The organism is Sphingobium baderi (assembly GCF_001456115.1).
Lineage (GTDB): Bacteria > Pseudomonadota > Alphaproteobacteria > Sphingomonadales > Sphingomonadaceae > Sphingobium > Sphingobium baderi_A.
Map to the genome: position 1 here is coordinate 1,297,655 of NZ_CP013264.1, position 54,991 is coordinate 1,352,645.

Genomic DNA, 54,991 nt, shown 5'->3' on the forward strand with positions numbered 1-54,991 from the left:
TTCTCCATTGGGCAGGCGGATGGGCACTTTGCCGCCCCTGGTGAGTTCGAGCAGGCTGCCCTTGCTCTCATCTGTCGCACCCGACAGCGTACCCGTGCCCAGCAGGTCGCCGGTGGAGAGATTGCAGCCATTGACGCTGTGATGGGTGAAAAGCTGGGCAACGGTCCAATACATGGCCGTCATCGAACCTTGGCTGAGGCGATGGAGCGGCTGCCCGTCGGCCTGCATCCGCGCAGTGGACAGATAGACTTCCATCGTCACGTTCAATGCTCCGTTCTGCTGGTCGTCGGAGTCGAACAAATAGGGAAGCGGCGCAGGGTCGCTTTCCGGCCGCGCGGGCTGGGCAATGCGATAAGGCCCCAGCGCATCCATGGTGACGATCCAGGGCGACACGCTGCTGTGAAAACTCTTGGCGAGGAAGGGGCCGAGCGGCTGATATTCCCATGCCTGTATATCCCGCGCCGACCAGTCGTTCAGGATGGAAAGCCCGGCCATATGATCCGCCGCCTGCTTAATCGGGATGGGATGGCCCAGCGCATTGCCGCGCCCGACCCAGATCGCCATTTCCAGTTCGTGATCCAGCCTTTTGCAAGGGCCGAACAAGGGCGTCTCCGCTCCCGGCGGCATGGTCTGCCCATTGGGACGAACGACATCCTCGCCTGAAAGCCGAACGGAAGATGCGCGGCCATGATAGCCGATAGGAACATATTTATAGTTGGGTAGCAGTGGATTGTCGGGCCGGAACAGCTTCCCAACGTTCACGGCATGATGGATGCCGGCATAAAAATCCGTATAGTCGCCGATATGAACGGGCAGGTGCAGCTTGCACTGATCCACGGGATAAAGCGCTGGACGAGCGGATTTTTCTGCGGCCGGATCGGTCAGCAGACGGAACAGGCCATGGCGCAGCGCGCGCAATGCATCCTTGCCTGCGGCCAACAGATTGTTGAGGGTGGAACTGTCCGCCAGCCGCGCCGCGTCGCCTGCGTCTTGCGGCAGGAGGGGAGCGACCGCCCCTAGGTCGAGAATTTTCGTGCCGATCGCGACACCGCCGCGCGGCCTTTCTGATGATGGCGAGAATAATCCCAAGGGGAGATTCTGGACCGGAAAATCGCTATGTCCGTTCGCGCTCTCAACCCAGCTTCGGGCGGCAGGATCGTGCGTGAAATCGACCCGGGCCATCAAATCTCATCCTCCTTGTGCAGCCAGTCCGCATGGCGGGGCGCTTTCTTGGTTTGTGCCCATTCCTCCAGCATCAACGGCGCGAGGCGCGTTAGTTCGGCATATTGTTCCTGCGTCCCGATATTGCAGGCCAGTTCGATGCGATGACCGCTCGGATCGAAGAAATAGATGGATTTGAAAATGCCGTGATAGGTGGGGCCGAGCACTTCGACGCCCTCTCCCTCGATATGCGCCTTGGCGGCGTGCAGGGCATCCATGTCGGGCACTTCGAAGGCAAGATGCTGGACCCAGGCCGGCGTATTGGGATCACGCCCCATTTCGGGCTGATTAGGCAGTTCGAAAAAGGCCAGTATATTGCCGCCCCCGCAATTCAGGAACACATGCATATAGGGGTCATAAGTTCCGGTCGAAGGCACATGATCCTCGGCAAAGGCCGTGGTGTAGGTCATGCCCAACACCCGCTGATACCATTCCACCGTCTCTTTCGCATCACGGCAGCGATAAGCGACATGATGGATGCGGCTGATCCTGAATGGAGGCATGATCCTCTCCTGGCTGCTGCGCGCTCCGCCGTCCTTGCGACCGACAAACTGGTATCAGTTGGCACTATTTTACGCTTTGCGAAATATAGTGTCAACTGATACCAGTTTGCAATGTCCCGAAAGACGCTGCGGCTCGATCAGTTTCTGCCCTATCGCCTGTCGGTCGCGGCCAATCGCGTTAGCAACGCGATTGCCAGCGCCTATGACAGGCTTTTCGCGCTAAGCATCCCGGAATGGCGTTTGATTGCCGTTCTGGCGGAAAGCGAAGAGGCCACGCAGAATGAGATCGGCCAGAAAACCGTCATGGACAAGGTGACAGTCAGCCGCGCCGCCATTTCCCTGACGAAACGGGGATTGATCGAGCGCTCGCCAAATCCTCGCGATGGGCGGTCCCATATGCTTTTCCTGACCGGGGAGGGACGCGATCTCTATCGCCAGATTGCTCCCAAAGCCCTTGAACTGGAGCAATATGTATTCTCTTCCCTGTCCGGCGATGATCTTGCGCGGTTATGCGATATTCTGGATCATGTGGGGCGCAAGGCCGATGAATTGTCCGGCTGAGGGATTGAATCCCGTCGGCATGCCGCACAGCGGACGGAAATAACAGGGACAAGAAAGATCATGGATCTGCGTAGAGATATGGACCGGGGCTTTTCGGCTGGCTATGCGGAGGAGGCATCAATCGCACATGAAAGGAATCGTAATGAATAACAGCGATCTGGCCGACAGCATTGCAGCCGCAAATGGCTTGTCGAAAGCGGATGCGCGCAAGGTTGTCGACGGCGTGTTCGCCGCGATCGCCGACGCGGCGGCCAAGGGAGAGGAAGTATCGCTCAATGGCTTCGGCAAGTTCAAAGTGAAGGATACGCCTGCTCGTGAAGGACGCAATCCTGCGACCGGCGCCACCATTCAGATCGCCGCTTCCAAGAAGCTCGCCTTCGCACCGGCCAAGGCCGTGAAGGACAAGCTGAACGGCTGATCCGGTAAATGAATTTCGACGATCAGCTCTACCGTTATTTCGGGAGCACTGGACTGGACGGTCTGGCACCTGAAGTCATTGCGGCTGGCGTCGAGAAAATGCGCGTCGACTTCGGACTGGAAACAGACCGAAGTCGACGTTTCGCTCTTTGGTCGCTGTTGTTCCTGCTTGGGGATGCGCCGGACATCGACGTGGCGTTTGCGGATTTCGCCGATCGCGATGCCGCGCGCAATTTCATGGAATTGATCGAGAAGGCGGATTGAAATCGCCGCTTGCCGGTACTTTTTTAGCCATATTGGGGTGAGATGCCACACCCGATAATAGATGCATCAACAGCATTGATTTACTTCTGCTGAAGAAAACTCCAATAAATGGCATTATCCGATTCGATAGAGAAGGCGGCATATTATGACTGACAGCGTTCATCCAGATCTCAACATGCTGGCGGTTCAACTTCTGAGCGCTTATGTTGCCAACAATATAGTTCCCCGAGAAGATTTGGTGGAACTTATCCGTTCGACGCGAGCGGCATTGGATGAGCCGGTGAGGGAGGCCCCCGCTCCGGTCGAAGAGGCGCCTGTCGCCGCTGTCTCTGTCCGCAAGAGTCTCGCTTCCGCCGATCATATTCTTAGTATGATTGATGGAAAACCATATAAGACATTGAAGCGTCATCTTGCGACCCATGGTATGACCCCCGATGAATATAGGGAAAAATTTGGCTTGCCCAAAACCTATCCCATGGTCGCGCCAAGCTATTCGGAACGTCGACGGGCGGTTGCCAAGGAAGTGGGTCTGGGCCGGAAGCGGTCCGAAGGGACTGTGCAACACATTCCGGTGAATGAAGCTCCGAAAGAAAAGGAAAAAGCCGCAACTGCCAGGAAGGCTGCTCCGCGCAAGCCGCGCGCCGCTGCCGCTGACAGCGCCGCTTCGGTTGCAACGGCGCCCAAGGCGAGTATATCGGCTGACAGGAAGGCGAAAGGCAGGAAGGCCACGACGCCAAGGGCCAAATCGGTTGGAAAATCCATCGAACGCAAGGCTGAATAGCTTTTACGCGCGAAGCGGGGAATGAAGCGGGTCGCTCCATTCCCCAAATTTTGCGGGTCTCCAAAAAATTTTCGGTGGCGAGCTTCGATGAACGGCGTCATGAAACCTTCGCGCCTCCGATAGAGGTCGTGCGAGGTGATGGAGGATTTTGGAGAGATGGCGGGAGCCGCATTCATTACTGGAGCAACGGCGGGGATCGGAGCCGCTTCGGCGCGGCGTTTCGTCGATGCAGGCTGGAAGGTGATTGTCACAGGCCGCCGCGCAGAACGCCTCGCGGCATTGGTGGAGCAGCTTGGGGCGGACAAGGTTCATGCGGTCAGCTTCGACATGCGCGATGATGCCGCGATTGATCATGCCATTGCAACTTTGCCGCCTGCCTTTGCCGACATTGACTTGCTCATCAACAATGCCGGTCTGGCATTGGGAACCGCGCCAGCCCAAAGCGCCGATCTTGCCCAATGGCGGCAGATGATCGACACTAATGTGACGGGACTGGTGACCATCACGCACAAATTGCTGCCAACCCTCATTGCGCGCAAGGGTGGGATCATCAACCTGAGTTCAGTCGCCGCGACCTATCCTTATGCCGGCGGGAACGTCTATGGTGGGACTAAGGCATTTGTCCATCAATTCAGCCTGGGCCTTCGCTCCGATCTGCATGGTACGGGCGTCCGCGTGACATCCATCGAGCCGGGCATGGTGGAAACCGAATTCACCCTGATCCGTACTGGAAGCAAGGTGGCGTCCGACAGTCTGTATCAGGGTGCCGCACCCATGACGGCAGAGGATATAGCCGAAACGCTTTTTTGGGTCGCAACACAGCCCGCACATCTCAATTTCAACACTATCGAACTCATGCCTGTCAGCCAGTCCTTTGGCGGTTTTCAGGTCGCGCGTGATAGCTGAAAAGCCTACCCGGAATGGGGCCGATTGGCGCCGTTCCGGGCAGGCTATGATGAGCTAGCTTCTGTATTTCCTGCTGATCTTGGTGGCTTTGTTGGCCGCTTCGGCAAGTTCCGCCGCCTCAATGCCATAAATAGCGGCGGCTGCTTGAAGTAGAGAGGCAGAATAGCAAGATTGACCCTGAGAGCCTGAACGAGATTTATCGTGCATAATACATCCTTTCACGGCGATAATTATCTAACCGGAATGATGTGAATGGTGGGCTGCGAAGATATCGCCCAAATGGCTTGCGCTACATGTGCACATCATCGCAGCCGAACGATTTGGATAGTGCCCAAAGGGGCAGCTTCTCTATCTGTTTGTCATGGTATCGCGCATCATATCATCCCCAGTCTGTGGTGGGGGAACACGACACTGGCGTTATCGCCCTGGCATCGTGCGCTTTAGCCGTTAGTAACGCGGAGCAAGCTGCATCCCGATCAAAAGCCGCGGGTCGAATGCCGATGTTTCCATCCGGCGCGATGACCATCCGCGCCGCTTGAGCAATCTCTACCTAATCAATAGATTGAAAGGAGCAAATCAACTTATACTTGCGGAGGCTATAGCTGTCCTGTGGCGCCCCGCGGTTTGGAGGCGGTGTCAGGGGCGATAGTCCCAGCGCTGCAACTGAATCTCGCCATCAGCAGTGATCACCAGTTCGCCCAGGGCACCCGTCCGCAATTTCAAGGAAGCCAGAGGAAGATTAAGGGCCAATAATGCAAAGCGCGCCGCGCCGTTGCTGGTCACAAGGATGTCCGTGCCTTCCTCACCGTTGGCGAGATAGGCTCGCCAGGCCGCGAGGCGGGTTTCGGCATCGACCCGCCAGCCCGGAGGAGCGATGGCCTGTTCGTCCCAGGCCGCGATGGCCTCCGCGCCGACCCGCGCCCATACCTCCTGTTCTGGAAGTCCTTCGTCTGGGCCATGGTCAATCTCATTGAGCCAGGGCAGGACACCGTCGATTGTCTTAACCAAGGCTGCGCCGATCCTTTCCGCCGTTTCCCTTGCGCGCAGAAGTGGCCCGGAAAAAATATGCCGGACAGAAAAATCCTGCTCCGCAAACCATGCGCCCACGCGATCGGCCTGTATTTGGCCGCTGGTCACAAGAGGAATGTCCGTTGCAGCGCCGATGCGGCGTGGCTGTGCATCGCTTTCGAAGGTGTTCCCATGCCGGATGATGAAAATGCGGCGTGTCATGGGCGCGAGATTAAGGCAGGAGAGGCGTCGGATCGCCATGCATAGCGATCAGCGCCTCCACACGGGCGATGTCCTCTTCCGTATCGATGCCCGAACTGTCGAAAAGGGGCGGCGGCACAGGAATGGTCGTGACGGGGATTCCCAATTCCAGCAGCCGTAATTGCTCCAGTCCCTCCAGCGTTTCCAATGCCGTCGGCGCCGTCCGCTCAAAGAGTTGTAGCGCCTCGATTGAATAGCCATAGAGGCCGACATGGCGCCAGATCGGAGAGAGCGGTTCCGTCCGGCGCAAGGCCGCTTCATCGCGAATGGCGGGAATGATCGCCTTGGAAAACCAGAGCGCGCGGCCATCCGAAGCGCGCGCGCAGGTGGTGCCGCTGAACGGAGATCGCATCTTGTGATCCCGCAGCGAATCGAGCGCTGCCCAATCGAGCGCGATCACTGGCGTTGCGACCCGAGCGCCTTCCCGCAGTGAGGAGATGACGGCTGCCAGTGCGCCTTCAGGCTGAAAAGGGGAATCGCCCTGTAGATTGACGATCAACTGGGGTGACGCTGGTCGGGCGATAGCCGCCGCAAGAGCGCGTCCGGACCCTGTGGCGATGGCGCTGTCCGTCATCACGGCTTCGCAGCCCGCTGCCCGGGCGTGATCGGCGATCTCGCCATCGTCCGTCGCTACCACGAGTTCCATGTCGGGCAGGCCCCGAATGGCATTGCGCGCCATGGCGATGGTACGATGCAGCAATGTGCGCCCCGCGATCATGTGCAGAGGCTTGCGTGGAAGGCGGGACGATCCTGCCCGCGCTGGAATGACGATCAATATGTTCAGGCAACCCCGGCTTCGAGCAGATCGTGCATATGGACTGCGCCTATCAAACGTTCATCTTCGCAGACGAAGAAGAGCATGACGCTGCTGTCGTGCATCCGGCGCAGGGCTTCCGATGCCAGTTCATCCGGTCCGACGGAAAGCGGCGTGACCGTCATGAACTGTCCTATGGATTCTGTCAGATTCTGCTTGGCAGTCAGCGTCCGGCGCAGGTCGCCATCGGTAAAGGCGCCAATCAGCCGTTCGTGGTTGTCGACGATTGCGGTGCCGCCCAACCTTCCTCGCGTCATTTCGATCGTGGCTTCCAGAAGCGTGGCGTCTCCCCGGACTTTGGGGATGTCGTCGCCCGAGGCCATCAATTCGCGCACTTTGACAAGTTGCGCGCCCAAGCGGCCATTGGGATGGAATTTATGAAAATCATCGGCGGAAAAGCCGCGCATTTCCATGAGCGAAACAGCGAGTGCATCGCCAAATGCCATCTGGACCGTAGTCGATGTGGTAGGGGCCAGCGAATTAGGGCAGGCTTCCTGGACGGGAGGCATCAGGATGCTAATGTCCGCTGCCTGCGCGATCGTGCTGTTGGACTGGGCTGTCATGGCGGCGAGGGGAATGGCAAAACGCTTGCAATATTGGATGATCGGACCGAGTTCGGTGGATTCGCCCGAATGCGAGAGCATCAGCACCAGATCCGCCGGGGTGACCATGCCCAGATCGCCATGACCGGCATCGGCGGGGTGCAGGAAAATCGCGGGCGTGCCCGTGGAGGTCAGCGTGGCCGTCATCTTCCGCGCCACTATGCCGCTTTTGCCTATACCGGTGACGATCAACCGGCCACGCACATTCATGATAAGGCCGATGAGCCGAAGAAATGCGCCGGCAAAGTCGCGTTCCGCAAACTGCGCTTCCAGCGCATTGAGCCCGCTGGCGGCGACGGCAAGACTGCGACAGGCGGTTTCAACGATGTGGCCACCTGATTTGAATGGCACAATATTGGATACTGTAGACACGCATTCGCCCTTTTTCGCGTAACGTCCCGGCCCCATCCGGTTGACGAACACGCCGACGACCACCTTTAGGCGGATCGCCTGTTATCTTGTTCTGGGCCGGATCTCATTTTATCCGGATGGGATATGACTTACGATATTTTTGTGACTTGTTGCAATCTATTATGCTGTTGAGAAATATCGCCGTTCTGGATCATGCAGCGTTAGAATACGGTCAAATGCCGTAAATGCACGATTGATCGAGGAACTTTTTGCTTGATTGAGCGTGCAGCTTATTATCCGATAGCGTGATAATCGCGATACCAGGACACGAATCGCGGCACACCCACTTCGATCCCGGTGGTTGGCGCGAAGCCCACGTCACGCGCAATCGCGCTGATATCGGCGTAGGTGGCGGGCACGTCGCCGGGCTGCATGGGTTGGAAATCCATTTCCGCCTTTCGTCCGCAGGCATCCTCCAGCACGGCGATCAGGTGCATCAATTCTTCCGGCCGATTATTGCCGATATTGTACAGACGGTGGGGAGTCCGGCTGCCACCCGCCTTTACAGCGCCGTCGTCGGGGGGCGCATTGTCGAGACAGGCTATGACGCCGGCGACGATATCGTCGATATAGGTGAAGTCGCGCTGCATCCTGCCATGGTTGAAAACGGGAATCGGCTCACCGGCCAGGATCTTTGAGGTGAAGATCCACATGGCCATGTCGGGCCTGCCCCACGGGCCGTAGACTGTGAAGAACCGCAGTCCGGTCATCGGCACCCGGAAAAGATGGGCATAGGTTTCGCTCATCAGTTCGTCGGCGCGCTTGGTGGCGGCATAGAGCGATACGGGATGATCGGCGCGATCCTCCACTCGGAACGGCAATGTGTCATTGCCGCCATAGACGGATGAGGACGATGCATAGACCAGATGGCGCACGCGCCGTTCCCGCGCCAGTTCCAGCATGTTGACATGCCCCGTCAGATTGGAACGCACATAGGCGTGCGGATTGACGAGCGAATAGCGAACACCCGCCTGCGCGCCCAAATGGACGATCGCCTCCACTGGATGATCGGCCAGGGCGCCTTGCAGGGCGGGCATGTCGGCAAAATCCAGTTCGGCAAAGGTGAATAGCTTGCCATGACGTTCGGAAAGGGCTGCTATGCGATCCTGTTTGAGTGATACCGCATAATAATCGTTCATATTATCGATGCCGATTACCGCGCGTCCGTCTTCCAGCAGACGGTCGGCGACCTGCATGCCGATAAAGCCGGCCACGCCGGTGACAAGAATGGTCATGCGGATATCCGATGCTGCAATAGGCCGTAATCATGCTGCACGACGCTGTCTCCCTGCTTGCCCGTCAAGACGACGTTCCTTCCACTTTCCCAGCCCACTCCGCGCACGATGTAAAGGGTTCTGCACCCGGTGTCGTCCAGGGAAAAGCCCCATGACGATCAAAGCTTAGCTATTCTCTAATCTTTCCTGCCTATGGGCATGATATGGATATGGCAACGCATCCTTCCGCGTCGGCGGGTCATCCGCATGCGCGCTTGCGCCGTGCTCGCTGGGCCGATCTGGCCAGCGCGGCGGCGGAGGCGAACGCATTTTATGCGCCGGACATGCTGGAGGCGGCTCTGGACCATCTCGCAGTCCATAAGGGCGTGCGGTTGATCGAGGCGCAGGAGGAAGGCCGTTCCATAGGCCTTCTACCGGTCATCATGGCGCCGAACCATGGGCGCCTGCCCGTTCCCTGCGTAGTCAACTGGATGCACGACCATTGCTTTTTCGGCGCGCCTCTTGTCCGGCAGGGGCATGAGCTAGCCGCGTGGCGCAGTTTTCTGGCGCAGCTTGACGATGCCGATTGGGCGTCGGGTTTCCTGCATCTGGAATCTCTGGATGCGGCGGGCGCCAATGCAGCAGCTCTGGAGGCGCTTTGTGTCGAGCAACGGCGCGGGCGGCGGGAAATCCATCGCTATGACCGCGCCATGCTGCGATCCGACCTGTCAGCCGATGATTATTGGGAAACCCACGTCCGCGCCAAGAAACGCAAGGAATTGCGTCGTCTGCAAAAGCGGCTGGCGGAATTGGGCCATATGGAGCCCCGGCTTTTGGCCAGCGCGGCGGACCTGCCGCTATGGTGTCAGGATTTCCTGACGCTGGAAGCATCCGGGTGGAAGGGGCAGCACGGAACCGCACTGGCGTGCAAAAAGGGCGACGAAGCCTTTTTCCGCACGGCCTGCGCTGCGGCCCTTGAAGCCGGACGGCTGCATTTCCTTCGGATGGATCTGGACGGTCGCGCCATCGCCATGCTCGTCAATTTCCGTCATGGCGAAGGCGCCTTTTCCTTCAAGATCGCCTTTGACGAGGCGTTGGGGCGTTTTTCGCCCGGCGTATTGATCGAGATCGCTAATCTCCATGCCGTGCAGGGCGACCCGGGCATGACGTGGATGGATAGCTGCGCCGCCGCCGATCATCCCATGATCGACAGCCTGTGGGCGGAGCGACGGACCATCGTGCAATATCGCATCGCCTTGCACGGGCGCGGCGTCAGGCGCCTGGCTCGCGGAGCGGCCTTCACGCTCGCCAACGGCGTCGAACGGATAAGCCAGATCATGAAAGGACAGGCATGACCGCCCATGGTTCGATCACGCCGGGGAAGGAAACGACCACCCGGATATTCTCCGATAGCGCGCGCGTGGCTTTCACCGCTGCCTATCCCGATCAGGCGGCGCCGCTTACCCATGATCTTGTCGATCATCCGCTGCTGACGCTGGCGGCTCTGGCCGATCTGGCGGAGCGTATGCCGGCGGGGAGCGTCGAATATAATCTGGGAGCATTGCCGCTGGGCGTTCGCCCGGACGAAACGCCCTCCAACGGCCTGACGCTGGGCGAGACGATCCGGACCATAGAGACCAACGGCAGCTGGGCCGTACTGAAGAATGTGGAGCGGGACGCGATCTATGGCGCGTTACTGGATCAGGCGTTGGCGGAATTGGAACCCATGGTGGCGCGCAGGACAGGGCCGATGTTGCATCGGGAAGCGTTCATCTTCCTGTCCTCTCCCGGCAGCGTCACGCCCTTTCACATGGACCCCGAGCATAATATCCTGCTCCAGATTCGCGGAACCAAGACAATGACAGTCTTTCCGGCGCGCGACGAAGAACTGGTGCCGCCATGCAAGAGCGAGGATTTCCACAATGGCGGCCATCGCAATCTGGAATGGCGGGATGCATTCCTGTCGCGCGGGATTCCTGTTCTGCTGGAGCCGGGCGATGCGATACATGTGCCGGTGAAGGCGCCGCATTTCGTCCAGAATGGATCTGCCGTTTCGATCAGCCTGTCTATCACATGGCGGTCCGAACGCAGCGTGGCCGAGGGAGAGTTGCACAGCTTCAACGGGCTGCTTCGGCGCTGGAAAATGCCGATCGGGAAAGTCACCCGATGGCCCGAAAAGCAGATCGGGCGCCGGTTCGTCTATCGCATCATGCGGAAATTGGGCGCCTGAGCAGCCGTCGGAGCGTGGCTTCGGCCTCCAGACGGGGAGAGAAGCGTTCCAGCGCCCACCATTGCAGACGGTCCTCGCAAGTGGCCAGACTCTGCTTGTATCGATCCTTGCCCGCCAGCAGCGAATAGAGGTTGAGGTCGTGCGTCGCATAATTGCCGACAGCCGCCGCATGGCACAGGAGGCCCGGCTTGTCCTTGGCAGAGCGCGGCGCGGTGAAGGCGGACTGATAGTTCATCGCCACGCCGCGATGGATGAAGTTGAGAAGCAGTCCGACTGGATCGGCATCGCCATCGCCGCCGTCTGTGAACCGCAGCAGTTCGACATTTCCCTCCTCCAGTCCGCGTTCGGCGATGATGGCGACGAACCTGCGGAAGGCGGCATTGTCCCAGGCATTGTCCGCATGACGCCCCTGATTGAGCATCCGCATCTCCTCCAGCCATGGTTCGAGATCGGCGCGGCTGGCCCGGGCGACGGTGGGAAGCGCGCCGCCACGTTCCTTCATCGCGCGACGAATCTGACTGCGCGTGTTGGCGCTCAGCAGCGAGAGATAATCCCCTTTGGCAGCGCGCACGGCTTCAAGATCGATCTGATATACCGGGGATTCATCGAGCTTCGCCCTGCGGTGGGCAGGGAAGTCCAGCAGCGGCGATTCCGGCGCGACGCCCGCAAGGTGCAGTACGCGCCAATCCTTGCGCGCGCCGATTGCCGATAGAACGGTGCGGGCAACCGGCAATTCCTGATCCGTCAGGATGAGCAGGCCGTTATATTCGATGAATGGGCGGTCCGCGCCATCATCGCCCGCCTGATTGAGACAGAGCGTGGCGGCCCTGCCCAGCAGACGTGGCATCATCGCATGGCCGACAAGCGCGAGTGCGATGTCATGCCCCTCATCGTTGGTAACGGCCAGGAGTTCGGGCCGCACGTCATAGGCATCAAGCCAAGCGCCGATCCATGTCCAGCCGAGAAAGAAGGAAGCGTCCGACTGCGCCTCCATCGTTCGCCAGCGGGCTTCGAGCGTTGTCCTGTCGGGAAGGGGAGAGAAATGCGCGCGAAGGGCCATGTCCCCTTGTGGCAAAGGCGTGGCCCTGGTCAAGCGGATAGGACGACATCAGGGGCGGAGTCGCCGAACCGGATCGATCGAGCCATCCGGCCGCACACCGGCCACCGCCAGCTCATGGCCCATCTGGCCCGTAAGGAAGCGATACCACATACGGAAATCGGCGCGCAGGGACCAGAAGGGATAATGGAAGGTCGCCGGCTTATTATGTTCAATCAGGCTATGACCGACCCATGCGAAGCCGTAACCGGCAAAAGGAATGGCGGCCAGCAGCCACCAGCCCTCAACCAGCAGTAGCGCTGCCATCGCCAATGCGACTACCAGCGTCGTGCCGACATAATGCAGCGCACGCGTGCCTGGGCGCGCATGTTCCTGAAGATAATAGGGCCAGAATTCCCGAAAGCAGGTGAACCTGTCCACGTCGCTCCTCTCTCGGCAGGAGAATAACCGCTGTAAGGGAGCCTGTTAAGCCGGATGCGTCAGGCTGTGCGCCTGGCGGGAGCGAAGAGGAAATAATCATAGGCGGCGCGGGCGGCATGGGCCATGATGCTGTCCCGCGTTTCCCGGCCCTTATAATCCTTCATCACGAAAACGGATATCGTGAACATTCGCCCGTCGGGCAGAGTGACAATGCCGACATCGCCCCCATAGCCGTTCAGCGACCCGGTCTTGTGTGCGATCCGGGTGCCAGGCGGCAGCATGGCCTTCAGGCGCGCCTTGCCCGTGTGACAACGTTCCATCATGTCCAGCAGATAAGCGGTGCTGGCAGGCTTGAGCGCTTTGCCCAGCTGGATATTGGCGAGCAGTGCGTTCATCGCGCGCGGCGTCGAGGTGTCGCGGGGATCGCGCGTGAAGGCGATGTTGGGCATGTCGCGCGCGTCGCGCTCGCGTAGTGACGAATCCGCCTCCAGCGCCGCAGCGACATTGCGACGAAAGCTGCCCGCGGCCGGGCTGATGCCCATGGCGCGATAGAGCAGATGGGCGGTGTCGCTGTCGACGCGCAGCCCCTTGACGCCCAGCGCGCCGACCCATTCGTCTATCGCGGCGGGGCCGCCCGCGCGCGCCACCAGAGCATCGGTCGCATCATTGTCGCTATGGGTCAGCATCAGATCGATGAGGTCATGGACCGACCGCGATTTCGCGGGCAACGGCGGATCGAGCAAGTCTTGAAGGTTGAGCGTTCCCGCATCCACCATCGAGAGAATCTTGCCCGCCACAGCGACCTTATATGTGCTGGCCATGGGGAACAGCGTATCGCCGTTCAGCGATTGCTCCTCCCCGGTCGACAGATCCTGCACGGCGATGCCGACGGTGCCGTCGGTCAGCACCGCGAAGCTCTGGAACTGAGCAAGGAGCCGCGCTTCGGCGGTTTGCTGCGGGAGGCTTTTGACAGGGCCGAAAGCATCCGCCGCGGGCAGCGGGGCGAGGAACAGGCCAAGGGCGGCAATGATAGCGCCAAAAGTGCGAGAAAGCGGCATGGCCGTTCTCTCCTCTATCCCGCCGTAGGAGGCAAGAGGCTTTGGGGTCGCCCGGTTGACAGGGGTTTGCCGTCCGGTTCATCACCCGAAACATGAGTGACACCATCAAGCTGGACGAAAGTTGGCGGGAGCCGATGCTGGGCGAGTTTCAGAGTCCCTATATGCAGGCGCTCAAGCGCTTCCTGGAAGGGGAAAAGGTCAGCGGGAAGCGGGTGTTTCCCAAGGGCAGCGAATATTTTCGCGCGCTCGACCTGACGCCGCTGGACAGGGTGAAGGTCGTGATTCTGGGGCAGGACCCCTATCATGGCGAGGGGCAGGCGCATGGGCTGTGCTTCAGCGTGAGACCGGGCGTGCGGACGCCGCCTTCGCTGGTCAATATCTACAAGGAATTGAATAGCGATCTGGGCATCGCGCCGCCGCGCCACGGATTCCTGGAGCATTGGGCACGGCAGGGGGTGCTACTGCTCAACAGCGTGCTGACCGTCGAAATGGGCCGCGCCGCTTCGCATCAGGGCAAGGGATGGGAACAGTTCACCGACGCCATCATCCGGCTGGTCAATCAAAAGGAGGAGCCCGTCGTGTTCCTGTTGTGGGGCGCCTATGCCCAGCGCAAGGCCGGATTCGTCGATCCATCGAAACATCTGGTGTTGAAGGCCGCGCATCCCTCGCCACTGTCGGCGCATAATGGCTTTCTGGGCTGCCGCCATTTCTCGCGCGCTAATGCGTTTCTAGAGGAGAAGGGGCGCGGCGCGATCGACTGGGCCTTGCCGGAAGTGGCCGCCGCCTGAAAATCAGACGACTCGACGCGGGGAAGGGAGAGCGATGCAATGGGTAACGTCATTAACCTGCGGCAGGCGCGCAAAGCCAAGATGCGGGACGAGAAGGAACGGCTCGCGCAGGCTAATCGCGCGAAATTCGGCCGCAGCAAGGCGGAGCGGCTGGAAACGGAAGCCGAGGAAGCCCGCCGGGTTCGCGCTCTGGATGGGGCGCGGCGGGAGAAGGAGGGGTCGGACGCATCCTAGACTTGCCTTGATCGGATAGTGCCGTGCCGAATCTGCCCATGCGGCATGGATGCGGTTGCGCTCAAGGTCCGTGCCTGATACCGGCGCGCCCAATATCCGCGCCAGTTCCGAAGGAAGGTTGCTTCGCCCATGTCCGCTTCCAATCCCGACAAGATCAATCGCATCGTCCTCGCCTTTTCCGGCGGGCTGGATACGAGCGTAATCCTGAAATGGCTGCAACAGACCTATCAGTGCGAAGTCGTGACCTTCACGGCCGATCTGGGGCAGGGCGAGGAACTGGAGCCTGCGCGCGCCAAGGCTCGGCTGATGGGCGTCAAGGAAGAGCATATCTTCATCGACGACCTGCGCGAAGAATTCGTGAAGGACTATGTGTTCCCGATGATGCGCGCCAATGCGCTTTATGAGGGGCTGTACCTGCTCGGCACCTCCATCGCCCGTCCGCTGATCGCCAAGCGGCAGATCGAGATCGCGAAGCAGGTCGGCGCCGACGCCGTATCCCACGGCGCGACCGGCAAGGGCAATGATCAGGTGCGTTTCGAGCTGGGCTATTATGCGTTGCAGCCGGACATCAAAGTGATCGCGCCGTGGCGCGAATGGGATTTGACCAGCCGCACGAAGCTGATCGAGTTCGCGGAAAAGCACCAGATCCCAATTCCGCGCGACAAGCGGGGGGAAAGCCCGTTTTCGACCGACGCGAACATGCTCCATACCTCGTCCGAAGGGAAGGTTCTGGAAGATCCGTGGGACGAAACGCCCGATTATGTCTACTCGCGCACGGTGAACCCGGAGGACGCGCCCGACGCGCCGGAATATATCACCATTGATTTCGAGCGCGGCGACGGCGTGGCGATCAATGGCGTGGGCATGACGCCCGCGACTTTGCTCGAAACGCTTAACGAATATGGCCGCAAGCATGGCATCGGGCGGCTCGACCTGGTCGAGAACCGCTTCGTCGGTATGAAGTCGCGCGGCATGTATGAAACGCCGGGCGGCACCATCTATCACCTTGCCCATCGCGGCATCGAACAGGTGACGCTGGATCGCGGCGCGGCGCATCTGAAGGACGAACTCGCGCCCAAATATGCCGAGCTGATCTATAACGGCTTCTGGTTCTCGCCGGAGCGGGAGATGCTGCAGGCCGCCATCGACCACAGCCAGGAGAAGGTGACGGGCACCGTCCGCCTCAAGCTCTACAAGGGCGGGGTCTATGTCGTGGGCCGCAAGTCGCCTTATTCGCTCTACAGCGAAAAGGTCGTGACGTTCGAGGACGATGCGGGCGCCTATGACCAGCGCGACGCGGCGGGCTTCATCAAGCTCAATGCGCTGCGGCTGCGGCTGCTGGGCCGCCGGGATCGCTGAGATTTCGGCGTCTCGCCGTTACACATTGCGACATTTTATTCCGTGACATGACACAGTTGCGGGACAAGTCTTGCCGATAAGCGTTTCCAGGGACGGCCTCCGCCGTTCGTGACAGACATTTGGAAGGAAGACTGACATGATCCGCAAGTTCATGATGACGGTGGCCGCTGGCGCTTTGTTGACAGGGGGCCTTGCCGCTTCGCACATCGCTGCGGCGCAGGACGGCCCCGGTCGCGGCGGTCCGCGCGGCGGCATGATGATGATGGCCGATGCCAATAAGGACGGCAATCTCACCAAGGCGGAACTGACCGCCTCTCTCGAAGCGCGCTTTGCGAAGATGGACGCCAACAAGGATGGCAAGCTGAGCAAGGAGGACTGGGAACTGCGCCGCCAGCAGCGGCAGGAAGCCCGCTTCGCGCAGCTTGACACCGACAAGAACGGCCAGATCAGCAAGGCCGAATTCACCGCCAAGCCTGATCGCAGCGCCGAGGCGGGCAAGCACGGCGGGCCGGATGGACGTCATTGGAGCGGCCGCCATCATCGCGGCTTCGGCAAGGGCATGAAAGCTGGACCGGACGGCGCGCAGGCTGGTCCCGTCACGCGTGAGCAGTTCGTGGCGCGCGGCGTGGCGATGTTCGACCGGGCCGACGCGAACAAGGACGGCACTGTCACCACCGAGGAGATGAAGGCCGCGCATCAGGCCATGCGGAAGGCGTGGCAGGACCGCAAGGGATCGGATTCTGCGCCTGCCGCAGACACGCCCGCCGACTGACACGCACAATATGGGAAGGGCGGGGGCAGTTTGCCTTCACCCTTCCCCTCTCTTCCCAGCCGTGACAGAAGCCTGAAACATGAGCGAACGACCCCATTTGCTGCTCGTCGATGACGAGCGTTCGATCCGCGAGCCGCTGGCGCAATATCTGACGCGCAACGGTTTTCGCGTCACCGCCGTCGAAAGCGCGGCGGAAGCGCGGGTGCGGCTCAATGCCAACGCGATCGACCTGGTGGTGCTCGACATCATGATGCCGGGCGAGGACGGCCTGTCGCTGTGCCGCCATATCCGCGAGACGAGCGAGATTCCCGTGATCCTCCTGACCGCCAGGTCGGAGGAGACGGATCGCATCGTAGGGCTGGAAATGGGCGCGGACGACTATGTGCTGAAGCCCTTCTCCCCGCGCGAACTGGTGGCGCGGATCAAGGTGATCTTCCGCCGCGTCGCCACCGGTGGCCAGCGGGTGACGGCTCCCGACGGCGCGACCTATGCTTTTGCCGGATGGTTGCTCAAGACGCAGGAACGCACGCTGGTGGACGCCGAGGGGGTGGCGCTGCCGCTGTCGACGGCGGAGTATAATCTGATGATGGCCTTCGCCACCCGGCCCAACCAGGTGTTGAGCCGCGACCAGTTGCTCGACATCACGCAAGGGCGCGAAGCCAACGCCTTCGATCGCGCCATCGACAACCAGATCAGCCGCCTACGCAAGAAGATCGAACCGGACCCCAAGAACCCGACGCTTATCAAGACGGTTTGGGGCGGCGGCTATACCTTGTCGGCGGAGGTACGCAGGCTGTGAAGCGGTTGCGACTGTGGCCCCAGAGCCTTGTCGGGCAGGTCATCCTGCTGGTCGCCATCGCGCTGTTCGTGGCGCAGGCGATCAATTTCGCGCTCTTGCTGCGGGAACGGAACCGGCTGGAACTTACCGGGCAAACCGCCCCCGCCGTTTATCGCATCGTGGACGCGCTCGACAGTCGCGGCGACCGGCGAGCCGACGACCGGCGGGTGCGGGCGCGCTTTACCGATGCGCCACCGCGTGTCGAAGGACAACGGCGTCCCGATGTCGAAAGCCGGGCGGCGGCGATGTTCGAGGATATCGGGTTGCAGATGCGGTCCATTCGGGCGGTGCAGGACAGCGAAAGCCTGCCCATGCGTCGCTGGGAACGCCTTCGTGCCCGGGCGTCGGGTGCAGAACCGGTTATGCACAATGTAGGCCGATTGGTTATGGCGGCCGAATATGAGCCGGGCAAATGGGTCGTGACGCAGACGCGCACGGGTGAGCGGCCGCAACGTTTTGGCGGCTGGCTGATCGGACAGACTGCTATCCTTTATGTCATCGTGCTGTTGCCGTTATTGTGGGTAGGGCGCCGGCTGGCGCGTCCGTTGCGGCAATTGACGGAGTCCGCCGAGCAGTTCGCGCGAACCGGCGCCGCCGATCCGGTGGATGAGCGCGGGCCGGGCGATGTGCGCCAACTCACGACCGCTTTCAACGCGATGCGCGCGCGCATTTTCCTGATGCTGAATGAAAAGGACCGGATGCTGGGTGCGATCGGCCATGATCTGCGTACGCCGCTTGCCTCGCTGCGGGTCCGCACCGAATCGGTGGAGGATGAAGGCGAGCGCGCCCGCATGTCCGAAACCATTGATGAGATGAACCGGATGCTGGAGGACATATTGTCGCTCGCGCGGGCCGGGCGGAGCAGCGAGTCCACGCAGAAGGTCGATCTTTCGGCTTTGGCGGATGCGGTGGTGGAGGATTTCCTGGAACTGGGATCGCCGGTCGACATGGCCGAGAGCGCTCGCGCCGTGGCCAATGTGCGCCCGCAGCAGATTCGCCGGGCCCTCCGCAACCTTATCGAAAACGCCACGGTCTATGGCGAGCGGGCGCATGTTTCGGTGGCGCGCCGGGATGGCGCCATTCACCTGATCGTGGAAGATGACGGCCCCGGTATCGCTGAAGATCGCATGGAAGAGATGATGGAGCCGTTCACCCGGTTGGAGGGATCGCGCAATCGCGATACCGGCGGCGCGGGCTTGGGTCTGGCGCTGGTACGAGCGATCATGGCCGAGCATGGCGGATCGTTGCACCTCGCCAACCGCGCAGAAGGCGGGTTGGAGGCGAGCTTGATTTTGCCTGCATAGGTATTTGCGGGCGATTGGCGCGATTGAGGAATGGGCGGGTTGTCGCTCCTCACCCCCGTTCGTCCTGAGTAGGGGCTGAGCGAAGTCGAAGACCCGTATGGGGCCGACGCGCCACATGTCCTTCGATATGCCTCTTCGATAGGCTCAGGAGCTGCTCAGGACGAACGGCGCGCTGCCGTTCCGCCCCCCCCGAACCGGTACACGGCGCAACACTGCAAAAGTGCGGTATTTCCAGTCAATGCTTACCAGGTTTGCCGGACGCGCCCGGCGCGGCCGGGTTTATCAATTCCGCGCCCGCCGGAAGGCCCGTGCCACCCATGTTGAGGCGCAGGGCCTGTTCGCGGGCCACGCGGAGGGGGTTATCCCGTTCCTTGATCTCAGCTCTGGTTTCCGCATCCATCTCTGCATTGGCATCGGGCGTTTCCGCGCCGCGCGTCCAGCCCAGGACGATCGACATGCGCCGGTTGCGCGGGTCATAGGCATCGTCCTTCACGAAGGGTTCGCGGTCGGCCACGCCTTCGATCCGGGCGAAGCGGGCATTGCCGATTCCTTCGTCCGACAGCGCCTTGCGTGTTGCTTCGGCGCGGGCGGAGGACAGCATCCAGTTGTTCATCGTCCGCCCTGCCGCATAGGGCAGGCCGTCGGTATGGCCGCGCACGATCAGCGGATTGGGCATGGTTTCGAGCACGTTGGCGACTTCACCCACCAGCGCGCGCGCCTGCGGCAGTAGTCGGTCGGTGCCCATCGAGAACATGGCGAAATCCGCTTCGTCGATCAGGTCGATGCGAAGCCCTTCGCGCGTTTCGGTGAAGCGCACATTCTTGCGGAGATTCTGCATGCCCCGGCGCGTCATGCGTGCTTCAAGGTCTTTCTTGATCGATTCGAACTTGGCGCGGTCGGCCGCCCGCAACCCCTTGCCGCCCTGATCCGCCGTTCCGCTCGCATCGCGGGGGATGGTCATGGACATGGTGCCCTGACCGCCGGTGGTCGGGTAATTTTCCTTCCCCTTGATGCTGTCGCCGCCCAGCAGGCCATTCGCGCCCGCCGATGCCATCTTCATTTCGATAAGGGTCGGGGTGAAATAGTCGGCCAGCGCCTTGCGCTGTTTTTCGGTTGTCGCGCCGAGCAGCCACATCAGTAGGAAGAACGCCATCATTGCCGTCACGAAGTCGGCATAGGCGACCTTCCATGCGCCGCCATGATGGCCACCATGTCCTTCGACGATGATCTTCTTGACGATGATCGGTCTTGGTTCAGGCTCGTTCGCGCCGCGCTTCTTTTCGGCCATGGCTTATTTGCCCCGCATGCCGTCGAACACTTCGGCGAAGGCTGGCTGGTTCGCATGAGTGAGGCTGGAGCGCGCCGCTTCGATGACGAGCGGCTGGGGATGGCCGTGGAGCGAGGCTATGATGATCTGCTTCACGACATGATACATGGAGCCGTCCGCCTCGATCACGCTCCGGCAGCGGTTGGCGAAGGGATTGACCATGCCATAGGCGAGCAAGACGCCCAGGAAGGTGCCCACCAGCGCCGAACCGATCATCGCGCCAAGGATGGCGGGCGGCTGGTCGATAGCGCCCATGGTCTTGACCACGCCGAGGACCGCCGCGACGATGCCCAGAGCAGGCAGGGCGTCGGCGAGTCCCTGAAGATTGTCGGCGGGCTTCAGTGCCTCATGATGATGGGTCTTGAGCGCATTGTCCATAACCTCCTCGACCGCATGGGGATCGAGCGTGCCGGACGACACGACAACCAGCCGCAGCGTGTCGCTGATAAGGTGGATCAGCGTCTTGTCGCCCATTAGGCGCGGATATTCGGTGAAGATGGTGGAACTGCCCGGATCTTCGATATGCGGTTCCAGCGCAACCGGCCCTTCGACGCGGAGCGTCTTCATCAGGCGGCTGACGAGGAAGATGCAGTCTAGGAAATCCTGCTTCTTGTATTTGGGGCCTTTGAATACTTTCCCAACGCCGCCGCCCAGCGCCTTGAGGTCCGCGCCGCTATTACCGATGATAAGCGCGCCGACGGCTGCGCCGCCGATGATCAGCATTTCGTGAGGAAGGGCGTGCAGAACCGGGCCGATGTCGCCGCCGGTGAAGATGAACCCACCAAACACCATGACGAGCAGGACGACGAGGCCGATAATAGCGAACATGAAAATCCCCGAAAATTTTGCCCGAAGGGGCCAACCCCGTCAGCATCCCGTGCAATGCCGTTTCATTGGTTAATACGGTTTGGTTAGCGTTCAGTTTAGGAGCGCGCGCCCTTTTTTCCGATCAGCCGATAAGGTCGAACAGCGTCTGCTTGTTGATGCGCGCGAATGCGGACTGGGCGGCGTTGAGCTGAAGCAGCTTGGCCTGAACCGAAGATATGACCTGCGCGAGATCGGTCGATTCCAGTGTGGAGCGGCGTTCGGTCAGGTCCAGATCAACATCGGTCAGCCGCGCACCGACCACGTCGAGGCGATCGGATCTGACGCCCTGTTTCGCCAGCTCGACGATGATATGGCTCTGGCCCGCCTGGATGCTTTCCAGCGCCGTTCCGATGTCGCTGTCACTGCCGCTTGAAACGGCCGTGATGCTCTGATTCAATATGTCGTCGATCGACATTGCCGTGCCGTCCACGTCGATCCCTTCCGAAACCTGCTGGCGTGTCCCGACCACTGCCAGGTTGAGGCCCCGGCTGACCGGCACCAGAACGCTTTGTCCGTCATCGAACACCGACACGCCTTGATAATCCTTCTGGTTCAGCAATTCGCCTACGGTGGTGCGGATGGTCTTGAGTTCCTCGACGATGGCGCCACGACTCGTGTCGTTGAGCGAACCATTGCGGACCGAGATCACGAGATCCTGCGCCCGCACCAGCAGGTTGTTGATTTCGTCCAGATTGGATTCGGCATTGGAGGCGCGGGTCGTGCCATAGCTGACATTGGCTTGCCAGGCCGCCTGCTGCGCCTGTGCGCGGCCGATGTCCGAAACCTGCACCCATGCAAGGGCATTGTCGGACGGCCTGGTCAGCGTCACGCCGGAGGAAATGGCGGTCTGGCCCGCGATGATGCTTTGCGACAGCTGCTGCTGACGGCGGATTTCGGCGGTAAGGGTCTTGTTGGTGATGCCAACCATCGGTCAGGCCTTTCCCGTTCAGATAAGTTGCAGGATGGAGTCGACGGTTTCCTTGGCGACCTGCAATATCTTCGCGCAGCCCGAAAAGGCCTGCTGAAGGCGCAGCAGATCGGCCGCTTCCATATCGAGGTCCACGCCGCTCACCGCTTCGCGCGCGGCGACGGCCTGATCGGCGCGGCCCTGCGCGGTGGTCTGCTCCGCCTTGGTGGCGGTCAGCAGATTGGCATGGGTCGCGATCAACGCGGTCCAGTTCTGCTCCACGCTGCCATTGCCGCGCAGAGCCGATTGCACGGTCAGCAGATTGCCGTTGAGCGTACCGTCGGTCGACCGTGTTGCCAGAGCCGCCGGATCAGTGATGAGGGCCGCCATATTGGCCGCGCCACCGCCATAGGACAGGAGCGCGCCGCCCGCTGCAAGCGCGTCGGTCTGGCCCTGCGCGTGCCAGGCGTTCATGTCGGTCACGAACTGCTGGGCGAGAGTGTCGAGACTTGCGCGCCGGTCGGTGACGGTCTGCGCGGCGGAGAACAGGCCGCCCAACGTTCCGTTAGCGGGCGCGGCGAGCGCGGTGCCGCCGCTGGTCTCGAAGGAGAGCGTGCCATTGGGGTTAGCGCTGACCGCCACCTTCGTCGCGGCATCGCCCTGCACGAGCGTTTGCCCGTTGAAGCTGATCTGCACCGAATCATGCGCGCCGAAGCTGATGTCGACGTTCAGGTTTTCCGAAAGCTGCTGCAACGCCGCGTCCCGGCTGTCGAGCAACTGGGCATAAGCAGAGGTGCCGGGTTGCGCCCGCAGCAGACTGCCGTTGATATTGGCGAGCTGGTCGAGGGCGATGTTGATGTTCGCCACCGACGCCTGGGCTTCGGTGGCGATACCGCTGGACGCGTTGCCGAGGTCGGCGGCGGTCTGGCGAAAGGCTTCGGCCACGCGGCTGATGCTGTCCAGCGTCGTTACGCGCAGCGATGTGTCGCTGGGGCTGGCGGCCAGCTTGTCCATATTCTGGAACATGCCGGTCATCAGCTTGCCGATGCCGGTGTCGGTATCGTTGAGCGCGGTTTCGGTATCGGTCAGCCAGCGCATCCGCGCGGTCGAACTGCCCAGCGCCATGCCGGTCAGGCGCACCGCGGTGTCCAGATAGGGATCGGTGGCGCGATTGACGCCGGCGATCTGCGTGCCGCCGAAATTGGCCCTTGAAATGTACAAGGCCATGGTGGCGGTCGAAGCGCCGGATTCAATAGTCGTCACCGAGCGGCGCGAATAGCCGTCGGTGTTGGCGTTGGCGATATTTTCCGACACGGCCCCCATCGCGGCGCGATAGGCCCGCGTGCCAGACGCGCCGATGACGAAGAGGTCGCTCATGGGCTCTTATCCTGTGTGGGAGTGGCGGGCGGCTGCGCCTTGCCGCCGAACTGGCTCAGCAGCAGCTCGGCAATGCCAAGGCTGCCCTTTTGCGCCATGCTGTCGGCGGTACGGGCGTCGGCCATGTCGCGGAACTGTTCCGACGCGCTGGTGTCGAGCAGGCTATCCCCCATGCTGGAGGAGCGCATCGCGCCAATCATCTGGCGCAGGAAGATCGCCTCGAACTGCTGCGCCGCCTTTTGCAGCGCGGTTTTGTCCGCGTTCCCGCCATTGGAGGCGGAGGTTCCTGTAACGGTCGAAATCTGCATCACAACACCACCAGATCAGCTTTCATGGCGCCCGCCTGTTTCAAGGCTTCGAGGATCGCGACCATGTCGGCGGGAGAAGCCCCGATGGCGTTGACCGCCTTCACTATATCGGCCAGAGACGCGCCACCTTTAAAATTGACCATCGGTCTTTTCTGTTCGTCGATCTGGATCGAACTGGATTGCTCCACCGCAGTCTGCCCGCGCGAAAAGGGGGCGGGTTGGACGACACGGGGCGCTTCGTTGACGGAGACGGTCAGTTTTCCGTGCGCCACGGCGGCGGGATGGATCTTGACCGCGCCGTTGATGACCACGGTGCCGGTGCGGGCGTTGACGATGACGCGGGCGGGCGCGTCGGCGGGCGAGACTTCGATATTCTCGATCATGCCCATCATCATGATGCGGTCTTCCGCGCCGGGCGCGGCGCTGATGGCGACCGAGACGGCGTCCATGGCGCGGGCGCGCTGGTCGCCGAAGGTGCGGTTGATGCCGTCCGCCACGCGCAGCGCTGTGGTGAGGTCGGCTTCCGCCAGATTGAAGGTGAGCGTGGGCGCGGTGTCGAAGCCGGTCGCGACCGCGCGCTCGACGGTCGCGCCGCTCGGGATGCGCCCGGCGGAGGGGACGTTGACCGACACCTGGCTGCCGTCCGCGCCGGAAACGCCGAGGCCGCCGACGGCGAGGTTGCCTTGCGCCATGGCGTAGATTTCATTGTCCGCGCCGCGCAGGGGCGTCATGATGAGCGTGCCGCCGCGCAGCGACTTGGCCTTGCCGAGCGCGGAGACGGTGACGTCGAGGCGCTGGCCGGGCTTGGCGAAGGCGGGGAGGTCGGCGGTGACGAGCACGGCCGCCGCGTTCTTGAGCGCCGGGTTGACGCCCTGCGGCAGCGTGAGGCCGAAGCGCGAGACGACGCCCTTCATGCCCTGCGTCGCATAGTCGAGGCTGTCGTCGCCCGTGCCCGCGAGGCCCACCACGATGCCGTAGCCGGTGAGCTGGTTAGGGCGCACGCCCTGGAAGGTGCCGAGGTCCTTGATCCGTTCCGCATGGGCGGGGACGGCGAGCAAAGTCATGAATGAGATGGCGAAGAGAACGATTGTTCGCAGCGGCTGTAGGAGATTGGACATGTTGGAAATCTCCATCAGAAGGGGCTGATCATCGAGAAGAAGCGTTGCAGCCAGCCCTGACGGCTGGCGCGGGCGATTTCGCCCTTGCCGGTATAGATGATCTTCGCGTCGGCCACGCGGGTGGAGGCGATGCGGTTGTCCGGGCTGATGTCCGCCTGACGGACAAGGCCGCTGATCTGGATGAATTCGTCGCCGCGATTGAGGGTCAGGGCCTTTTCGCCCTTCACCAGCATCGTGCCGTTGGGATAGACCGCCGCGATGGTCACGGTGATCTCGCCATTGAGGGCATTGGACTGGGTCGCGTTGCCCTTGCCGGTGAAGCCGCTCTGGCCGCCCATGGCGACGTCGCTGGCGGAGAAGAGCTTGGAGAGCACGCCGGTGGTGGGCGGGGTCAGGCCGATATTGCCGTTGCGGCTGGTGTCGGCGCTGTTGCTCTTGGTCGCCTGCGTGCGTTCGACCAGGACGATGGTGATGATGTCGCCCACGCTGGTCGCGCGCGCCCCGCTGGTGAGCGGCGTGTAGCCCATCGACGCCTGAAAGATCGAGCCGTTGGCGGCGGGCGCGGCGGGCTGCGCCACGACCGTGGGGGCGTAATATTGCCGTTCCTCCTCGCGCTGCTTCTTGCCCGCGATGGCGGGGGAAGCGATCAGCGACAGGGCGGCGATGGAGGCGGAAAGGGCGCGCATCAACCGGCTCACAACTGCTGGTTTACATATTGGAGCATCTCGTCGGTCGCCTTGATCATCTTGGAATTGACCTCATAGGCGCGCTGGGTTTCGATCATGTCGACCAGCTCCTCGACCACATTGACGTTCGAGGTTTCGAGATTGCCGGAGCGGATCGCGCCGCGCCCATCCAGGCCCGCGACGCCGACCTGCGGCGTGCCGCTGGCCGCCGTTTCGAGCAGCATGTTGCCGCCGATCGGCTGGAGGCCGGACGCATTCATGAAATTGGCAAGCTCGATCTGGCCGAGCTGGGTCGCTTCCGTCTGGCCCTGCAAGGTGGCGGAGACGGTGCCGTCATTGCCGATGGTGAGGCCGGTCGTGCCTTCGGGCACGGTGATCTGCGGGATCAGCGGCAGGCCGTCGCTGGTGACGACGACGCCTTCGGCCGTGGTCGTGAAATTGCCCGCGCGGGTATAGGCGATGGAGCCGTCGGGCCGCTGCACCTGAAAGAAGCCCGCGCCCTCGATCGCCATGTCGAGCGCGTTGCCGGTTTCCTGCAACGTGCCCTGGGTGTTGATCTTGCTGGTGCCCTGCATCGAGACGCCGGAGCCGAGATTGAGGCCGGTCGCGAACTTGTTTTCCGTGTCGGAGTTCGCGCCCGCCGCCACCATCTGCTGATAGGCGAGGGTTTCGAAATCGGCGCGGTCGCGCTTGAAGCCGGTCGTGTTGACGTTCGCCAGGTTGTTGGCGATCACGCGCATCTTCGTGTTCTGCGCGTCAAGGCCGGTGCGGGCGACATGAAGGGCTGCGTTGGTCATCGTCTCTTGTCTCCGTGGAGCCGTATCGGCTCAGTCCTGCCTGTTGAAAAGCAAGGTTCGTGCCAAATTAACCATCAAGGCGCATGAGCGATGCGCCGCCGTCATCGAGCTGTTTCGCGGTGTCGATCATCTTGACCTGCGTTTCCCACGCCCGGCTCGCCTCGATCATCTGGACGAGGGCCGCTGTCGCATTGACGTTGGAGCCTTCGACCGATCCGGCGGTGACGGTGGCGAGCGGATCCTGCGGCAACGCGCCGCCATTCGTCTCGCGGAACAGGCCGTCCGTGCCCTTGGCGATGGAGGAGCCGGTGGCGTTGACGAGTTTCAGGCCATCGACGCGCTGCGGGTTGGCGGCGTCGCCCCCCTGCGGCACGCCCCAGATGCTGCCGTCCTGCGCGATGGAGAGGCTGTCCATCTGCGGCAGGGTGATGGGACCGCCTTCGCCCAGCACGGGCAGGCCGTCGCCGGTGGTCAGCAGGCCGCTGTCGGTGAGTTTAAGGTCGCCCCGGCGCGTATAGGCTTCGCTGCCGTCCGCGGCCTGAACGGCGAGCAAGGCGTCGCCGTTCATCGCCACGTCCAGCGGATTGCCGGTCGCGGTGACTGCCCCCTGCGCCATGTCGGCGGCGATCACCTGTTCGGACGCCTGCGCCCGCGTGTCGAAGGTATCGCCCTTGATCCAGCGCGTCTCGGCATTGGCGATCTCTGCGCGGAAGCCAACGGTGTTGACGTTCGCGAGATTGTTGGAAATCGCCGCCTGCCGCGCCATCGCGCCGCGCATTGCGGTGAGTGCCGTGTTGACGAGCCGGTCCATGGGTTTGTCCTGTTTCCTGTCTTGTCCGACCCGTTCGCTCTGTTTGAACGAGCCGCTTGTCTCGTCCAAAATGTCGAAGGCTCTGCTGAGGCGAAGTCGAAGCACTTCGCTTCGCTCAGCGGAAGGCTTCGACTTCGCTCAGCCCGAACGGGAAAGAGCTTTAATTTCCGGCTGGTTTATGACCGCATGTTGACGATGGTCGTCGACAGCGTGTTCGCCGCCTCGATCGCCTTGGCGTTCGCCTGGAAGTTGCGCTGGGCGGAGATCAGGCTGACCAGTTCCTCCGTGATATCCACGTTGGAGCGTTCCAGCGTGCCGGACTGGATCGATCCGAAAAGGCCGCTATTGGCGGTGCCGAACATCGGGTCGCCGCTGGCCGCGGTCGAATACCAGTGCGCGTCGCCGCGCTGGCGCAGGCCGTCCTGGCTGTTGAAGGCGGCCATGGCGGCGGTGCCCAGATGGACGGTGGTGCCATCGGCATAGACGCCGGTGATGTCGCCATTTTCCGCCACGCCGACGCTGGAAAGCTGGTTGCCGGTGCCGCCGTCGGGCCAGTTGGTCGGAACCTTGAGATCGACGAGGTCGCCGGTGCCCAGCGTGCCGGTCGCGGTGGGCGCGCCGGTCACGGGATCGACCGGGATCACCTGAAGCCGCGCGCCGGTGGTGTCGACGACATAACGGTCGTTCGTCACCGAAAAAGCGCCGTTGCGGGTGTAGCTGACCTGATCGTCGGCGGTGCGCTTGACGGTGAAGAAGCCTTCGCCAGTGATGGCGAGGTCCAGCGTCTTGTCGGTGCCCTGCGTCGTGCCCTGCGTGAACTGCTGGGTGATGCTCTGCACGCGGACGCCCTGGCCGGACACCTGCGTCGTGGTCTGCATCGGCGCGGCGGCGAAGATGTCGCCGAAATTGGCCTGGCTGCGCTTGAACGCGGTGGAGTTCACGTTGGCGACGTTGTTGGAGATGGTCGCAAGGTCGGTCTGGGCCGCCTTGAGGCCGGAAAGCGAGATGTAGAAGGACATGGCGTTGCTCCCTGGGTGAAAAGGATGAGGTTAAGCGAGACTGATGGCGTCGGCGGGGCTGTAGGTGCCCAGCGCGGTGATGAGTTTGGACGCGCTGCCGTCGGCGGGCGACTGGACGGCGGCGATGGCGGCCCAGCTTGCGACCCGATTGGGGTTCGCGCCGTTGACCTTGATCTGGAGCGGGCCGTCGGCGACGGTTTCGCCCGCCTCATCCTTGCCGTCCCAATAGAAATTGACGTCGCCCTTGGACTGGGCGCCCAGGTCGATGGTTTTGACCGTGTTGCCGTTGCCGTCGACCAGATCGACCGAGACGTTTTCGGCGTCGCTGCCAAGCGTGAGCTGGCCGATATACTGGCCCGCCGCGTCGGGGGCGGCGATATTGCTTTCGACCAGCATCGACTTGCCGATCCAGCTTGCCGCGTCGCCCAGGCGCGAGCCGGTAAGCTGCGAGGCGAGGCTTTTCATCGTCGCGTTCATTTCCGCGATGCCGCTGGAGTTGGTGATCGTCGCCATCTGGGCCACCATCTGGGCATTGTCCATCGGCTCGAACGGGTCTTGCGTCTGCATCTGGGCGGTGAGCAGGCGCAGGAAATCCGCCTGCCCCATTTCCGACTTGCCGGTCGCCTTGACGGTGGAAGGGCTATAGGCGGGAATGCCCGCGCTGTCGGTGACGTTCGAGGTCGTGCTCATTTGCCGATCCTTATGGTTTCCATCATCAGCGATTTGGCGGTGTTCAGCACCTGCACGTTGTTCTGGTACATGCGGGCGGTCTCGATCATGTCGACCAGCTCCGCATTGCTATCCACGGCCGCTTCCCAGACATCGCCATTGGCGTCGGCCAGCGGGTGATTGGGATCGTGGCGCTTGGTGGGCTGGGCGTTGGTGGTGACGACCTGTTCCACCTTCACGGTCGACACGCCGGGGCTGTCGGTGACGGAGCGGAAAACCGGCTTGATCGCGCGATAGGCGTCCGCCGCGCTGCCCGACACATTGCCCGCATTGGCCATGTTGGACGCGGTGGTGTTGAGGCGGACGAGCTGCGCGCTCATGGCGCGGCCGGCGATGTCGAAGACGTTCATGGGACCGGAGCCGCTCATGCTCATTCTCCCTTCAAGGCGCGGGTGATGGTGTTGATGCGGCCCTCCAGGAAGGAGAGGGTCGTGCGATATTTGACGGCGTTCTCCGCGAACAGCGTCTGTTCGGTGCTGAGTTCCACCGTGTTGCCGTCGAGGCTGGGTTGCAGGGGCACGCGGTAGCCCATGGAATCGTCGGCCGCTTTCGATACGTCGGCGGCGGATTTGCCCGCCTGCGTGGTCGCTTCCTTGAGCGCGGCGTCGAAGTCGATGTCGCGCGCCTTGTAGCCCGGCGTCGAGGCGTTGGCGATGTTGGACGCGAGCAGGGACAGGCGCTGCGAGCGAAGCGCCAGCGCCTTTCCATGTATCCCGAACAAACCGTCTTCCAGCGACATTTTCGTTTCCCGTCCCTTTTTGCCCCGATGGGCCTAAAACTTCGGTTCGCCGCGCCGTTCTGAAGCCTGATGGCGTGCAGTGCGGGCGATCCAGCCTGATATCCGCAAGAGCCGTGCCAATTTGCGTGGGTGACGCATCGGCAAAGGCGAAAGTGGCGGAAATCCGGGGGATTGCCTCAAGCAGGCGGCAAGGGCGGCAATTTTTTGCCGGGCGGCGGCAAGGCTTTGCCGGGCCCGGATGGAGCGGCGAGTCATGGTGGGAATATTGGGGCATCTGTTCGATCCGCTGACCTTGATGGCGATGGTCGCGGGCATCGGGCTGGTGGCGCTGTTGCAGAATGGCGGGGCGCATTTCGCGCGCGCCTTCGCTGCGCTGAGGCCGCTCGTCACGGCCCGCCCCGCGCGGGATCGCGATGCGGCGCGCGCGGCGATGCTCAGGATCGACCAGGTGGCGCAGTTGCGCGGGCTTTCCTGCACGGACCGGGTCAAGACCGCCGATCCCTTCCTGGGGGAAGCCGCGCGCCGCCTCGCCAATTGCGAGAAGGTGGAGCAGTTCGAGCTATGGGCCGCGCAGGCGCTGGCGGATCGCGGGCAAAGGCACGCGGCGGTCCGCAATGTGTGGCTGTCGATCGCCGACGCCGCGCCCGCGCTGGGCATGGCGGGGACGATCATCGGCCTTGTCGGCATGTTCGCGGCGATGGACGATCCCGCCAGGCTGGGGCCGTCCATGGCGCTCGCGCTGCTGACGACGCTCTATGGCGTGGTGATCGCGAATATCGTCGCCGCGCCGATTGCCGCGCGGCTGGCCGACCTGTCCGAGCGGGAACTGGCCTGGCAGCAGGAAGCCGTGGCGCGGATGCTGGCCATCGCGCGGCGCGAAAATGCACCGTTGCGGCGCGCTTCGATCCGTGAGGTCGCATGAGCGCGCCTCCCGCTCCAGCCATGGTCCGGCGAAACCGATGGGCCGTCAGCTTTGCCGATCTGCTGCTGTTGCTGCTGGCCTTCTTCGTGCTGTTGCAGGCGAGCGGGCAGCGGCGCGACGTCATGCTGGCGGGCCTGAGCCAGCAATTTGGCGGGCGGCCGATGCGGCAGGGGATCGAACTGCGCGCGGCGGAGCTGTTCGTGCCGGGCGAGGCGCTGCTGACTGGCGCGGGCAAGGCGCGGTTGACGGCCATTGCCCGCGAATTTTCGCGCGAAAGCGGCGGGATCGAGGTCCGCAGCCATGGCACGGACCCGGCGCGGCAGCGGTTCGATGACTGGGATCTGGCGGCGGCGCGGCTGGGCGCAGTGGCGCGGGCCTTGCGGGCCGAAGGGATTGCGGGCAGCCGTCTGGCGATCCGCGGGCTGGATCAGGCCGAAGGGAAGGCGGGGCAGGGACAGGTCATCCGCATCGCGCCTGATGTTAAGTGAGGCGCCAGGGAAATCATGCTCCTGCGAAGGCAGGAGCCTAGGGCGCTTGGACAAATTCCGTGTATCGGGGACGGCTAAAATGGGTGGGAAGTGGACGGTCTGCTATTCCCATCTCCGTTCGCCCTGAGCGAAGTCGAAGGGCAGGGCCGATCGTAGGGAGGCCACTTCGCTTTGCTCAGTGGAAGGCCCTGCGACGCCGCCTGCGGTGTCGCTCAGGACAGGCTTCGACTTCGCTCAGCCCGAACAGAGGTAAAGTGGCGACTATTGGCCGTTTTCAGCCCATCGGATTTTGTCCACGCCGCTTGGTCCCGTGCTGTGATCTGGGCTCCTGCCTTTACAGGAGCGCGGGATCGTTGCGTTCGGTTTCGGAAAACTGGCACGAAAATTGCTGAAATACACGAAAGACATCCGCATTCGGAGACTGATCGTGTTGAAACTGTCCACATTCTGCCTTGTCGCCTTCGTCATGATGAGCGCCCGACCGGCGCTGGCGCAGCAGAAATTCGAGAATCTGGATCGGATCGACAGTCTGGTGGCGATGACCGTGGGCGCCAATCTGGGCGAGCCGGGCGGACCCGCCGCGCCGGTCGACCGGCGGCTGAAACTGGCGGCCTGTCCCACCACGCCCAATGTCGAGGGGCCGGTTTTCGGCGCCGCGATGGTGAAGTGCGATGCGCTGGGCTGGCGTATCCGGGTGCCTTTGGTCCCCGGCGGCGCGGCGGCGGCGTCCGGGCCGGTGGCGCGCTATGGCATGGCGAGCAGGCCGGCGCCGAAGGAAAACGCGGTCAAGCGCGGCGACCCCGTGCAATTGATGGCGGGCAACGCGGTGTTCAGCGTATCGCGCATGATGATCGCGGACGAAGATGGCGCGGTCGGAGAGACGATCCGCGTGCGCGAGGACAGGAAATCGTCGCCCATTTTGGCGCAGGTCGTGGAAATGGGAATTGTGCGCGTTCCGGGATTTAATGATTTTTGAACTTGTCCGTTATAGACGGTAGGGACGAGTGAAGGATTGAACCCATGATCAAGTCAGTTGGCCAGAGCCTGAGCGCCGCAGTCGAAGCTTCCCGCATCCGGGATGGCGGCAAGGTGCGCGCATCCTCCGTGGGCACGGCTGGCGCGCCCGCTTCATCGGCGGCTTCGGCAAGCCCGGCGGCCCGCATGGCGGCGCAAGGCGCGCCGGTCGACATGGATCGCGTCGCGGCGATCAAGGCGGCCATCGCATCGGGCAATTATCCGGTCGATCCGGCGGCGATTGCCGACCGGATGCTGGCGCTCGACCTGCCGGTCGCGGGTTAGTTCATGCCGCTCGGCCTTGCCGCCCTCGATCATCTGCGGACCGCCTGCGAGGATTTGCGGGCGGTGCTCGACGGATATGATGCCGCCGCGATCGACGCGGCCAGCGCGAAGGTCGGGCAGGCGGCGGCGTCGGTGCGCGCCATCGGGGCATGGCGTTCCGAACCGGACGTGACGGAACGGCTGAAGGCCATCGCGACTCTGCTGGAAATGGCGCGGGTGCGGACGAGGGTGCTGTCCGATCGCACGAATCAGAAGCTGAATGTCCTGGCGGTCCGTGGCGCGGAAAACGCGCCGCTGGTCTACGGGCGTTAGATTTTTCTTCCCCGCAATGATGGGAAAGGGCGCCTTTGGGCGCTTTTTTTGTGGCTGATGGGTTTCGGGCGTGAGCGGACATAGCCCAACGGAGTCGGGATTGGCGGAGCGTTCGCTTTCCCCCAAAACCATGCGCCAGCACACTCCATCATCCGCCTTTCCGAAAAGGCGCTGCATTTTCTTGCGAGCGCGTTAACCAAATATTGGCATAAGGCTTGCTCTAATGATCCCCGCTAGCAAAGGGGATTGTTCACAGTGTCGGCATTCGCGGACATCACGGTAACGGGGGCTTCGGCCGGCAATCGCGTCACCAACGCGATCGCCATGGCCAGCCGCAGGACGGGCGTCGATTTCGGCTACCTGCTGGGGCAGGCGAAGATCGAAAGCAGCCTCAATCCCAATGCGCGCGCGTCGACGTCGTCCGCGCGGGGCCTTTATCAATTCATCGACCAGAGCTGGCTCGCCGTCATCGACAAGCATGGCAGCGAATATGGCCTTGGCTGGGCCGCCGATGCGGTCAGCCGGGGTAGCAATGGCCGCTATTATGTGTCGGACCCGAATTTGCGGCAGCAGATACTGGATCTGCGGAGCCACCCGGAGACGGCTTCGGTCATGGCGGCGGAACATGCCGCGGACAACAAAGCCTATCTGGAGCAGCGGCTGGGCCGTGAAGCGCAGCCGGTCGACCTCTATCTCGCGCACTTCCTGGGCGTGGGCGGGGCCGCCAAGTTCCTGTCCACGCATGATCGCGCGCCGCAGGCGACGGCGGCTTCGCTGTTCCCGGCGGCGGCGCGGGCCAATCGGTCGATCTTCTACGACAGGCAGGGCCATGCCCGCAGCTTCGCCGAGATTCGCGACCGTTTCGCGGGCAAGCTGCAAAAAGGCATGGATTCGATCGGCGGCGATGTCCGCTATGCCGATGCCTCCGCGTCCCTGCCCGCCAATGCCAAGACCATTCAGCCCGCCGATTATGTGCGGATCGAAACCCAGCGCCTTGCCAGCGCGGCGGACGTCACCGTGACGCCCCAGCCGCAGACGGCGCGCCTCGCCTATCTCATGCTCGCCACCCTCGGAAGGTAACGGCTTCTCATGACTCCTGCCCAAGTCAAAGCGAAGATCTGGACGAACGCCGCCAAGGGGGCGGTGCTGCCCCTTGCGACATTGATGGTCGTGCTGTTCATGATGGTGCCCGTGCCGGCGGTGATGCTGGACATCGGGTTCATCACCAACATCATGATTTCGCTGGCGGTGCTGATGGTGGCGCTCAACGCCGCCAAGCCGCTGGATTTTTCGAGCTTCCCGACGGTGCTGTTGTTCGCGACGCTGCTGCGGCTGGCGCTGAACGTCGCGTCGACGCGCGTGGTGCTGGTGCAGGGGCATGAAGGATCGGACGCGGCGGGGCATGTGATCGAAGCCTTTGGCCATTTCCTGATCGGCGGCGATTATGTCGTCGGCATCTTCGTCTTTGCGATCCTGATGATCATCAACCTCGTCGTCATCACCAAGGGCGCGGGGCGCGTGTCGGAAGTGTCGGCGCGCTTCACCCTCGACGCCTTGCCGGGCAAGCAGATGGCCATCGACGCGGACCTGAACGCGGGCCTGCTGACGCCGGAGGAAGCCAAGGTGCGCCGCCGCGAAGTCGCGACGGAAGCGGACTTCTACGGCTCCATGGACGGCGCGAGCAAGTTCGTGAAGGGCGATGCGGTCGCGGGCATACTGATCCTGGCCATCAACATCGTGGGCGGCATCATATTGGGCGTGGTAAGCCATGGCCTGTCGATGGGCGAGGCCGCGCAGACCTATATCGTGCTGGCCATCGGCGATGCGCTGGTGGCGCAGGTGCCCGCGCTGCTGCTGTCCATCGCGGCGGCGGCCATCGTCACCCGCGTCGGCAGCGAGCAGGACCTGGGAGGCCAGATCACCAGCCAGTTCGGTTCGGGCCGCGCCTGGGTGCCGGTCGCGGCGATCCTGGCTTTCCTGGGCGTGCTGCCGGGGATGCCGCACTTCATCATCCTGACCGCCGCCGCCGTGGCGGGAGGGATCGCATGGCAGCTCCGCAAGGCAGGCCAGCGCAAGGCGGCGGAACCCGCCCCCGCGCCGCCGCCCGCCAATCCGGCGCTGATCGAATGGGATGACGTGTCGGACGGCGCGATATTGGGGCTGGAGATCGGCTATGGCCTGATTTCGCTGGTCGATGAGCGCAAGGGCGCGCCTTTGATGGCGCGGATCACGGGCATCCGGCGGCAATTGTCCAAGGAACTGGGCTTTGTCGTGCCGATGGTGCGGGTGAAGGACAATCTGTCGCTGGAACCCAATCAATATCGCATCACCATCGCCGGCGTGGTCGTGGGCGAGGACGAGATCTGGCCAGAGGATCTGCTGGCGCTGGACAGCGGCGCGCTGGAAGGCACGGTTTCGGGGCGCGAGACGAAAGATCCCACTTTCGGGCTGGAAGCGGTGTGGATTTCGCCCGCCAGGCGCAGCGAAGCGGTGATTGCAGGCTATACCGTGGTCGATCCGCCGACGGTGGTGGCGACCCATCTCAACCAGCTCATCGCCATGAATGCGAGCGAGATGTTCGGGCTGGACGAAGCGCGCAAGCTGCTCGACAACCTCAAGGACGCCGCGCCGCAACTGGTCGATGGGCTGACGCCGGGGCTGCTCAGCCTCACGCAGATTTCCGCGCTGTGCCGGGCGCTGCTGTCCGAAGGGATCGCGCTCAAGGACTTCCGCCGCATCTGCGAGGCGATGGTCGACGCCGCGCGGCCCGACATGTCGCACGAACAGCTTGTCGAAGCGGTGCGGCAGCGGATCGGCGCGCTCATCATCCAGGGCCTTGTGCCGGTGAAGATGCCGCTGCCCGTCATCACGCTGGACGGCGATCTGGAGGCGCTGCTGGCGCAGGCGATGCGGGTGGCGGGCGACGCCAAGCATCCCATCGAGCCTGCGCTCGCCAACCGCATCATCGAAGCGGTGGTGCAGGCGGCGCGGCCCCTGCTGGGGCAGGCGCGCAACTTCGCCATCGTGACGTCGCCGATCGCGCGGCGGGCGCTGGCGCGGCTGTTCAAGCCGCATCTGCCGGAAACGCCGGTGCTGTCCTTCCTGGAAATTCCCGACGGCAAGGGAGTCGAGGTCGTCGCCGTGGTCGGCGGCGAGCAGCGGCCCATCCCGCGCCATGATCCCGCACCCGCGCGCGAGCGGGTCGCCTGAGGAGACTTGATCCATGTATATGAGCAAAGTCGCCGCCGGATCGGACGTCCATACCTACGGACGGCGGGGAACCGTCAATTCACCCGAGCAACTGGCGCGGCAATATATGCCGCTGGTCCGCAAGATCGCCTGGCATGTCCATGGCCGCGTATCGAGCGCCATCGAGATCGAGGACTTGCTCCAGATCGGCATGGTCGCGCTGGTCGAGGCGGCCAATGGCTTCGAGGATCGCGGGTTGGGTTTCGCCTCCTATGCCCAGATGCGCGTGCGCGGGGCGATGATCGACCATTTGCGGCGGCAGGCGACGCTTTGCCGGTCCGCCATGGCGCGGCGCAAGGAACTGGCGGGCGTCCGGCGCAAGCTGGAGCAGCGGCTGGGCCGGATGCCGACCGAAGCGGAAATGTCCGACGAGATGGGGCTGGACGCGGCGGCCTATCGCGAGATGGCTGACGGGGCCGAGATGGTCCAGCATATGAGCATGGACGAGGTCTATTCCGATCAGTCCATGTGGTTCGCCGATGTCGAGGACCGCGCCGACGATGTGATGGAGCGGGAGTCGCTGAAGGCGGCCATGGCGCAACATATCGGAGAACTGCCGCAGCGCGAGGCGCTGGTGCTGCAACTTTATTTCGTCGAGGAACTCAATCTGGAGGAAATCGGGCAGGTGCTGGACATCGGCGCGGCCCGCGTGTGCCAGATCAAGAAAGCGGCGCTGGACAAGCTCCGCGAGAAGTTGAGGGATTGGGATTAGAAAATCTGATCCTGCGATAGCGGGTTTCGGCCGTTTTCGCACGACCCACCTCCGTTCGGGCTGAGCTTGTCGAAGGGCGAACGGAGATGGGGATAGCAGACAGTCTGCCTTTCACCCTCTAACCGTCGTTCGCTGGCCAGGTCGGCGTGATGGTCTTTCCATTGACCGAGAGGCGATAGCGCAGCGGGCGATAGCTTTGCGTGCGCCACCAGGGTTCGGGCACTTGGAACAGGCCATGTTCGTCGGCCCAGCGGCCCAATCCCTTGCGCGCCGTGATGGCGGCGAGGACAGGGGCGAGGAGCAGTCCCGCGACCACCGGCGTCACCCAACCCAGCGGCGTATCGCCCCGCACGGCCAGCAATGTGAGGCCAAGGCCCAGCAGAATATGCCATTTGAACAGCCAGACGGCGCCGATAAGCGCCATGCCGTCGCGGTCGCGGGTCTGGCCGTTCCAGCTGCTCTTGCGGCCCATCAATATGCCGAAAAGGTTGATCGTCTGGGTCAACATGCTGACCGGCGCCATCAGGATCGACAGGATGATGTCGGCCAGCACGCCCCGGCTCATCCGGGCCGCGCCGCCGAAACCGATGCGGTGGGCCGGGTCGGCGAGCGCCCAGATCATCGACAGCAGCTTGGGACCGAACAGCAGCACCGCCGTCAGCGCCAGCAGCCCGCCCGAGGGCAATACGGCGCTGGCCGGCCACAGGCCCGCGACCGCGCCGCCCAGCACGACCAGGATCAGCGCAAGCCATAAGGGCGAAGTGCAATAGGCCGAAGCGCCGACCAGCAACTGGAAGCGGCTGACCGGATGCAGCCCCTTGATCTTCGCGATCAGGGGGACGTGCTGGATGTTGCCCTGGCACCAGCGCCGGTCGCGCGTGGCGAGATCCGGGAGGGAGGGCGGGAATTCTTCGAAACTGTCGTCGGCCGTCACCATGTGCACGTCCCAGCTGCGCCGTCGCAGCAAGGCAGCCTCGATCATGTCATGGCTCATGATATGGCCGCCGAAGGGGGCGCGGCCCGGCAGTTCGGGCAGGCCGCAGCTTTGCGCGAAGGCGCGCACGCGCAATATGGCGTTGTGGCCCCAGAACATGCCTTCGGACCCCGCCCACCAGATCATGCCGGCGGCGGAGATCGGGCCGAACAGGCGGCTGGCGAATTGCTGCCAGCGGGCGAAGAGCGTGGATGCGCCCACCACCGTCGGCACGGTCTGGATCAGCCCGAGATAAGGATGGCGCTCCATGTCCGACGCCAGCCGCGCCATGGTCTGCCCGCTCATGACGCTGTCGGCGTCCAGCACGATCATATAGTCATAGCCACCGCCGAAACGCTGCACCCATTCGGCGATATTGCCGGGTTTGCGCCCGATATTGAGCGCGCGGCGGCGATAATGCACGGCGCGGGAAAAGCTGTGGCGGATCGCCTGATAGGCTTCCCGTTCGATCTCGCCATTTTCGGCATTGGAATCGCTGAGGATGAAAAATTCGAAGCGTTCGCCGCCCATCACCTGCGTCAGGGACCGCTCCATGATGGAAAGGCGGCCCAGCACGCCCAGGAAATCCTCGTTGCAGACCGGCAGCAATATGGCCGTCTGGCCGCGCAGCGGATCGCCAGGGCGCAGGGCGCGAGGCTGGACGCCGCGGCCGCGCCCGATGGTCAGCAACAGGAAGCCGATGAAGCTGGTCGCGAAGCCGAAGGCGATCCAGGCGAAGAGGGGAATGAACAGCGCGAGATAGATGCCTTCCCAAAGGGAAATGCCGTCGAGGCCGATGGAAAGGCGCATTTCATGCGCGGCCATGGACGCCGGGAGGACAGCGAGCAGCACCACCAGAAGCCGCCGCGCCCACAGGTCGATATTGCGCGCGCGCACCGGCACATCGTCCGGGGCAGAGGAAAAATCCTGCACCGGCATGGCAAGCGGCATTTCGGCGGGAACCTGTTCGAATGCCCGCGTCACGGATGCGTCTTGCGATTGTTCATGCAGCGGCCTTATGCCGTCCGTGCCCTTCATTCCAGACCCGTATCCATTTGTTCCGCACGCTCAACCCTTCGCGCAAGCCAAGGGTTCCGATCATGCGCCCAGCGGATAATGCACATATTCGCTGATGGCGCGATTGCCGGAGCGGAGCTGGACCCGAATATCCGTCGTCCCGCCGCCCTGACGCGCCACATCCAGCACGACCCGGAAGAGATTGCGTTGACCAAGCACCGGATAACCGGCCTTTTTGAGAAGCGCGCCATGCGCCACATCGGCCCAGATTTCGGGCTTTGCCTCTGTCACATCCGCGAAGTCGATGACCAGCCGGTCCTGACCCGCCTGATCGCCGCGCCCGCGCCAGACATCCTTGACCCATGCCGTCGCGGCGGATGCGGGCCTTTGCGCCGCCGACCAGTCGAGCCGATAACTGGCGTCGATCCGCCTGCCGGGGCGGACGGAGGCGGAAGGGGTCCAGTAAGCGGCGATATTGTCGGTATATTCGCTGTCGGTGGGAAAGGCATAGAGGCGCACCTCGCCCGGCCCCAGCCGCTTCGACGGGGTGGCCCAGAGCGAAGGGCGGCGGTCGTAGAAGACGCCGTCGTCCTGATAATGGCTGAAATCGCGGTCGCGCTGTAGCAGGCCGAAACCGGCTGGATCACGCTCGGCAAAGACATCGACGCGCGGTGCGGCAGGGTTGGTGAGGGGGCGGCAATGCGCCGTGCCGTTCGCGCTGGCGATGGCGAGCATGTCGCTATCGTGGATTTCCGGCCGCCAGTCGGTGCCCTGCGTCCGGTTCGCCTGATCGTACCAGAACATGCTGGTCATCGGCATCAGGCCCAGTTCCTCGATGGGCCTGCGGGGGAAGAGGGCGGCGGTCACGTCCTGCCGGACGCCCTGCGGCCCAAGCTGGCTGACGAAGCGGAACGCGCCGGTGATCGATGCGCCGTCCAGCAGCGCGTGGACGGTGACGCTGTCCGCGCCGGTGCGTTCCAGCCAGAAATGGGTGAAGCGGGGAAATTCCTCTTTCCCCGCAATGCTGGTGTTGATCGCCACGGCGCGGGCGGACAGGCCGAACTGCTTTTGCGGGCTGGGGGCGCGGAAATAGCTGGCGCCCAGGAAGGAGAGCCAGTCCCCGTCCCGCGCCGCATTCATGATGCGAAAACCCGCAAAGCCCGCATCGGGGCCAAGCGCGGCCACGGCATTGCCCGGCGGCGTGTCGAACATGGAGGGATCATAGCGCAGCGGCGTCGCGCGGCCATTTTCCACGATGGCGATGGAGACGGGCTGGGCGGCGTTGGCGCTCAGGGGAAAGAAACGGATGCCGGTATGGCCGGGAAGATCGCCCCAGAGCGTGCGCTCCTCGCGGAAGCGGGCCTGATGCAGGGCGTCGTAATCGACCTTCGCCGCTCCGGGATGAAGGGGCGTTTCCTGAAAGGGCGCGCGGGCCAGCCGCTGGGCCATGGCGACCAGCGCATCCCAGGAAAAGGCTTCACCCTTGCTCTGGGCCATAAGCGGACGAGGGAGGAGGAGGGCGGCGCTGGAGGCGGCGATCATCGCGCGCCGGTCGATCATGGTCATGGCCCCATCATGGGAAGGACGGCGCGCTTTGCAAGCCATGGCCCGCGCAAATGCGATGAAGCCTCCGTCCGGGGGGACGGAGGCTTCGGAAAGCTGGTCTTTGATCGAAAGGTGTCGCCTCCGGCACGGTGGGGACTGTTGATGTGCCGGAGGCTCCATGTCCGGTGAGGCGACCAAACCTCACCGTGCATTCTTATGCAAGCGGATTACTGGATCAGCTTCAGGACGTTCTGCTGGCTCTGATTGGCCTGCGCCAGCATCGCGGTCGAAGCCTGGCTCAGGATCTGCGCCTTGGCGAGCGAGGTCGTTTCCGTCGAGAAGTCGGCGTCTTCGATCCGGCTGCGAGCGTCGGTCAGGTTGGTGACGTTCGCGGTCAGATTGTTGACCGTCGATTCCAGGCGGTTCTGCGCGGCACCCAGCGTGGCGCGGGTGGTGGCGATGGTCTTGAGCGCGTCATCATAGACGGTCAGATCGCCATCCGCTTCTTCAGCCGCGCCGGTGGAGCTGGCAACGGCGGACAGGTCGATCGTGCTCAGGGAGATGGTGACCGTGTCATCGGCGGTCGCACCAGCCTGGATCGTGACGTCGCCAGCGCCGGATCCGAAGAGTTCGATGCCATTGAACTTGCTGTTGGTGATCACATTGTCGATCTGCTTGGCAAGCTCGTCGAGTTCCGCCTTGATATTGGCCTTGGAATCGTCGTCGTTGGTGCCGTTCTTACCCTGGACCGTCAGTTCACGCATACGCTGCAGCATGTTGGTGACTTCGTCCAGCGCGCCTTCCGCCGTCTGCGCCAGCGAGATGCCGTCATTGGCGTTGCGGATGCCCTGGGTCATGCCGCGGATCTGGGCGGTCATCGTCGAAGCGATGGCGAGGCCGGCGGCGTCGTCCTTCGCGCTGTTGATGCGCTTGCCGGTCGACAGGCGTTCCATCGCGGTGCTGAGCGCCTTGCTCGAAACGGCCGAAGCGTTGGTGGCGCGCAGGGCCGAAGAATTGGTTCCGATAACAGTCATGGTGTTCCCTTTCGTTTAACATCAGGTCGCTGCCATCAGGCTGCTTGCGGCCTCGAAAGGGAATAACGGCGGCGCGAAAAAAGCTTTTAGGGGCAGATGCGATTTTTTCGAAAATAACTGAAAAAACCGCCTCTTACGCGCGCGCCTATATAAGAAGCGCGGCAAATTCCCTTGCCGGGGCGGAAAAAAATTGCCGGTCGGCGGCAAGGGGCAGGCAGAGTTAACCATATGATAACCATGCAAGGCGCAAAAAGACCCTATCGAAAGGGGGCTGAAAAGTGCGGGGGCACCAGACAGCCGAAATGATGGGGAATGTGCATGTCGTCTCTCGACGTGAGCCAAAGGGTCTGCGCGCTGGTTCCAGGGTTGCAGCATTGGCTTGAAAATGCCTTTTTCGCCGTGCGTGCGGTGGATGCCGCCGCGCCGCGCGACCGGGATGACCGGCGCGTGCTGCTGGCGAGCGAGATCGCCCATGCGACCCATCGCGATATCCTCATCAACCTGATCGATGGCGCGCCTTCGCTGGTGCCCGCCGCCAATGGCCTGCCCGCCCGCGTGGCTTTCGGCCTGGAGGATATGGGTTTCGCCTTCGCGCTGATCGCGGAACTGGCGCGGCCCGATGTCATCCCGGCGGTCGGCGACAGCGCCAGCGCCCGGCTGATGACGCTGGCAGGGCGGGTCGCGCGCAGCGACGCCACCGTGCTCATTCAGGGCGACACCGGCACCGGCAAGGAAGGCATGGCGCGCTTCCTTCACGCCCAGTCGGGCCGTATTTCGCGGGACTTCATCGCGGTCAATTGCGCCGCTTTGCCCGAAACCATGATGGAAGCGATGCTGTTCGGCCACAAGAAGGGCAGCTTCACCGGCGCGGCCAATGCGTCCGAAGGGCTGTTCCTGGCGGCGGACGGCGGCACGCTGTTCCTCGACGAGATCGCCGAACTGCCGCTGGCGCTTCAGGCGAAGCTGCTGCGCGCATTGCAGGAGGGCGAAGTCCTTCCCGTCGGCGCGACCCATCCGGTGCCCGTCAATGTCCGCGTGATCGCCGCGTGCAACCGCAATCTGGCCGACGAATGCGCCGCCGGACGGTTCCGTGAAGACCTTTACTGGCGTTTGAACGTCATGCCGCTGGAATTGCGTCCGCTCGCGGAGCGTCCCGGCGACATCGCCGCCATCGCCGCCGCCATGCTGCTGCGTCATCAGGATCTGGCGAAGGACGCCTTTGTCTGGCCGACTCCGCAAGCGCTGGCGAAGCTGGAGGATCATGCCTGGCCGGGCAATGCCCGCGAACTGGGCAATGTGCTCCAGCGCGCGCTGGTGTTGCGCGACGGCGCGCGGATCGACGCCGACGACCTGCATCTGGCCGCCGCGCCGCAGCCGGTTCGCCGTTCCGCGCCGATCCTGGTGCCGGACGAGCCGGTCCGCCTGCGCGACGTGGCGCGCATGTCCAAGCTGGAAGCCATCCGCCTTGCGCTGCGCGAGACAGACGGCCACCGCGCCGCCGCCGCCCGCAAGCTCGGCATTTCGGAACGCACCCTGCGCTATCGGCTGGCCGAGATGCGCGAACTGGCCGCCGCGTAAGGAGTTAGAGGATGAGCAGCATCTCTCCCACTGACAGCGTGATGGCGATCCGCAACGCCATCCTTCAGAAGAACGCCGCGCTGCGCGACGTCGCTTCGACCGGCAATGCCGGCGGCGTGGCCGGAACGGGCGGCGCCGATGCGACGGCGCCCGGCAATTTCACGCAGGCGCTCAAGTCCGCGCTGGATCAGGTCAATGGCCTGCAAAGTCAGGCGGGTGAAGCCGCCGCCGCCTTCGAACGGGGGGAAACGACGGACATCGCCGCCGTCATGCTGGCAAAGCAGCAGGCGTCGGTCAGTTTCGAAGCCACCCTTCAGGTCCGCAACAAATTGCTGTCCGCTTACAAGGACATCATGAGCATGCCGGTGTAATATGAGCGAGAACGCACTTACCCTCGATAGCGGCGCGGCCGCTGCTCCCGCCCTCCCGGCATCCTCGCTGGGCGGCGGCGCGAAAGGCGTCGATGCGCTGAAGGCGCGCTTCACCGGCTTCATGAAGCAGCCTGCGGTGGCGAAGAGCCTGCCGCTGCTGGGCCTGCTGGGCGTGGTAGCCATGGCGGGTCTTGCCTGGCTGGCGCTGCGCGAACCGCCGCAGCGCGACCTGTTTCGCGCCTTGCCCGATGGGGACAAATCGGCGGTGGCGCAGGTGCTGGACCAGAACGGCGTGCGCTACAGCTTCGACAATGCGGGCGGGATGACCGTCGCGCAGGACGATTATTTCAAGGCGAAGATGATGCTCGCCGCGCAGGGCCTGCCCAAGAGCGCGCCCGACGGCAACAGCATGATCGACAGCCTGCCCATGGGCGCAAGCCGCGCGGTGGAAGGCGAAAAGCTGCGGTCGGCGCGGGAAATGGACCTTGCCCGCACGATCGAGGCGATCGATTCCGTGGAAAGCGCGAAGGTGCATCTGGCGGTCGAGCCGCCCAGCGTGTTCCTGCGCGACCGGGCCAAGCCCACCGCCTCCGTCATGCTGCGTCTGGCGCAGGGACGGACGCTGACCGACCAGCAGGTCAGCGCCATCGTGCATCTGGTCGCATCGTCCATCCCGGAGCTTAATCCGCAGGATATTTCGGTGGTCGATCAGAATGGCCGGTTGCTCAGCAATAATGACGCCAATTCCGCCGACGACCGCCAGCTTGCGGTGCAGGACCGGGTGGAGGATCGCTATCGCCAATCGGTCGTCGCGCTGCTGACGCCGATCCTGGGCGCGGGCAATTTTTCGACCGAGGTTCATGCCGAACTCAATTTTGCCGAGCGTCAGGCGACACGGGAAACCTATCCGCAGGATGAGGCGCGCCTTCGCAGCGAGCAGGGAAGCTGGCAGTCCGACCCGCGCGGTCAGGGCAATGGCGAGGCCGGCGGCATCCCCGGCGCGCTCAGCAATCAGGCGCCGGTCAATCCGACCGTGACGCAGACCAATCCCAACGGCCAGGCCGTGCAGCAGGGGCAGACCGGAAATGGCGCGAACGCCGCCGCTCAGCCGGGCACGCCGCCCAATCCGGTCCTGAAGACCGAGGAAACCTTCAACCGCAATTTCGAGCTGGGCCGCGAAGTGTCCGTCACCCGCGACGCGGTGGGCACGGTCAAGCGCCTGTCGGTCGCCGTGGCGCTCGACAATGGCGCGGACGGCAAGCCCCGCAGCGCGCAGGAAATCGCCGCGCTGGAAGCCTTGGTGAAGGGCGCGATCGGTTTCGACCAGAGCCGGGGCGACGTGGTGGCCCTGTCCTCACGCGGTTTCGTCAAGGCGGAAGAGGTGAAGGCCCCCTGGTATGAAGCCGACTGGATGTCGCCGCTGGTCCGCAATGTGTCGGCGCTGCTGGTTGCGCTGCTGCTGATCTTCGGCATTGGCCGCCCGCTGCTCAAGCGCCGGGCCGCCGCGCAGGAGGCCGCCGCCGCTGACGCCGCTGCAAACGGCCAGCGCATCGGCCGCGAGATTTCCGGCGAACTGACGCGCCATGCCGCCGAGCATCCCGGCGAGGGGCAGCCGATCACGCTCGACATGATCTCTTCAGCGCCGGACTATAGCCAGCGCGCCGATCTGATCCGCAATTTCGTGAAGCAGGACCCGGACCGGGCCGCGCTGGTCGTGCGCGACCTGCTCAAGGAGGGGAAGAAGGAAAATGCCTGAGGCCGCCTCCGCAACTCCCGCGGCGCTGAAAGGCAGCGCCGCCGCCGCCGTCCTGCTGATGCTGTTCAACGAGGATGAGGCCGCACAGATCCTCTCGCGGCTGGAGCCCGACGAAGTGCGCCAGCTCGGCAACGCCATGTATGACGTCGCGGATGTCGAGGTGGACGAGGTCAATCAGGCGCTCGACCATTTCGTTTCCAAGGCGAAGAAGCGCACCACCATCGGCTATGGCGCGACCCAGCATATCCGGGGCGCGATGACCAAGGCGCTGGGCGAGGAACGGGCCGAAACCATATTGGCGCGGATCACGCCGCCGACCCGCTCGACCCAGCTTGAGATGCTGAAATGGATGGATGCGAAGGAGATCGCGTCCCTGATCGAGGCGGAGCATCCGCAGATCATGGCGATTGTGCTTGCCCATCTGGAAGCGCCCGTCGCGGCCGATGTGCTGCAACTGCTGCCGGCGGAATATCAGGAAGAGATCGTCTATCGCATCGCCACGCTGGGACCGGTTTCCAACGAGGCCTTGGACGATCTGGAACAGCTTCTGATGCGCGGCCCGGCGACCAAGAAGCAGGGCGCGGCGTCGCAGCGGGGCGGCACCATCGAAGCGGCCGCGATCATGAACAATGTCCGCAAGGATAATGAGCAGCGCATCATCAAGGCGCTGGCCAAGCGGGACAAGATGATCGCCCAGACCATCGAGGAGGAGATGTTCGTCTTCGACAACCTCATCGACATGGACGACAAGAATCTGGGCACGCTGATGCGGACGGTGGACAGTCAGGTGCTGGTGGTTGCACTCAAGGGCGCGAACGAGGTGCTGAAGGCGAAGATCTTCGCCTGCATGTCCGCCCGCGCGGCGCAGGCCATCGCCGACGAGATCGAGGAGCGCGGGCCGATCCGCCTGGCCGAAGTCATCGACGCGCAGAAGCTCATCATCGGCACCGCGCGCCGCATGGCCGACGCGGGCACGATCATGCTGGGCGGCAAGGGGAACGACTTTGTCTAATTTCTGGGCGGCCGAGAGCGGCAGCGACATCGCCAGCATCCCCGTCGCAGGCGTGGCGCGGATCGAAAGCAGCGGTTTCCGCAGCCTCTACACCGCGCCGCCGGGCGCGCAGACGCAGGCGATGCGGATGGCGGCCTATGCCGATGCGGAACCGGAAGGCGATCCGCTGGAGCAGGCGCGGATCGAAGCCTTCGCGCAGGGCTTCGATGAAGGCTGCCGCGTGACCGAAGAGGGCATGGCCAGCGATGCGGAAGCGCGTAACCGGCTGGCCGAGGCGTTGGAGATGCTGACGCCCGCGCCCAGCGGAACCCTGGCCACGATGCTGTCGGCCACGGTCATCCGGCTCGTCTCGCAGATTGTGGGCGAAGTGGCGATCGACGCGGAACTGCTGCAACAGCGGTGCGAAACCATTGCGGCCTTCATCGACGAGAATGAGGGCAAGAGCGCCCTGCACCTGCACCCCGACGACATGCCGCTGGTCGATGGCGGGCAGGTCGGCGTGAAGCTGGTCGCGGACGCGTCGATGAGCCGGGGCTGCGTGCGGCTCGATACGGCTGACGGCTGGGTCGAGGATGGGCCGGACGTGCGGCTCGCCCGGCTGCGCGCTTTGCTCGACGATATGGAGGGCAAGGCATGATCCGGGCCGCCATCGCCCAGGCGGAGACGCTGTTCGATCATTTGCAGGTGCAGAACCGCCAGCCCCGCCATGTGGGACGGCTGGTGAGCCACGATGCCGGTATGCTGGAAGTGACGGGTTTCCGCCGCCCCATCGGCGCGGGCGCGCGGGTGATCGCTTCCGATGGAACGATCGCGCGGGCGGAGGTCGTGGGTTTCCGGGGGGAACGCACGCTGCTGGTGCCGCTCGACAATGGCGCGCCGCTGGAAAATGGTGCGCGGGTCGAACCGGACAGTCAGGCGAACATGGTGCAGGTCGGCGAAGGGCTGATCGGGCGCGTCATCGACGCCATGGGGCAGCCGCTCGACCGCAAGGGACCGATCATCGCGGGCGGAAGCTGGCCGCTGAACGGCGTTCAGGGCAATGTGCTGGATCGCGGGCGCGTGACTGAGCCTTTTGACCTCGGCGTGCGCGCCGTCAATGCGCTGCTGACCGCCGGGCGGGGGCAGCGCATCGCCATCATCGCGGGTTCGGGCGTCGGCAAATCCGTGCTGATGGGCCAGATGATCGCGGGCGCGGAAGCGGATATCGTGATCGCGGGCCTGATCGGCGAGCGTGGACGCGAAGTCAGTGACTTTCTCGAAACCAAGCTCAAGGGCACGATGCACAAGAGCATCGTCGTCGCGGTTCCGGCCGATCATCCGCCGATCCTGCGCCTGCGCGCGGCGGCGCGGGCGACCGCCATCGCCGAATATTTCCGGGCGCGCGGCAAGAAGGTGCTGCTGCTGATCGACAGCCTCACGCGCTGCGCCCATGCCCAGCGGGAAATCGGGCTGGCGCTGGGCGAACCGCCCGCGATGAAGGGCTATCCCCCTTCGGCGCTGGCGCTGATCCCGCGTCTGGTGGAGCGAGCGGGCGTGGATTCGCGCACGGGTGGATCTATTACGGCGCTGTATACGGTGCTGGCCGATGGCGACGACACCGACGATCCCATCGTGGATGCGGCGCGGGCCATTGTGGACGGCCATTTCGTGCTTTCCCGCCATCTGTCGGAGCAGGCGATCTTTCCCGCCATCGACATCGGCAAGTCCCTCTCGCGCGTCATGGCCGATGTGGTGCCGGACGAGCATCGCATGGCGGCGGCGGCCTATCGGCGGCTTTGGGCCGCTTATGAGGAAAATCGCGACCTGATCCTGATGGGCGCCTATCGCCCCGGCAATGATCCGGTGATCGACGAAGCGGTGCAGCGGCGGCAGGAAATCCTGGACTTCATCCAGCAGGACCAGAAAAGCCGCGTCGACCTTTCCACCAGTGCTGACGCGCTGATGGCGGAGTTCGGCGCGTGAAGGGCCTTGTCGCTCGCCGCCAGCGCGTGCTGCGCGTGCGCCATGTGCAACATGCCATGGCGGCGGCGGAAACGGCGCGCGCGCGGGACGAGGCGGAGGGCATCGCCCATAATGCCGAACGCCTGCGCCGAGTGCGGAGCGACCTGTTCCAGGCCGAGGGCGCGGCGAGTGGCGCGTCCTTCGCCGCGATGCAGGAGTTGGCGGGGCGGCTGGAGCAGGCGGGACGCCAGCTTGACGGCGCGCTTTATGATGCGCGGCGCAAGGTGGAGGTGAAAGAGAATCTCAGCCTCGCGGCGAACCGCGACAAGGAAATCGCGACACGATTGAAGGACCGCGCTCGGGCGGACCTGGATGAATGGCGTGAAAGCCGGCTGGCGGCGCTGCCAAGCTATCGCCGGATGCAACGCAGGGGAGATGCGTGACATGAACATGTTGACCAGTCTCAAGACGCTTTTGTTTTCCTCCGCCGCGATGAAGATGCCTCTGGCCGGTGACGGGTCCGGCGCGACCCTTCCGGCGGGAAAGGTTGATTTCGCGGCATTGCTGAACGGTTCCATGAAGGGGCATGTCGCGGTTTCCGATACCCCGGCGTTTTCCGCCGGAGCGACTGCGAAGGAGGGGGTCGTGGACGCAGGGGCGGATGTTGCCGTGCCCCCTCCCGCCGCGCCGCCCGCGACTGACGCCCCATCCATTGCGCCTGAGATGCTGGAAGAGCCGGTCCTTCCGGCTATCCCATCCATCGTTCCGGATATTTCCGCGGCTGTAGAGCGACCGGTCACAGCCGTGCCGCCTGTGGGAACGCCGGTGGACGACGCGGAGAAGGGCGAAGCCACGGACCAGACCGCTGTTTCCGGCGCCGGGATCATCGCGGATTACAAGCCCAGGACCGCCGTGGATCATTTGCCGGAGCAGCCCGCGATTGCCCGTCCCGTACCGGACGACAAGATCGATGAGGCCGAACCTGTGGAGGGCGGAGAACCGGCTGACGAAAATGAGGTGAAGGAAACGGGCGAGGATGTGGCAGCGGTCGCTCCGCCGACTGTCCCTGCCCAGCCAGTGATCGTCGCGCCTGTGCCTGAAATGGTGCGCCCCGCTCCTGTCGATCAGCCTGTGATGGCTGCGGAAAAGGTCAAGGTGGCGGTTTCCACGCCGTCCGTTCCTGCACCGGCGGGGACGGTACGCTCGTCGAGCAAGCCGGAGGTTGCTGCTCAACCGCAGGCAGAACCCGCCGTGCCGAATGACGGAACCCAAAATACCGTTTTGACGGACAAGAAGCCGTCGATTGCTCCTGGCAAAGTCACCAGCAAGGATGCGCTGTTATCGCCCGATGATGAGGCGGCGGCCTCTCCCGTGGTGGGAACAGTTTCGCCGTCCGCCGCGCCCGCCGGTAAATTGGCGCGGTCGGAAGCCCTTTCGCTGCTCCAGATGGTGCGCGAACAGTTTGCGCGGACTTCTCCTGAAACCGCGCGCGTGCCTGAAGCGATGGCGGCGGCGCATAAAGGCGGACGGGATGGTAAGCCGACGATCGCGGAACCCACCATGCCGCCCGCGATAGCCGTCAGTGATGCCGATCCTGCGGGCGCAACGGCTTCCGCCCAGCCGCAGCCTGTGGCCACCGGTGTTCCGGCTCCTGCGGTCGCCGCCATGATGCCGACCGTCGATGTCGGTGCATCGCTGGGCGCGCAGGTGGTCGATATGGGCGTGTCGGGGCAGTGGATCGACGGTCTGGCGCGCGACATTGCCGGTTTGGCGCAGAATGGCGCGCATGGACGCTTCCAGATCAACGCCAGTCAGCTGGGGTCCGTTCAGGTCGATATCCGGCAGGGCGCCGATGGTGCTGCCGTCAGCCTGACGGTCGCCAATGAGGCGGCGGAGATCGCCCTCAAGCAGGACAGCGATCGCCTTCGGCTGGATGCGGGACTGGCGGCCGTTCGTATCGCCGACGTGAAGATCGAGCGCGCGCCGCATGTGGCGGAAGCCGCCCGCCCGGACGGCGCGGGACAATCCGGCAACCAGCAATCGGGGCAGCAGCAGCCGGGGCAGCAATCCTCTTCGCAAGGGTCTGCGTCAGGCTGGCAGGGCGCCGGGCAAGGCGCCGGGCAAGGCATGGCCCAGTCGGAACGCCAGGGCCAATGGCAAGCGCGGGAAAATATCGCCTCCGGCCATAAAGGAAGCGCCGACAGGGCCGTTATTAACCAAAAGGACGCAGGTGACGGCGCAGGCGATGCCCGCCGCGCGCGCTATGCGTGATCGACCAGTTCCAGGGGACATGAACCATGAGCGATGAGGCGAAGGCCAAGAAGAAAAAAGGCGGGAGCATGAAAATGATCATCATGCTTGTCATCGCCACGCTTGTCGGGGGCGCGGGGGCCGCCGGCGGGCTCTATGCGGCCGGTTTCTTCTCGCACAAGGAAGAAGGCCCCAAGGAAGATCCAACCAAGCCTGTGCTGGTGCTGGCGGGCGAAAATGCCGAGGAAGTCGCCAAGGCCCACGGCATGGGCGGCGGCGGGCATGGAGGGGGTGGCGCGGCTGTCGCGGGCCATGCGCCGGGCAAGGGCATCGACCTGCCGACGCCGACGAATCCGACCGCCTATCAGGCGACCTATTTCCAACTGCAGACGCCCTTCACGTCCAACATGTCCGATACGGACGCCTTCGCGCAGATTTCACTCGCCGTGTCGACCTATTACGACATGCGCGTGATCGAGGCGATCAAGACGCATGAGATGGCGATTCGCAGCCAGGTGCTGATGCTGTTGGCGCAACAGCCCGAAACCATGCTGGCGACGCCTGACGGGAAGAAAGAGCTTCAGGTCAAGATCAAGGCCGTTATCAACGATGTTTTGAAGCAAAAGACGGGTTATGGCGGCGTCGATAACGTTTATTTTACCAATTTCGTTATTCAATAGGGCTGCCTGAACGTCGGGAAGTCCCCCGACGAACGGGCTGGGGACTTTCATGAACGACGTTCAATCCTATGCATTGGGACGCGGGGAATCGCAGGCTCCGGTCATGCTGTCCGGACTCGACCGGCTGGGCGAAAAGCTTGGCCGGCGCATCCGCACACTGATCGAGCCGATTTCCGGCATCCGCCCGCATGTGACCGCTGAAGCGACCCGCGTGCTGGAATTCGGCATGTGGTCGGGCGAACTGCCCGACTTCTCCAGCATTTCCTTCTATCGCCTGACCCCGCTCAAGGGGCAGATGCTGCTGCGGATGGACGCGGCGATGATTTCGGTGCTGGTCGACTGCTTTTATGGCGGCGTCGGCAATCGCCCCATGCCGTCCAAGGGGGAATTCACGCCTACCGAAGACCGGTTGATCGCGCGGATCGCCGAAGCGCTCGTAACGCGGCTGATGGAATGTTGGGGCGAGGTGATCGCTCTCGACGCCGGCTTGGTCGCGCGTGAGACCGGGCTAGGTTTTGCCGCCGCCGCGCAGCCGAGCGACCAGATGGTGCTGCAACGCTTCACGATCAGCCTCAGCCGCGATCAGTCATGGCCGATCGACCTGCTGTTTCCGCTTTCCGCCCTGCGGGGCGTCGAGGCGCTGATGGGCGTTCGGATGCCCACGGACGAAGAACATGTCGATCCCGTCTGGCAGGCGCGTATCGCCCGCCAGATGCAGGACATCCGCCTGCCAGCGCGCACTGTGCTGGCGCGGCCCAATCTTTCGCTCGCCGATCTGATGCAGCTCAAGGCGGGCGACGTCATCCCCGTGACCATCGGACGCAGCCTGCCGCTGATCGTCGGCGACCGTATCGTGGCGCACGGAACCATCGGTGAACAGGATGGCCGCGCCGCCTTCCAGATCGAAAAGCTTGCACAAGGACCGGATCAATGAGTGACATGACAGAAGCGCCGCGCATGGACCGGCATGAGGATGCCGCGGTCGGCATGGCCTCCAACCGCCAGTTCAAGCTGCTGGCGGACATTCCCGTCCGCATGTCGGTGGAAGTGGGATCGACGTCCCTGCGCCTGGCGGAGGTCATGGACCTGGCCGAAGGCTCCATCGTGGAACTGGACCGTCAGGCCGATGATCTGCTCGACATCATGGTGAACGGCGCGCTGATCGCCAAGGGCGAGGTGGTGACGGTCAATGGCCGATATGGCATCCGCATCGTCGATATTGCCGCCACCGAAACCCGTCTGGCGGGCGTCGAGCGGCGCGGCTGATCGCAGGCGCAAGTCTTTTCGCTTGCGTTGCGGGCCGTTCTTGCGGATCGGATGGCGCATTAACCATAGTCGCGGGGCCGCTTCATGTTCTGGTACTTCGTCAAACTGCTGATCCTGCTGCCGCTGGTCGGCGGCATGGCCTTCGGCGCGCTGTGGCTGTGGCGCAAATATCAGCCCGGCATGATGGCGGGTCAGGACGGCCGGTCGCTCAAACTGCTTGAGGCATTGCCGATGGGGACGTTCGGCAAGCTGGCGGTGGTGGAGTTTGAGGGGAAGAAAATCCTGCTGTCCGTCACGCGCGGGCGGATCGAGAAGATCGCGGAAGGCGATCCGTTCCGTGCGCGTTAAGACGCTTCTGATCGGTTTTGCACTGCTGGGGGGCGGGTTGCTGCTCGTCCATCCGGCGTTGGCGCAGGCGGTTCCGGCGGCACCCGTCGACAATGGCGGCGCGCTGAGCCGGGCCATGGGGCAGATTTCCGGCGATGGCCGCCCATTGTCGCTGAGTTTGCAGATCCTGGTGCTGATGAGCCTGCTGACGGTGCTGCCGTCGCTCGTGCTCATGATGACCAGCTTCACGCGCATCATCATCGTGCTGTCGCTGTTGCGGCAGGCGCTGGGATTGCAACAGACGCCGCCCAATCAGGTGCTGGTGGGCCTCGCGCTGTTCCTCTCGCTGTTCGTGATGCGCCCTTCCATCGACCAGATCAACGCGCAGGCGTTCGATCCCTATGGCAAGGGCCAGATTTCCATCGAGGAAGCGGTGGGCCGCTCCGGCAAGGTGCTGCACGGCTTCATGGTGAAGCAGACGCGGGAGACGGACCTCAAGCTGTTCGCCAATATGGCCGAAGCGCCCGCTTTCCGGTCGTCCGCCGACATTCCCTTTTCAATCCTGCTGCCCGCCTTCGTGACGAGCGAACTCAAGACCGCCTTCCAGATCGGCTTCATGATCTTCCTGCCGTTCCTCATCATCGACCTTGTCGTGGCGTCCACCTTGATGGCGCTGGGCATGATGATGCTGTCGCCGACGATCATATCCATGCCGTTCAAGCTGCTGCTGTTCGTGCTGGTCGATGGCTGGGCGCTGACCATGGGGTCGCTCGCCGGCTCCTTCGCGACATAGGGCCGGACCGATGGAGAACGCCGATTTCTTCATGGGGCTGGCGCAGCAGGCGCTGTGGATCACGGCGCTGGCGGCGGCGCCGATCCTGATTCCGGCCCTGATCGCGGGCGTGCTGATCGGCATGGTGCAGGCCGCGACCTCCATCAACGAACAGACGTTGAGCTTCATTCCCAAGATCATCGTGGTGTGCGCCATGCTGGCGCTGTTCGGCGGGTCGATCATGGTGCTGGTCGCGGACTTCACTCGCGAAATATTTGAGCGGATACCGGACCTGCTGCAATGATGGCGCCCGGCTTTGCGGGCGTGGAAACACAGCTCTGGATCTGGCTGATCGCGATGATCCGGCCCGGAGCGGCCTTTATCGCCGCGCCGGTATTCGGTGCGCCCGCGGTGCCGTTGCAGTTGCGGCTGATCCTGTCGCTGGCGCTGGGGCTGGCGGCGCTCAACGCCGTGCCGATCCATCTGCCGCAGGACGGCGTGGCGAGCTTCGAAGGCGTGATGCTGGTCGCGGGGGAAGTGCTGGCCGGGCTTGCCATGGGGTTCGCCGTGCAGATCGGCTATGCCGCCGCCTTCGTCGCGGGGGAGGCGATCGGCAACAGCATGGGCCTGGGCTTCGCCGCGATGGTCGATCCGCAATCGGGCCAGTCGACACAGGTGGTGGGGCAGTTCCTGTCCATCCTCGCAACCTTCCTGCTGCTGGCGATGGACGGGCATCTGATGCTGGCGAGCTTCGTGGTGCAAAGCTATCAGGCGCTGCCGCCGGGCGCGGCGATGCTGAGCAACGATGCGGTGTGGCACCTGATCGAATTTGGCGGGGCGCTGCTGGGGGCGGGCGTGACCATCGCGCTGCCGGTGGGCTTCGCGCTGGTGCTGGTGCAGATCGTGATGGGAATGCTGGCGCGGACCGCGCCTTCGCTCAACCTGTTCGCCGTTGGGATGCCGGTTGCGCTGATGGCGGGACTGGTGCTGCTCGCCATCGCCACGCCGGTGATGGGCGAGGGCATTGCCGCCGCGCTCAAGGCCGGGCTGGAGCAGGCCCAGTCGATCGCGGAAGGACGCTGAGCCATGGCGGAGGGCAATAGCGGCGAAAAGACCGAAAAGCCGACACAGAAGAAATTGCAGGACGCCGCCAAGAAGGGCGACATCCTCCAGTCCCGCGAGCTGGGAACCGCGCTGGTGGTGATGGCGGGAATCGGCTGGCTGGCGGTGATGGGGCCTTCGCTTGTCGAGGCTTTGTCGCACATGCTGATCGAAGCGCTGCGTTTCCGGCGGGAGGATATTGTCGACTTCGCGCCCGCCGACCGGGGCATGGCGCTGCTGTCGGGGATCGCGCTGCCGGTGGGCGGCATATTGCTGGCGACGCTGATCGCCGCCATCGCCGCGCCCGCGCTGCTGGGATCGCTGGGGTTTCGGCCGGGAGCGTTCGCGCCCAAGGCGTCGAAGCTCAATCCGGCATCGGGCCTCAAGCGCATGTTCGGCGTCAACGGGCTTATCGAATTGATGAAATCCATGGCGAAGGTCGGCTTGCTCGGCGCGATCGGCGCGTGGGTGATCTGGGACCGGCTGACGGCTATAGTCGGGCTGGGCAAGGCTGGCGTCGCGCCCGCCATGTCGAGCCTGGGCGACATGTTCATCATGACCTGCCTCATCATGGCGGGCGGGCTGTTTCTGATCGCGGGGATCGACGTGCCCGCGCAAATCTTCCAGCGGGGCAAGCGTCTCGCCATGTCGAAGCAGGACTTGAAGGACGAGAATAAG

The 54,991-nt window shown here is 63.6% G+C and carries 62 protein-coding genes (2 of these 62 cut by a window edge); 37 read left to right on the forward strand and 25 right to left on the reverse strand.

The annotated features are described in order from the left end of the window. Together fahA and ATN00_RS06460 are read right to left on the reverse strand one after the other, a co-directional pair. Positions 1-1,182 carry the 5' portion of a fumarylacetoacetase gene (gene fahA, locus ATN00_RS06455; protein WP_062063332.1) on the reverse strand. Its footprint begins 129 nt before the window's first position, so the window shows 1,182 of its 1,311 coding nt (coding positions 1-1,182); the start codon lies at positions 1,180-1,182; the stop codon falls past the left edge of the window. Beyond that, complete coding sequence (locus ATN00_RS06460; RefSeq protein ID WP_062063334.1) at positions 1,182-1,724, reverse strand: VOC family protein; 543 nt, start codon at positions 1,722-1,724, stop codon at positions 1,182-1,184. The genes fahA and ATN00_RS06460 overlap by 1 nt, the downstream gene beginning before the upstream one ends. A gap of 111 nt (positions 1,725-1,835) precedes the next feature. On the opposite strand from ATN00_RS06460, the gene ATN00_RS06465 reads away from it, so the two are divergent. The 5 genes from ATN00_RS06465 (at position 1,836) to ATN00_RS06485 (ending at position 4,653) form a co-directional block, all read left to right on the forward strand. Then, positions 1,836-2,285, forward strand: coding sequence for a MarR family winged helix-turn-helix transcriptional regulator (locus ATN00_RS06465; protein ID WP_062063336.1), 450 nt, complete (start codon positions 1,836-1,838; stop codon positions 2,283-2,285). A 142-nt stretch (positions 2,286-2,427) separates the two neighbouring features. After that, positions 2,428-2,703: an HU family DNA-binding protein gene (locus ATN00_RS06470; protein ID WP_062063338.1), complete on the forward strand. Its 276-nt coding sequence runs from the start codon at positions 2,428-2,430 to the stop codon at positions 2,701-2,703. An 8-nt stretch (positions 2,704-2,711) separates the two neighbouring features. Then, entirely contained in the window at positions 2,712-2,966 is a 255-nt protein-coding gene (locus tag ATN00_RS06475; protein ID WP_062063339.1) for a hypothetical protein, read from the forward strand. 145 nt (positions 2,967-3,111) lie between these two features. After that, the gene (locus ATN00_RS06480) at positions 3,112-3,747 is read left to right on the forward strand and encodes a Ros/MucR family transcriptional regulator (RefSeq protein ID WP_062063341.1); all 636 of its coding nucleotides are present in this window, start codon (positions 3,112-3,114) and stop codon (positions 3,745-3,747) included. Between the two features lie 156 nt (positions 3,748-3,903). Next, the gene (locus tag ATN00_RS06485; protein WP_062068479.1) at positions 3,904-4,653 is read left to right on the forward strand and encodes an SDR family NAD(P)-dependent oxidoreductase; all 750 of its coding nucleotides are present in this window, start codon (positions 3,904-3,906) and stop codon (positions 4,651-4,653) included. Between the two features lie 636 nt (positions 4,654-5,289). Here ATN00_RS06485 and ATN00_RS06490 read toward each other — a convergent pair. From ATN00_RS06490 to ATN00_RS06505, 4 genes are all read right to left on the reverse strand, one after another. Next, entirely contained in the window at positions 5,290-5,883 is a 594-nt protein-coding gene (locus tag ATN00_RS06490) for a histidine phosphatase family protein (RefSeq protein ID WP_062063343.1), read from the reverse strand. A gap of 10 nt (positions 5,884-5,893) precedes the next feature. After that, complete coding sequence (gene kdsB / locus ATN00_RS06495) at positions 5,894-6,697, reverse strand: 3-deoxy-manno-octulosonate cytidylyltransferase (protein ID WP_231746401.1); 804 nt, start codon at positions 6,695-6,697, stop codon at positions 5,894-5,896. 5 nt (positions 6,698-6,702) lie between these two features. After that, complete coding sequence (locus ATN00_RS06500) at positions 6,703-7,710, reverse strand: KpsF/GutQ family sugar-phosphate isomerase (protein WP_062068481.1); 1,008 nt, start codon at positions 7,708-7,710, stop codon at positions 6,703-6,705. Positions 7,711-7,982: 272 nt separating this feature from the next. Next, on the reverse strand, positions 7,983-8,984 hold the full coding sequence (locus ATN00_RS06505; protein WP_062063345.1) for an NAD-dependent epimerase/dehydratase family protein: 1,002 nt from the start codon (positions 8,982-8,984) through the stop codon (positions 7,983-7,985). Positions 8,985-9,187: 203 nt separating this feature from the next. On the opposite strand from ATN00_RS06505, the gene ATN00_RS06510 reads away from it, so the two are divergent. Next, on the forward strand, positions 9,188-10,318 hold the full coding sequence (locus ATN00_RS06510) for a GNAT family N-acetyltransferase (protein ID WP_062063347.1): 1,131 nt from the start codon (positions 9,188-9,190) through the stop codon (positions 10,316-10,318). After that, positions 10,315-11,193 carry a cupin-like domain-containing protein gene (locus tag ATN00_RS06515; protein WP_062063349.1) on the forward strand — a complete coding sequence of 293 codons (879 nt, stop codon included), beginning with the start codon at positions 10,315-10,317 and terminating at the stop codon, positions 11,191-11,193. The genes ATN00_RS06510 and ATN00_RS06515 overlap by 4 nt, the downstream gene beginning before the upstream one ends. Here the strand turns inward: ATN00_RS06515 and ATN00_RS06520 are convergent. Genes ATN00_RS06520 through ATN00_RS06530 form a run of 3 tightly spaced genes read right to left on the reverse strand, consistent with a single transcriptional unit; the run spans position 11,171 to position 13,728 of the window. Then, the gene (locus ATN00_RS06520) at positions 11,171-12,253 is read right to left on the reverse strand and encodes a GNAT family N-acetyltransferase (protein ID WP_062063351.1); all 1,083 of its coding nucleotides are present in this window, start codon (positions 12,251-12,253) and stop codon (positions 11,171-11,173) included. The two genes, ATN00_RS06515 and ATN00_RS06520, sit on opposite strands and share 23 nt — an antisense overlap. 48 nt (positions 12,254-12,301) lie before the next feature. After that, a complete protein-coding gene (locus ATN00_RS06525) occupies positions 12,302-12,670 on the reverse strand; it encodes an Mpo1-like protein (RefSeq protein ID WP_062063353.1) in 369 nt (122 codons plus the stop codon). Between the two features lie 59 nt (positions 12,671-12,729). After that, on the reverse strand, positions 12,730-13,728 hold the full coding sequence (locus tag ATN00_RS06530) for a serine hydrolase (RefSeq protein WP_062063355.1): 999 nt from the start codon (positions 13,726-13,728) through the stop codon (positions 12,730-12,732). Between the two features lie 92 nt (positions 13,729-13,820). On the opposite strand from ATN00_RS06530, the gene ung reads away from it, so the two are divergent. The 6 genes from ung (at position 13,821) to ATN00_RS06560 (ending at position 19,023) form a co-directional block, all read left to right on the forward strand. Continuing rightward, complete coding sequence (gene ung, locus ATN00_RS06535) at positions 13,821-14,516, forward strand: uracil-DNA glycosylase (RefSeq protein ID WP_062063356.1); 696 nt, start codon at positions 13,821-13,823, stop codon at positions 14,514-14,516. A gap of 39 nt (positions 14,517-14,555) precedes the next feature. Next, positions 14,556-14,750, forward strand: coding sequence for a DUF4169 family protein (locus ATN00_RS06540; RefSeq protein ID WP_062063358.1), 195 nt, complete (start codon positions 14,556-14,558; stop codon positions 14,748-14,750). 129 nt (positions 14,751-14,879) lie between these two features. Then, on the forward strand, positions 14,880-16,109 hold the full coding sequence (locus ATN00_RS06545) for an argininosuccinate synthase (RefSeq protein ID WP_062063360.1): 1,230 nt from the start codon (positions 14,880-14,882) through the stop codon (positions 16,107-16,109). Between the two features lie 136 nt (positions 16,110-16,245). Continuing rightward, positions 16,246-16,881 carry an EF-hand domain-containing protein gene (locus tag ATN00_RS06550; RefSeq protein ID WP_062063363.1) on the forward strand — a complete coding sequence of 212 codons (636 nt, stop codon included), beginning with the start codon at positions 16,246-16,248 and terminating at the stop codon, positions 16,879-16,881. Between the two features lie 79 nt (positions 16,882-16,960). Beyond that, positions 16,961-17,680, forward strand: a complete 720-nt coding sequence (locus ATN00_RS06555) for a response regulator (RefSeq protein ID WP_062063365.1) — start codon at positions 16,961-16,963, stop codon at positions 17,678-17,680. Continuing rightward, complete coding sequence (locus ATN00_RS06560) at positions 17,677-19,023, forward strand: ATP-binding protein (protein WP_062063367.1); 1,347 nt, start codon at positions 17,677-17,679, stop codon at positions 19,021-19,023. Before ATN00_RS06555 ends, ATN00_RS06560 begins: the two co-directional genes overlap by 4 nt. A 235-nt stretch (positions 19,024-19,258) precedes the next feature. Here the strand turns inward: ATN00_RS06560 and ATN00_RS06565 are convergent, their stop codons facing one another. From ATN00_RS06565 to flgB, 13 genes are all read right to left on the reverse strand, one after another. Next, complete coding sequence (locus ATN00_RS06565; protein ID WP_062063369.1) at positions 19,259-20,311, reverse strand: flagellar motor protein MotB; 1,053 nt, start codon at positions 20,309-20,311, stop codon at positions 19,259-19,261. 3 nt (positions 20,312-20,314) lie between these two features. Beyond that, the gene (motA, locus tag ATN00_RS06570) at positions 20,315-21,178 is read right to left on the reverse strand and encodes a flagellar motor stator protein MotA (RefSeq protein ID WP_062063371.1); all 864 of its coding nucleotides are present in this window, start codon (positions 21,176-21,178) and stop codon (positions 20,315-20,317) included. 121 nt (positions 21,179-21,299) lie between these two features. Further along, positions 21,300-22,145, reverse strand: coding sequence for a flagellin (locus ATN00_RS06575; RefSeq protein WP_062063373.1), 846 nt, complete (start codon positions 22,143-22,145; stop codon positions 21,300-21,302). Positions 22,146-22,163: 18 nt separating this feature from the next. Beyond that, entirely contained in the window at positions 22,164-23,501 is a 1,338-nt protein-coding gene (gene flgK, locus ATN00_RS06580; RefSeq protein ID WP_062063375.1) for a flagellar hook-associated protein FlgK, read from the reverse strand. Further along, the gene (locus tag ATN00_RS06585; protein ID WP_062063377.1) at positions 23,498-23,809 is read right to left on the reverse strand and encodes a rod-binding protein; all 312 of its coding nucleotides are present in this window, start codon (positions 23,807-23,809) and stop codon (positions 23,498-23,500) included. Before ATN00_RS06585 ends, flgK begins: the two co-directional genes overlap by 4 nt. After that, positions 23,809-24,927, reverse strand: coding sequence for a flagellar basal body P-ring protein FlgI (locus tag ATN00_RS06590; protein ID WP_062068485.1), 1,119 nt, complete (start codon positions 24,925-24,927; stop codon positions 23,809-23,811). The genes ATN00_RS06585 and ATN00_RS06590 overlap by 1 nt, the downstream gene beginning before the upstream one ends. A 14-nt stretch (positions 24,928-24,941) precedes the next feature. Continuing rightward, complete coding sequence (locus ATN00_RS06595) at positions 24,942-25,613, reverse strand: flagellar basal body L-ring protein FlgH (protein ID WP_021244559.1); 672 nt, start codon at positions 25,611-25,613, stop codon at positions 24,942-24,944. A gap of 8 nt (positions 25,614-25,621) precedes the next feature. Next, positions 25,622-26,410, reverse strand: coding sequence for a flagellar basal-body rod protein FlgG (gene flgG / locus ATN00_RS06600; protein WP_021244560.1), 789 nt, complete (start codon positions 26,408-26,410; stop codon positions 25,622-25,624). A 67-nt stretch (positions 26,411-26,477) separates the two neighbouring features. Then, entirely contained in the window at positions 26,478-27,221 is a 744-nt protein-coding gene (locus ATN00_RS06605) for a flagellar basal body rod protein FlgF (protein WP_021244561.1), read from the reverse strand. A gap of 176 nt (positions 27,222-27,397) precedes the next feature. Next, positions 27,398-28,240: a flagellar hook-basal body complex protein gene (locus tag ATN00_RS06610; protein ID WP_021244562.1), complete on the reverse strand. Its 843-nt coding sequence runs from the start codon at positions 28,238-28,240 to the stop codon at positions 27,398-27,400. A 30-nt stretch (positions 28,241-28,270) separates the two neighbouring features. Next, a complete protein-coding gene (locus tag ATN00_RS06615) occupies positions 28,271-28,930 on the reverse strand; it encodes a flagellar hook assembly protein FlgD (RefSeq protein WP_021244563.1) in 660 nt (219 codons plus the stop codon). Next, positions 28,927-29,337: a flagellar basal body rod protein FlgC gene (gene flgC, locus ATN00_RS06620; RefSeq protein ID WP_021244564.1), complete on the reverse strand. Its 411-nt coding sequence runs from the start codon at positions 29,335-29,337 to the stop codon at positions 28,927-28,929. The genes ATN00_RS06615 and flgC overlap by 4 nt, the downstream gene beginning before the upstream one ends. A 2-nt stretch (positions 29,338-29,339) precedes the next feature. Beyond that, positions 29,340-29,708, reverse strand: coding sequence for a flagellar basal body rod protein FlgB (gene flgB / locus ATN00_RS06625; RefSeq protein WP_021244565.1), 369 nt, complete (start codon positions 29,706-29,708; stop codon positions 29,340-29,342). 253 nt (positions 29,709-29,961) lie between these two features. On the opposite strand from flgB, the gene ATN00_RS06630 reads away from it, so the two are divergent. The 8 genes from ATN00_RS06630 to ATN00_RS06665 all read left to right on the forward strand — a co-directional run bounded on the left by ATN00_RS06630 (position 29,962) and on the right by ATN00_RS06665 (position 36,690). Further along, positions 29,962-30,630 carry a MotA/TolQ/ExbB proton channel family protein gene (locus tag ATN00_RS06630; RefSeq protein ID WP_062063378.1) on the forward strand — a complete coding sequence of 223 codons (669 nt, stop codon included), beginning with the start codon at positions 29,962-29,964 and terminating at the stop codon, positions 30,628-30,630. Next, a complete protein-coding gene (locus tag ATN00_RS06635) occupies positions 30,627-31,118 on the forward strand; it encodes a flagellar motor protein MotB (RefSeq protein WP_062063380.1) in 492 nt (163 codons plus the stop codon). Before ATN00_RS06630 ends, ATN00_RS06635 begins: the two co-directional genes overlap by 4 nt. A 469-nt stretch (positions 31,119-31,587) precedes the next feature. After that, positions 31,588-32,094, forward strand: a complete 507-nt coding sequence (locus tag ATN00_RS06640) for a flagella basal body P-ring formation protein FlgA (protein ID WP_082635302.1) — start codon at positions 31,588-31,590, stop codon at positions 32,092-32,094. Positions 32,095-32,138: 44 nt separating this feature from the next. After that, entirely contained in the window at positions 32,139-32,417 is a 279-nt protein-coding gene (flgM, locus tag ATN00_RS06645; protein WP_021244569.1) for a flagellar biosynthesis anti-sigma factor FlgM, read from the forward strand. 3 nt (positions 32,418-32,420) lie between these two features. After that, complete coding sequence (locus ATN00_RS06650) at positions 32,421-32,729, forward strand: hypothetical protein (protein WP_062063381.1); 309 nt, start codon at positions 32,421-32,423, stop codon at positions 32,727-32,729. Positions 32,730-32,984: 255 nt separating this feature from the next. Then, the gene (locus ATN00_RS06655; protein ID WP_062068488.1) at positions 32,985-33,809 is read left to right on the forward strand and encodes a lysozyme family protein; all 825 of its coding nucleotides are present in this window, start codon (positions 32,985-32,987) and stop codon (positions 33,807-33,809) included. A 9-nt stretch (positions 33,810-33,818) separates the two neighbouring features. Continuing rightward, positions 33,819-35,939: a flagellar biosynthesis protein FlhA gene (gene flhA / locus ATN00_RS06660; protein ID WP_021244572.1), complete on the forward strand. Its 2,121-nt coding sequence runs from the start codon at positions 33,819-33,821 to the stop codon at positions 35,937-35,939. Positions 35,940-35,952: 13 nt separating this feature from the next. Beyond that, positions 35,953-36,690, forward strand: a complete 738-nt coding sequence (locus ATN00_RS06665) for a FliA/WhiG family RNA polymerase sigma factor (RefSeq protein WP_062063383.1) — start codon at positions 35,953-35,955, stop codon at positions 36,688-36,690. A gap of 118 nt (positions 36,691-36,808) precedes the next feature. Here ATN00_RS06665 and mdoH read toward each other — a convergent pair whose 3' ends face one another. The 3 genes from mdoH to ATN00_RS06680 form a co-directional block, all read right to left on the reverse strand. After that, positions 36,809-38,701, reverse strand: a complete 1,893-nt coding sequence (gene mdoH / locus ATN00_RS06670) for a glucans biosynthesis glucosyltransferase MdoH (RefSeq protein WP_062063385.1) — start codon at positions 38,699-38,701, stop codon at positions 36,809-36,811. Between the two features lie 60 nt (positions 38,702-38,761). Beyond that, on the reverse strand, positions 38,762-40,246 hold the full coding sequence (locus ATN00_RS06675) for an OpgD/OpgG family glucan biosynthesis protein (RefSeq protein WP_062063387.1): 1,485 nt from the start codon (positions 40,244-40,246) through the stop codon (positions 38,762-38,764). A 206-nt stretch (positions 40,247-40,452) separates the two neighbouring features. Next, a complete protein-coding gene (locus ATN00_RS06680) occupies positions 40,453-41,259 on the reverse strand; it encodes a flagellin N-terminal helical domain-containing protein (RefSeq protein WP_062063389.1) in 807 nt (268 codons plus the stop codon). A 318-nt stretch (positions 41,260-41,577) separates the two neighbouring features. On the opposite strand from ATN00_RS06680, the gene ATN00_RS06685 reads away from it, so the two are divergent. From ATN00_RS06685 to ATN00_RS06760, 16 genes are all read left to right on the forward strand, one after another. Beyond that, on the forward strand, positions 41,578-42,837 hold the full coding sequence (locus ATN00_RS06685; RefSeq protein WP_062068490.1) for a sigma-54 interaction domain-containing protein: 1,260 nt from the start codon (positions 41,578-41,580) through the stop codon (positions 42,835-42,837). Positions 42,838-42,848: 11 nt separating this feature from the next. Beyond that, positions 42,849-43,208 carry a flagellar hook-basal body complex protein FliE gene (gene fliE, locus ATN00_RS06690; protein ID WP_031290899.1) on the forward strand — a complete coding sequence of 120 codons (360 nt, stop codon included), beginning with the start codon at positions 42,849-42,851 and terminating at the stop codon, positions 43,206-43,208. 1 nt (position 43,209) lies between these two features. After that, a complete protein-coding gene (gene fliF, locus ATN00_RS06695) occupies positions 43,210-44,964 on the forward strand; it encodes a flagellar basal-body MS-ring/collar protein FliF (RefSeq protein WP_062063391.1) in 1,755 nt (584 codons plus the stop codon). Continuing rightward, positions 44,957-45,976 carry a flagellar motor switch protein FliG gene (fliG, locus tag ATN00_RS06700; protein WP_021244580.1) on the forward strand — a complete coding sequence of 340 codons (1,020 nt, stop codon included), beginning with the start codon at positions 44,957-44,959 and terminating at the stop codon, positions 45,974-45,976. The genes fliF and fliG overlap by 8 nt, the downstream gene beginning before the upstream one ends. Beyond that, positions 45,969-46,613 (forward strand): FliH/SctL family protein, encoded by a 645-nt coding sequence (locus ATN00_RS06705; protein ID WP_062063393.1) that lies wholly within the window; start codon positions 45,969-45,971, stop codon positions 46,611-46,613. Before fliG ends, ATN00_RS06705 begins: the two co-directional genes overlap by 8 nt. Beyond that, entirely contained in the window at positions 46,610-47,938 is a 1,329-nt protein-coding gene (locus ATN00_RS06710) for a FliI/YscN family ATPase (protein ID WP_021244582.1), read from the forward strand. The genes ATN00_RS06705 and ATN00_RS06710 overlap by 4 nt, the downstream gene beginning before the upstream one ends. Next, positions 47,935-48,360: a hypothetical protein gene (locus ATN00_RS06715; RefSeq protein WP_062063395.1), complete on the forward strand. Its 426-nt coding sequence runs from the start codon at positions 47,935-47,937 to the stop codon at positions 48,358-48,360. Before ATN00_RS06710 ends, ATN00_RS06715 begins: the two co-directional genes overlap by 4 nt. 1 nt (position 48,361) lies before the next feature. After that, positions 48,362-50,188 (forward strand): flagellar hook-length control protein FliK, encoded by a 1,827-nt coding sequence (locus tag ATN00_RS06720; protein ID WP_062063396.1) that lies wholly within the window; start codon positions 48,362-48,364, stop codon positions 50,186-50,188. A 26-nt stretch (positions 50,189-50,214) separates the two neighbouring features. Next, positions 50,215-50,847, forward strand: coding sequence for a flagellar basal body-associated FliL family protein (locus ATN00_RS06725; protein WP_062063398.1), 633 nt, complete (start codon positions 50,215-50,217; stop codon positions 50,845-50,847). 49 nt (positions 50,848-50,896) lie between these two features. Beyond that, positions 50,897-51,781: a flagellar motor switch protein FliM gene (locus ATN00_RS06730; protein WP_062063400.1), complete on the forward strand. Its 885-nt coding sequence runs from the start codon at positions 50,897-50,899 to the stop codon at positions 51,779-51,781. After that, positions 51,778-52,113: a flagellar motor switch protein FliN gene (gene fliN, locus ATN00_RS06735; protein ID WP_062063402.1), complete on the forward strand. Its 336-nt coding sequence runs from the start codon at positions 51,778-51,780 to the stop codon at positions 52,111-52,113. Before ATN00_RS06730 ends, fliN begins: the two co-directional genes overlap by 4 nt. Before the next feature lie 84 nt (positions 52,114-52,197). Continuing rightward, positions 52,198-52,461, forward strand: a complete 264-nt coding sequence (locus ATN00_RS06740) for a FliO/MopB family protein (RefSeq protein WP_021244588.1) — start codon at positions 52,198-52,200, stop codon at positions 52,459-52,461. Beyond that, on the forward strand, positions 52,451-53,233 hold the full coding sequence (gene fliP / locus ATN00_RS06745; RefSeq protein WP_062063404.1) for a flagellar type III secretion system pore protein FliP: 783 nt from the start codon (positions 52,451-52,453) through the stop codon (positions 53,231-53,233). Before ATN00_RS06740 ends, fliP begins: the two co-directional genes overlap by 11 nt. A 10-nt stretch (positions 53,234-53,243) precedes the next feature. Beyond that, complete coding sequence (gene fliQ / locus ATN00_RS06750) at positions 53,244-53,516, forward strand: flagellar biosynthesis protein FliQ (RefSeq protein ID WP_021244590.1); 273 nt, start codon at positions 53,244-53,246, stop codon at positions 53,514-53,516. Next, a complete protein-coding gene (gene fliR, locus ATN00_RS06755) occupies positions 53,513-54,295 on the forward strand; it encodes a flagellar biosynthetic protein FliR (RefSeq protein ID WP_062063406.1) in 783 nt (260 codons plus the stop codon). Before fliQ ends, fliR begins: the two co-directional genes overlap by 4 nt. A gap of 3 nt (positions 54,296-54,298) precedes the next feature. Beyond that, positions 54,299-54,991, forward strand: partial view of an EscU/YscU/HrcU family type III secretion system export apparatus switch protein gene (locus ATN00_RS06760; RefSeq protein ID WP_062063408.1) — the 5' portion only. Its footprint extends 441 nt past the window's final position; 693 of the gene's 1,134 nt are visible here — the first part of the coding sequence; it begins with the start codon at positions 54,299-54,301; its stop codon lies beyond the right edge, outside the window.

Coding starts and splice junctions, on each gene's coding strand:
- ATN00_RS06460 (WP_062063334.1), bottom strand. CDS start 1,724: ATGCCTCCATTCAGGATCAGCCGCATCCATCATGTCGCTTATCGCTGC.
- ATN00_RS06465 (WP_062063336.1), top strand. CDS start 1,836: ATGTCCCGAAAGACGCTGCGGCTCGATCAGTTTCTGCCCTATCGCCTG.
- ATN00_RS06470 (WP_062063338.1), top strand. CDS start 2,428: ATGAATAACAGCGATCTGGCCGACAGCATTGCAGCCGCAAATGGCTTG.
- ATN00_RS06475 (WP_062063339.1), top strand. CDS start 2,712: ATGAATTTCGACGATCAGCTCTACCGTTATTTCGGGAGCACTGGACTG.
- ATN00_RS06480 (WP_062063341.1), top strand. CDS start 3,112: ATGACTGACAGCGTTCATCCAGATCTCAACATGCTGGCGGTTCAACTT.
- ATN00_RS06485 (WP_062068479.1), top strand. CDS start 3,904: ATGGCGGGAGCCGCATTCATTACTGGAGCAACGGCGGGGATCGGAGCC.
- ATN00_RS06490 (WP_062063343.1), bottom strand. CDS start 5,883: ATGACACGCCGCATTTTCATCATCCGGCATGGGAACACCTTCGAAAGC.
- ATN00_RS06505 (WP_062063345.1), bottom strand. CDS start 8,984: ATGACCATTCTTGTCACCGGCGTGGCCGGCTTTATCGGCATGCAGGTC.
- ATN00_RS06510 (WP_062063347.1), top strand. CDS start 9,188: ATGGATATGGCAACGCATCCTTCCGCGTCGGCGGGTCATCCGCATGCG.
- ATN00_RS06515 (WP_062063349.1), top strand. CDS start 10,315: ATGACCGCCCATGGTTCGATCACGCCGGGGAAGGAAACGACCACCCGG.
- ATN00_RS06520 (WP_062063351.1), bottom strand. CDS start 12,253: ATGGCCCTTCGCGCGCATTTCTCTCCCCTTCCCGACAGGACAACGCTC.
- ATN00_RS06530 (WP_062063355.1), bottom strand. CDS start 13,728: ATGCCGCTTTCTCGCACTTTTGGCGCTATCATTGCCGCCCTTGGCCTG.
- ung (WP_062063356.1), top strand. CDS start 13,821: ATGAGTGACACCATCAAGCTGGACGAAAGTTGGCGGGAGCCGATGCTG.
- ATN00_RS06540 (WP_062063358.1), top strand. CDS start 14,556: ATGGGTAACGTCATTAACCTGCGGCAGGCGCGCAAAGCCAAGATGCGG.
- ATN00_RS06545 (WP_062063360.1), top strand. CDS start 14,880: ATGTCCGCTTCCAATCCCGACAAGATCAATCGCATCGTCCTCGCCTTT.
- ATN00_RS06550 (WP_062063363.1), top strand. CDS start 16,246: ATGATCCGCAAGTTCATGATGACGGTGGCCGCTGGCGCTTTGTTGACA.
- ATN00_RS06555 (WP_062063365.1), top strand. CDS start 16,961: ATGAGCGAACGACCCCATTTGCTGCTCGTCGATGACGAGCGTTCGATC.
- ATN00_RS06565 (WP_062063369.1), bottom strand. CDS start 20,311: ATGGCCGAAAAGAAGCGCGGCGCGAACGAGCCTGAACCAAGACCGATC.
- motA (WP_062063371.1), bottom strand. CDS start 21,178: ATGTTCGCTATTATCGGCCTCGTCGTCCTGCTCGTCATGGTGTTTGGT.
- ATN00_RS06575 (WP_062063373.1), bottom strand. CDS start 22,145: ATGGTTGGCATCACCAACAAGACCCTTACCGCCGAAATCCGCCGTCAG.
- flgK (WP_062063375.1), bottom strand. CDS start 23,501: ATGAGCGACCTCTTCGTCATCGGCGCGTCTGGCACGCGGGCCTATCGC.
- ATN00_RS06585 (WP_062063377.1), bottom strand. CDS start 23,809: ATGCAGATTTCGACCGTTACAGGAACCTCCGCCTCCAATGGCGGGAAC.
- ATN00_RS06590 (WP_062068485.1), bottom strand. CDS start 24,927: ATGTCCAATCTCCTACAGCCGCTGCGAACAATCGTTCTCTTCGCCATC.
- ATN00_RS06595 (WP_021244559.1), bottom strand. CDS start 25,613: ATGCGCGCCCTTTCCGCCTCCATCGCCGCCCTGTCGCTGATCGCTTCC.
- flgG (WP_021244560.1), bottom strand. CDS start 26,410: ATGACCAACGCAGCCCTTCATGTCGCCCGCACCGGCCTTGACGCGCAG.
- ATN00_RS06605 (WP_021244561.1), bottom strand. CDS start 27,221: ATGGACCGGCTCGTCAACACGGCACTCACCGCAATGCGCGGCGCGATG.
- ATN00_RS06610 (WP_021244562.1), bottom strand. CDS start 28,240: ATGTCCTTCTACATCTCGCTTTCCGGCCTCAAGGCGGCCCAGACCGAC.
- ATN00_RS06615 (WP_021244563.1), bottom strand. CDS start 28,930: ATGAGCACGACCTCGAACGTCACCGACAGCGCGGGCATTCCCGCCTAT.
- flgC (WP_021244564.1), bottom strand. CDS start 29,337: ATGAGCGGCTCCGGTCCCATGAACGTCTTCGACATCGCCGGCCGCGCC.
- flgB (WP_021244565.1), bottom strand. CDS start 29,708: ATGTCGCTGGAAGACGGTTTGTTCGGGATACATGGAAAGGCGCTGGCG.
- ATN00_RS06630 (WP_062063378.1), top strand. CDS start 29,962: ATGGTGGGAATATTGGGGCATCTGTTCGATCCGCTGACCTTGATGGCG.
- ATN00_RS06635 (WP_062063380.1), top strand. CDS start 30,627: ATGAGCGCGCCTCCCGCTCCAGCCATGGTCCGGCGAAACCGATGGGCC.
- ATN00_RS06640 (WP_082635302.1), top strand. CDS start 31,588: ATGAGCGCCCGACCGGCGCTGGCGCAGCAGAAATTCGAGAATCTGGAT.
- flgM (WP_021244569.1), top strand. CDS start 32,139: ATGATCAAGTCAGTTGGCCAGAGCCTGAGCGCCGCAGTCGAAGCTTCC.
- ATN00_RS06650 (WP_062063381.1), top strand. CDS start 32,421: ATGCCGCTCGGCCTTGCCGCCCTCGATCATCTGCGGACCGCCTGCGAG.
- flhA (WP_021244572.1), top strand. CDS start 33,819: ATGACTCCTGCCCAAGTCAAAGCGAAGATCTGGACGAACGCCGCCAAG.
- ATN00_RS06665 (WP_062063383.1), top strand. CDS start 35,953: ATGTATATGAGCAAAGTCGCCGCCGGATCGGACGTCCATACCTACGGA.
- mdoH (WP_062063385.1), bottom strand. CDS start 38,701: ATGAAGGGCACGGACGGCATAAGGCCGCTGCATGAACAATCGCAAGAC.
- ATN00_RS06675 (WP_062063387.1), bottom strand. CDS start 40,246: ATGACCATGATCGACCGGCGCGCGATGATCGCCGCCTCCAGCGCCGCC.
- ATN00_RS06680 (WP_062063389.1), bottom strand. CDS start 41,259: ATGACTGTTATCGGAACCAATTCTTCGGCCCTGCGCGCCACCAACGCT.
- ATN00_RS06685 (WP_062068490.1), top strand. CDS start 41,578: ATGTCGTCTCTCGACGTGAGCCAAAGGGTCTGCGCGCTGGTTCCAGGG.
- fliE (WP_031290899.1), top strand. CDS start 42,849: ATGAGCAGCATCTCTCCCACTGACAGCGTGATGGCGATCCGCAACGCC.
- fliF (WP_062063391.1), top strand. CDS start 43,210: ATGAGCGAGAACGCACTTACCCTCGATAGCGGCGCGGCCGCTGCTCCC.
- fliG (WP_021244580.1), top strand. CDS start 44,957: ATGCCTGAGGCCGCCTCCGCAACTCCCGCGGCGCTGAAAGGCAGCGCC.
- ATN00_RS06710 (WP_021244582.1), top strand. CDS start 46,610: ATGATCCGGGCCGCCATCGCCCAGGCGGAGACGCTGTTCGATCATTTG.
- ATN00_RS06720 (WP_062063396.1), top strand. CDS start 48,362: ATGAACATGTTGACCAGTCTCAAGACGCTTTTGTTTTCCTCCGCCGCG.
- ATN00_RS06725 (WP_062063398.1), top strand. CDS start 50,215: ATGAGCGATGAGGCGAAGGCCAAGAAGAAAAAAGGCGGGAGCATGAAA.
- ATN00_RS06730 (WP_062063400.1), top strand. CDS start 50,897: ATGAACGACGTTCAATCCTATGCATTGGGACGCGGGGAATCGCAGGCT.
- fliN (WP_062063402.1), top strand. CDS start 51,778: ATGAGTGACATGACAGAAGCGCCGCGCATGGACCGGCATGAGGATGCC.
- ATN00_RS06740 (WP_021244588.1), top strand. CDS start 52,198: ATGTTCTGGTACTTCGTCAAACTGCTGATCCTGCTGCCGCTGGTCGGC.
- fliQ (WP_021244590.1), top strand. CDS start 53,244: ATGGAGAACGCCGATTTCTTCATGGGGCTGGCGCAGCAGGCGCTGTGG.
- fliR (WP_062063406.1), top strand. CDS start 53,513: ATGATGGCGCCCGGCTTTGCGGGCGTGGAAACACAGCTCTGGATCTGG.